Source organism: Oceaniglobus roseus (genome assembly GCF_002869745.1).
In the GTDB taxonomy this organism is placed as follows: Bacteria; Pseudomonadota; Alphaproteobacteria; order Rhodobacterales; family Rhodobacteraceae; genus Oceaniglobus; species Oceaniglobus roseus.
This window is the reverse complement of sequence record NZ_PNOS01000005.1, coordinates 56313-110865: the sequence shown is the minus strand read 5'-3', so window position 1 is coordinate 110865 and position 54553 is coordinate 56313. Positions and strand designations below refer to the sequence as shown.

Genomic DNA, 54553 nt, shown 5'->3' with positions numbered 1-54553 from the left:
GCGTCGACGACACCGACCGCGCGACCCTGCGGGAGGCGGGGTTCAGCGACCGCGACATCTGGGACATCGCGTCGGTCGCGGGCTTCTTCAACATGACGAACCGGGTGGCGACGGCAACCGACATGAAACCGAATCCGGAGTATCACGCTTCATACCGATGATGCCGAGAACCACGATATGCGCCCTGTGCCTCGCGGCCCTGCCGCAGCTGGCGGCGGCCCTGACGCTTGACTTTCCGGCGCGCGGCACCCTGACCGCGCAGCGGCTGGTGGCCGAGGGGCGGGAATCGCTGCCGGTCTCGGCCTTCGCCGACGGTGCGGTGCAGACGCGGGCGGTCGAGGGGCAGGTGACGCGCAAGGCGTGGAAGATCCCGGTGCAGGGGATCACGACGACGCAGCTTCTGTCGCCCCTGCGTCGGCAGCTGACCGAGGACGGCTATGACGTGGTGTTCGAATGCCAGGACGTCGGCTGCGGCGGCTTCGACTTCCGCTATGCGATGGACGTGGTGAACGAACCGGACATGCATGTCGATCTCGGCGATTTCCGCTATCTCATGGCGCAGAAGGGCGAGGGCGACGCGGTGGCGCTGCTGGTCAGCCGGGCGCCGCAGGCTGGGTTCGTGCAGATGACGCGCATCAGCCCGCCCGAGGCGGAACCGGCGGTGATCGCCACCTCGACCAAGTCGGTCGATCCGCTGCTGCCGCGCGAAAGCGGGGACGTCACGGCCGAGTTGCGCCAGGCGGGGCGCGCGCCGCTCGACGACCTGCTGTTCGGCACGGGGTCCGCCGACTTGGAGGAGGGGCAGTTCGATTCGCTCAACCAGCTTGCGGCCTACCTGCGCGACAACCCGGGGCAGTCGCTGACCCTGGTCGGACACACCGACGACGAGGGGGCGCTGGCCGCCAACATCGCGCTGTCGAAAAGGCGGGCGAAATCGGTGATGGACCGGCTGGTGCGCGACTATGGCGCGCCGCGCGACCGGCTGCGGTTCGAGGGTGTCGGATTCCTCGCGCCGAGGGCCAGCAACAGCACCGATGACGGGCGACTGGCGAACCGGCGGGTCGAGGCGATCCTGACGCCCTGAGGCCTCACCAGATGTCGGGGCCCTTGTCGGCGAAGGCGTGCACGAGGAAGTCGATGAAGGCGCGCACCTTGGGCTGCGTGAACCGGCCCGGCGGATAGACCGCATAGATCCCCTGGCTTTCCACCGGCAGGTCCGGGATCGCCTCTTCCACCAGCCCCTTGGCCATGGCGTCGGCATAGAGGAAGCTGGGCAGATAGGCGATGCCGAGGCCGGAGATGGCGGCGTTCAGCAGCGACTGGCCGTCGTTGACGGAAAGCCAGCCTGCCGTCCTGACCTGCCGCTTCTCGCCCGAGGGCGCGGTCAGCTTCCAGACCGCGCCGTTCGACTGGCTGGAATAGTGCAGCAGCTTGTGCTCGTTCAGGTCGTCGATCTTGGCAGGGCGGCCGAACTGCTTGAAATAGCTGGGCGCGCCGATCATCCGCTTGGTCGTCTCGGTCAGCTTGCGGGCGCGCAGCGTGCTGTCCTCGAGCTCGCCGATGCGCACGGCCATGTCGAAGCCTTCCGAGATCAGCTCGACGAAGCGGTTGTTCAGCACCATGTTCACGGTGATGTCGGGAAACTCGGACAGGAAATCGCCGAGGATCGGCGACAGGTGATTGACCCCGAAATCCGTCGCCACGCTGATGCGAAGCAGTCCCGAGGGCGCGGATTGCATCGAGGTCACGAGGCTGTCCGCCTCTCCGGCGTCGTTCAGCACCCGGCGGGCGCGGTCATAGTAGGCGAGGCCGATCTCGGTCGGGCTGACGCGGCGGGTGGTACGGTTCAGCAGCCGGGCGCCCAGCCGGGCCTCGAGCGAGGAGACATGCTTGGACACCGCGGACTTGGAGATCCCCATCTTCTTGGCGGCATCCGTGAAGCCCCCCTGGTCAACCACGGTCGCGAAGGCCTCCATCTCGGTCAGTCTGTCCATCTTTGTCCTCGAATTCTCTGGCCCCTTGGCGTTACGAATTCGCAGACAATCTGGGCATGAATGGGGAGCGGCGGCGACAATATCGGGATACGGACCCCATCGTGGGGTCAGGGGAAACGCCCCGCCACCGATGCGGCAGCGGGACTTTTCAATTGTTTACGTCAGGTGAACGCACTCGGGGACCGGCGTCTGCACCGTCCCGTCCTTCAGGAACTGCGAGAGGTTGTCGCAGACGAGATCGCCCATGGCCTGCCGCGTCTCGTGGGTGGCGCTGGCGACATGGGGCAGAAGCGTGACGTTGTTCATCGAGAACAGCTCGGCCGGAACCTTCGGCTCGGCCTCGAACACGTCGAGCCCGGCCCAGCCCAGCCGACCGTCCTGGAGCGCCTTCACCATCTCGGCCTCGTCCACCACGGTGCCGCGGGCGACGTTGACGAGGGTGCCTTCCGGCCCGAGCGCCTCGATCACCTCCCGGTTCACCAGCTTGTTGGTGGCCGGGCCGCCGGGGGTGATGACGATCAGGACGTCGCTTTCCTTCGCCATCTCAACCAGGTCGCCGAAGTATTCGTAGGGCACGCCGTCCTTCCTGTTTCGCGAGTGGTAGATCACCCGCGACTGGAAGGCGGCGAGCTTCTTCGCGATGGTCTCGCCGATGCGGCCCAGCCCGACGATCCCCACCGTCCGGTTCTCGGGCGAGCGGGTGAGGGGCGTGCTGCCCTCCTTTTCCCACCGGCCCGCGCGGACGTAGGCATCGTTGAAAACGAGATCGCGCATCGCGGCCAGCATCAGCAGGATCGCCGTGTTCGCCACGTCGTCGTTCAGCACGTTCGGCGTGTGCGACACGAGGATGCCGCGCTTGACGCAGGTATCGACGTCGATCGCGTCGTAGCCCACGCCATAGCAGCTGACGACCTTCAGGTTCGGCAGCCCGTCCATGATCTCGGGCTTCACCCCGGCGCCGCCGTTGGTCGCCACGGCGACGATGCTGTCCCCGTGGTCCTTCAGGAAGGCGGGCAGGTCGTCGATGTCGGCCAGCTTGTGCAGGGTGAACTCGGCGGTGAAGCGATCCAGCATCCGCTGGGTCGCGCCGCCGATGAGGAGGAGTCCGGGTTTCATGGAAAGGCCTTTCGCTTACGCGTCCTGTTTGACGGACTGGGTCTGCTGGCCCAGCTTGTCGATGGCGAGGGTGATGGTGTCGCCCTCCTTCAGGTAGACGGGTTCGGGCTTCATGCCCATGCCCACGCCCGGAGGCGTCCCGGTCGAGATCACGTCGCCGGGATGCAGGGTCATCAGCTGGCTCAGGTGGCTGATGATCTGGGCCACCGTGAAGATCATGGTGTTGGTGTTGCCGGTCTGCATGCGCTTGCCGTTGACGTCCAGCCACATGCCCAGTTGCTGCGGATCGCCCACCTCGTCCCGCGTCACCAGCCAGGGGCCCGTGGGGCCGAAGGTGTCGCAGCTCTTGCCCTTGGTCCAGTTGCCCGAGAGCTTGGTCTGGAAGTGCCGCTCGGACACGTCGTCGATCACGCAGTAGCCGGCGACGTAGTTCAGCGCGTCCTCCTCGCTCACGTACTTGCAGCGGGTGCCGATCACGACGCCCAGCTCGACCTCCCAGTCGGTCTGGGTCGATCCGCGGGGGATGTAGACGTCGTCGTTCGGGCCGACGACGGCGCTGGTCGCCTTCATGAACAGGATCGGATGCTCGGGGATCGGCAGGTTCGATTCGGCGGCGTGGTCGGAATAGTTCAGGCCGATGCACATGAACTTGCCGATGTTGCCGACGCAGGGGCCGAAGCGGGGGTTGCCCTCGACCAGCGGCAGGTCGGCCGGGTCGAGCGCGCGCAGCTTGTCCAGTTCGCCGTCCGACAGGACCGCGCCGGTGATGTCGGACACATGGCCCGAGAGGTCGCGGATCTTGCCTTCGGCGTCGATCAGGCCGGGCTTCTCGGCACCGGGTTCGCCGTAGCGGACGAGTTTCATGGTGTGTCTCCTCGTTTTTTTGTCGGTTCAGTGGTTGTCGCGCGGCAGGCCCTTGTGGGCGATGTCGCGGTAGGCGTCGGCGCCCTTCAGGGTCATGCCCTCGCTGAACGGGCGGACCTTCTCGCGGAAGATCTCCTGCCAGGGGGTCTGGCTGTCGGGGGCGAAGGGGCGTTCGCCCAGCGACGCGCGGCGGCGGTCGAGCTCGGCGTCGTCCACCAGCATGTTCGCGGTGCATTTCCGGAGGTCGATCCGCAGCCGGTCGCCCGTCTGCACCAGCGCCAGCCCGCCGCCGTCCGCCGCCTCGGGCGAGGCGTTCAGGATCGAGGGGCTGCCGGAGGTGCCCGACTGCCGCCCGTCGCCAAGGCAGGGCAGGGCGTGGATGCCGCGCTTGAGCAGGTAGGCGGGGGGCCGCATGTTCACCACCTCGGCCCCGCCCGGATAGCCGATGGGCCCGGCGCCGCGCATGATGAGGATCGAGTGCTCGGTCACGCCGAGGCTTTCGTCGTCGATCCGGTGGTGGAAATCCTCGGGGCCGTCGAAGACCACCGCGGTGCCCTCGAAGGCTTCGGGGTCGTCGGGGTTCGAAAGGTAGCGGTCGCGGAATTCCTTCGAGATGACCGAGGTCTTCATGATCGCGCTGTCGAAGAGGTTGCCCTTCAGGTTGATGAACCCGGCATCCTTCAGGATCGGCGTCTCGGTCGAATGGATCACCTGCGGGTTGGCCGTCAGCCGCCCGCCGCAGTTCTCCTCCATCGTCCTGCCGTTCGCCGTCAGCGCCTGCGGATGGGGCAGCATCCCGGCCTTCAGCAACTCGCCGATCACCGCCGGAACGCCGCCCGCGCGATGATAGTCCTCGCCCAGGTATTCGCCCGCGGGCTGGAGGTTCACCAGCAGCGGCACCTTGTGGCCGATCCCCTGCCAGTCGTCGTTCGAGAGCTCGATCCCGAGGTGGCGGGCGATGCCGTTCAGGTGGATCGGCGCGTTGGTCGACCCGCCGATGGCGGAGTTGACGACGATCGCGTTCTCGAACGCCTCGCGGGTCATGATGTCGGAGGGCTTCAGGTCCTCGTTCACCATCTCGACGATCCGGAGGCCGGTTTCATAGCTGATCTGCCCGCGCTCGCGGTAGGGCGCGGGAATCGCGGCCGATCCCGGCAGCTGCATCCCGAGCGCCTCGGCCAGCGAGTTCATCGTGGTCGCGGTGCCCATGGTGTTGCAGTAGCCGACCGAAGGGGTCGAGCTTGCCACCATCTCCATGAAGCCGTCATCGTCGATCTCGCCCGCCGCGTGCATCTCGCGCGCCTTCCAGACGATGGTGCCCGATCCCGTGCGCTGGCCGTTGAACCAGCCGTTCAGCATCGGCCCGACCGAGAGGGCGATGGCGGGGATGTTGACGGTGGCGGCGGCCATCAGCAGGGCCGGGGTGGTCTTGTCGCAGCCGATGTTCAGCACCACGCCGTCGATGGGATAGCCGTAGAGCGTTTCGACCAGCGACAGGTAGGCGAGGTTGCGGTCCAGCATCGCCGTCGGGCGCTTGCCCGTCTCCTGGATCGGGTGCACCGGGATCTCGATCACCGTGCCGCCTGCGGCGATCACCCCGTCGCGCACCCGCTTGGACAGCTCGATATGGTGGCGATTACAAGGGCTTAGGTCGCTGCCGGTCTGGGCGATGCCGATGATGGGCTTGCCGGACTGAAGCTCGGCGCGGGTCAGGCCGTAGTTCAGGTACCGCTCGAGGTAGAGCGCCGTCATCTCGGGGTTGTCGGGGTTGTTGAACCACTTCTGCGACCGCAGTTTAGGTGTATGATCCGCGTCAGACATGCGTATGACTCCCGTCTGCACAATTTGTGCGGGGTCGCGCGATAACCCCGCCGATTTTTCCGGCCTCGGACGCTCGCCGCGCGGAGCGCGTCAGGCGTCAGTTGCTCCAGCCGCCGTCGATGATGTGGGGCTGGCCGGTGGTGAAGGCGCTCTCGTCGCTGGCGAGGTACACGACCAGCGCCGCGATCTCCTCGGCCTTGGCGATGCGGCCCATGGGCTGGCGGGCGACGAATTCCTTCATCGCCTTCTCGTAGTCGCCGGTGGCCTTCAGGCGCTCGTGCAGCGAGGGCGATTCGACGGTGCCGGGGCAGATGCAATTACAGCGGATGCCCCTGGTGATGTACTCGATCGCCACCGACTTGGTCAGGCCGATGACCGCGGCCTTGGTGGTGCCGTAGACGAAGCGGTTCGGCGCGCCGATGATCGAGGAGCAGGCGGACGACATGTTGATGATCGAACCGCCCCCGCGCTCCAGCATCCCCGGCAGGGCGTTCCTGATGGTGCGCCACTGGGACCGCACGTTCAGGTCGAAGGCGAAGTCCCAGTCCTCGTCCGTGCAGTCCAGAACGGTGCCCGCGTGGACGAAGCCCGCGCAGTTGAACAGCACGTCGGGGTTGGCGCGCGCAACGCCCTCCTTCACCGACTCGTCGCTGCGGGCGTCCAGCACGTAGGTCTCGATGTTGTCGTGGCCGAGCGAGGCCAGTTCGGCCAGCGCCTTCTCGTTCACGTCGGTGGCGAAGACATGGGCGCCCTCCTCGGCCATGGCGATGGCGGAGGCGCGGCCGATGCCCTGTCCTGCGGCGGTGACAAGCGCGCGCTTGCCGGAAAGTCTGGGGGTCGTCATGTCATGTTCCTTGGCGGTTCGGGGTCGGGAAGGGGCCGCGACGCGGGGTCGTCGGCCGGAGAGGGCAGGCCGCGCCCGCCCCGTTGGTGGAGCGGGCGTGCGGCGGGTTCAAGGGCAAAGCGGCGCCGGGGGAGCGAAGCGCGTTCACCATGCGGCCCCGCTGGCGCGGGCGGCGGGCGCATCGGTCTCGGCCCCGGGCAGCAGGTTGCGCGACAGGTGTTCGTGGATCCGCTGGCGGCACAGCGCCTCGTCCCGGGCGAGGGCCGCGTCGACGATCCGCTGATGCTCGGCCACGTTCTCGGGGAAGTAGCCGTAGTTGCGCTCGCGGGTGACGAGCTGCTGGCGGAACTGATCGTAGATGCTGGCGAAGGTCCGGCGCATCAGGTCCGAGCCGCAGTCCGACAGAAGCGTCTCGTGGAACTCCCACTCGGCCGCGCACCAGACGTCGAGCACGGGTTCGACCTGGCCGCTGAGGGCGATCTGCGATTCGATGTGGCTGAGCTTGTGGTGGGCGGCGGTCAGGCGCGCCTCCCAGGCAAGGCCGCCGCGACGCATGGACAGGACCGCGCCCTCCTGCTCCAGCAGGATCCGCATCTGCGTCAGCTCGTGCTGGTGGCGGACCGAGGAATCGCGGGCGCGGAAGCCGCGCTGGTCCTGGAAACCGACGAGCCCGGCCGAGGACAGGCGCAGGAGCACCTCGCGCACGGTGTTGATCGAGCAGTTGTAGGCGCCGCGCAGCTCGTCCGGCTTCAGCTTCTGACCCGGCACGAACTGGCCGGTGATCAGGCGATGCCGCAGATCCTCGTAGATGTCCGGGGTCCCGGTCTTGTCCTTCATCTCTGCGCGCCCCTCCCAAGACACAGGCAGATATCATCGATTTCCGATCGAAATTTCAAGATTTATATTTTTTGATTATTTTCTTGTTCGGCGGTCCCTCGATTGCTAGTGTTTTTGAACATTGCGTCAAGAACGGTTGAACGGACCGGGGCGCGATCGAAAAAACCGTCTGGGAGGACACCAATGACAGTCATGACGAAGGCCGCGGCGACGCTCGCGGCAGCCGCCCTGGTGACCGGCGCGGCACTGACCGGCGCCGAGGCGCAGACGACCAAGCTCAGGATCCAGACCCACTACAGCCCCGAGCAGACCTCGGGCAAGCTGGCGCAGGAGTTCTTCGACAAGATCGAGCTGATGAGCAACGGCGAGATCGAGATCGAGCCCTTCTTCTCGTCCTCCGTCGTCAAGACGGTCGAGACCTTCGACGCCGCGGCGACCGGGATCCTCGACTGCGACATGACCGGCGGCGCCTACCAGACCGGCAAGAACAGCGCGTTCCAGTTCGTCGGCGACATCATGGGCGGCTACGCCACCCCGTACCAGCAGCTGTCCTGGCTGTACTACGGCGGCGGTCTGGAAGCGGCGCAGGAGCTTTACAACAAGTTCGACATGCAGCTGGTCGGCTGGTGGGTCTACGGGCAGGAAAGCCTTGCCTCGAAGAAGCCGATCACCGGCGTCGCCGACCTGAAGGAGTTCAAGTTCCGCTCGCCCCCGGGCATGGAAACGAAGATCTTCGAGAAGCTGGGCGCGAAGCCGATCGTGATGGACTTCACCGAGGTCTATACCGCGCTGGAAACCGGCGTGATCGACGCCACCGACATGTCGGGCCTGGCCAACAACAAGTCCGCGGGTCTCTATGACATCGTGAAGTACACCAACTATCCGGGCTTCCACTCGATGCCGTCGGACCACCTGGCGTGCAACAAGAACGTCTGGGATTCGATGCCCGAGCATCACCGCGCGATCATCTCGACCGCGATGGAAAGCCTGGCGCTGCGCACCGCGCTGACCTTCGAGAAGGCCAACGCCGAAGCGGCGGCCGAGCTGAAGGAGCAGGGCGTGACGCTGAGCGCCTGGTCGGAAGAGGATCTGGCCGCGTTCCGGGCCGCCGCCCAGGCCACCTGGCCCGAGTTCGCGGACACGCCGGAAGCCAAGGCGCTGGTGGAATCGCACCTGTCCTACCTCTCGGACCTCGGCCTCGTCGCCGACAAGTAAGCAGTCGTTCCGCGGGCGGCCCCGGACCCGGGCCGCCCGTCACCATCTTCTGACGACAAGGGGGCGGCATGGTCGAACATGAACGCACGGGGCCGGTGGATTTCTTCACCTGGCGGTTCAGTCGGCTGGCGATGATCCTGCCGGCCGTGATCGTCACCATCATGTCCTACGAAGTCTTCAAGCGCTACGTCATGGAAGAGCCGACGCTCTGGGTGAACGAGGCGTCGCTGTGGATGGGCGGGTTCGTCTACCTGTTCTCCGGCCTCTACGCGATGCAGCAGCGCAGCCACATCCGCATCGTGATCCTCTACGACATCGTGCCGCGCAACGTGCGGCGGGTGTTCGACACGATCGGCGTCATCTGCATCGTCATCTTCTGCGCCGCGGTGATCTACGGCGGCTTCGGCGAGGCCTGGGCGAAGATGATGCGGTGGGAGAAGTTCGGCACCGCCTGGGATCCGCCGATCCCGGCGACGATGAAGCCCGCGATCCTGCTGACGCTGCTGTTCGTGACGCTCCAGGCGATTTCCAACCTGATCTACGACTGGAACCGCGATCCCGTGGCCCACGACGCGACCGACGAGGTGGACTTCGACATCGAGGAGATCCGCCGCGCGCAGGCGAAGATCGACGCCGATCTGGCGGCGAAGAAGAACCGCCCCGCCCCGAAGGGCTGAGGCGCAGGCAAAACGCACGGCGAAGGTCGGCACTCCGGGGAGTTTGAGGCAATGGACGTCGGTACGATTTCGCTGGTTGTGCTGCTGGGGATGCTGGTGCTGCTGGCCATCGGCATGCCGCTGGGCTTCGCGAGCGGCTTCCTTGCCGTCGTCGTGATGGTGATGAAGTTCGGCCCCGACCTGCTGTTCCGCAGCTTCGGGACAGGGCCGCTGAACATCCTCGCGCAGCGGATGTACGGGCTGACGACGGATTACGTCCTGATCTCGGTGCCCTTGTTCATATTAATGGCGACGTTGCTCGAACGATCCGGCATCGCGCGGGACATGTACACCGCGCTGTCGGTCTGGCTGAACCGGACGCGGGGCGGCATCGCGCTGGTCACCTCGGTGATGGCGGTGATCATGGCCGCGATGTCGGGGATCATCGGTGGCGAGGTGGTGCTGCTGGGCCTGATCGCGCTGCCGCAGATGCTGCGCCTCGGCTACGACCAGAACCTGGCCATCGGGACGATCTGCGCCTCGGGCTCGCTCGGCACGATGATCCCGCCCTCGATCGTGCTGATCTTCTACGGGCTGATCACCGAGACCTCGATCCAGGCGCTGTTCAAGGGCGCGTTCGTGCCGGGCTTCATCCTGGCGGCCTGCTACATGCTCTACATCATCATCCGGACGCAGCTGAACCCGGCCCTCGCCCCGCTGCCCGAGCCTTCGGACGACGACATGACGGGGCAGGAGAAGCGCGTCTACGGCTCGGCCCTGCTGTCGATGCTGGCGATCCTGTTCCTGGGCGTCAGCATCATCCGCACCCTGTTCCTGATCGGCTTCGACCGGATCGACGACCAGACCTCGTTCCTGTCGCCGACCCAGCTGGCGATTCGCGGCGCGATCATCGTCGCCCTGCTGGCCTACCTGTTCCTCGTGGTGCGGCCCAGGCGCATCGCCGTCGCCTGGGACGTGGGCAAGGGGATGGTGGCGCCGCTCCTGGTGGTGGGCGTCGTGCTCGGCTCGATCTACGGCGGGATCACCGGGATCACCGAGGCGGCCGGCATGGGTTGCGTCGCGGTGATGGTGCTGATCGTCCTGCGCGGCGAATTCTCGTTCACCTTGGTGAAGGAGGCGCTTATGCGCACCTGGCGGTCCACCGGGACGATCATCTGGGTGACCTTCGGCGCCACGGCCCTGGCCGGCGCCTACACCATCGCGGGCGGGCCGACCTATGTGGCGAACCTGATCCTCGGCTACGAGCTGCCGACGCTGGGCGTGCTGATGGTGATGATGATCATCTTCCTGTTCCTCGGCGCCTTCATGGACTGGGTCGGGATCGTGCTGCTGGTGATGCCGGTGTTCCTGCCCATCGTGCTGAAGCTGCCGATCGAGGAGATCGGCGTGTTCAGCCCGCTGGTCGAGGACCCGCGGTTCCTGTCGGTCTGGTTCGGCATCCTGTTCTGCGTGAACATGCAGGTCAGCTTCCTGTCGCCGCCCTTCGGCCCCGCCGCCTTCTACCTGAAATCGGTGGCGCCGCCGCACATCACGCTGCCCGACATCTTCAAGGGCTTCCTGCCCTTCATCGGGATCCAGCTGTTCGTGCTGATGCTGATCCTGTTCTTCCCCGAGCTGACGATGTTCTTCAAGGACTGACCCGATGCTGACCCCGGCCCAGACCGCCGACTTCGCCGCGCGCGGCTTCCTCGTGGTCGAGGACGTGGTGCCGCCTTCGGTGCTGGCCGCGGTCCGGACGGAATACGAGGGGCTGCTCGACGGGCTCTATCGGGGATGGGTGGACGAGGGGCGTGTCCCCGGGGGCATCAAGGGCTTCGAGGCCCGGCTGATCGCGGCCTACCGCGCGGGCTGCGACTGGTTCCAGCCGATGGACATCTCGCTGCCCGGCGACCGGATCACCGAAGAGACGCCGATGCATTTCGGCCCGGCGGTGTTCGACCTGCTGACCTGCCCGCGTCTTCTGGACATCGCCGAGAGCCTGGTTGGGCCCGAGATCACCTCGAACCCGATCCAGCACGTCCGCATAAAACCCCCCGCACGCGACCTGCGCAGCGGCGAGGTGCGCGCCCACATCACCCGCACCGACTGGCACCAGGACCGCGCCGTGGCGCTGGCCGAGGCGGACGCGACCGACATGGTGACGGTCTGGATCGCGATGACCGACGCGACGGTGGAAAACGGCTGCCTCCAGGTCGTGCCGATGGATGCGGGGCAGGAGATGCTGCCCCATTGTCCGAAGCTTCAGACCGCCATCGCCGACGGCTTCGTGGACGAGGCGGCGGCGCTGCCCCTGCCGGTCGGGGCCGGGGGCGTGGTGCTGCTGCATCCGCTGATTCCCCATGCCTCGCTGCCGAACGGGACCGACGGCATCCGCTGGTCCTTCGACATCCGCTACAACCGGACCGGCCAGCCGACGGGGCGGGCGCAGTTCCCGTCCTTCGTCGCGCGATCCCGCAAGGCGCCTGAAACCGCCTTGCGGGACTGGCGCGTTTGGAAGAAGGATTGGGAAAGTGCCCGCACCAGGCTGGCCCGGACACCCCACATCGACATTCACCGCTGGACGAGCGACGCGCCGTTCTGCGCCTAAGGCGGGCTCTGCCCCGTCGCAACAGAGAGCCGAACCATGACCGATTTCATCCGCCTCGACGCCGACGACAACGTCGTCACGGCGACCCGCAGCCTGCCCGCGGGCCATGCCATCGAAGGGATCGTGACCGCGGGGCTGATCCCCTCGGGCCACAAGATCGCCACCCGCGACATCGCCAAGGGTGAGCGGATCCGCAAGTATTCGCAGTTCATCGGCCTGGCGAGCGAGGACATACCGGCGGGCGCCCATGTCCACACCCAGAACGTCGAGTTCCGCAACACCGACGTGGACTACGAGTATTCCACCGACCTGCGCGAGGTCGCGCCTGCGGAGGGCGACACCTTCATGGGCTACCGGCGCGAGAACGGGAAGGTGGGCACGCGGAACTACATCGCCATCGTGACATCGGTGAACTGCTCGGCCACCGCGGCGCGGCGGATCGCCGACCATTTCGGGCCCGAGGAGCTGGCCGATTATCCCAACGTCGACGGCGTCTGCGCCTTCGTCCACGGCACTGGCTGCGGCATGGCGGGGCAGGGCAGCGACGGGTTCGAGGCGCTGCAGCGGGTGATGTGGGGCTACGCGAAGCATCCGAACCACGCGGGCGTGCTGATGGTCGGGCTCGGCTGCGAGATGAACCAGATCGACTGGCTGCTGGAGGCCTATGGGCTGAAGCAGGGGCCGACCTTCCAGGTGATGAACATCCAGGGGGTCGCGGGCCTGAGGAAGACCATCGAACTCGGGATCGAGAAGGTGAAGGCGATGCTGCCCATCGCCAACCAGGCGCAGCGGACGGAGTGCCCGGTGTCAGAGCTGAAGGTGGCGCTGCAATGCGGCGGCTCGGACGCCTGGTCGGGGATCACGGCGAACCCGGCCCTGGGCCATGCCTGCGACATGCTGGCGGCGCGGGGCGGCACCGGCGTTCTGGCCGAGACGCCCGAGATCTACGGGGCCGAGCACCTCCTGACCCGCCGCGCGAAGGACCGCGCCACGGGCGAGAAGCTGGTGGGGCTGATCGAGTGGTGGAAGGACTACACCACCCGCAACAAGGGCTCGATGGACAACAACCCCTCGCCCGGCAACAAGAAGGGCGGGCTGACGACGATCCTCGAGAAGTCGCTGGGCGCGGCGGCGAAGGGCGGCACCTCGCCGCTGATGGGCGTCTACAAGTACGCGGAAGAGGTGACGGCGAAAGGCTTCACCTTCATGGATTCTCCCGGCTACGACCCCGCCTCGGTCACCGGCCAGATCGCGGGGGGCTGCAACGTTGTGGTCTTCACGACCGGCCGCGGCTCGGCCTTCGGCTCGAAACCCGCGCCGACGATCAAGGTGGCGACCAATTCCGAGATGTACGGCCGGATGATCGAGGACATGGACGTGAACGCCGGCGACATGCTGACCGGCGCCGCGACGCTGGAGGAGAAGGGCCGCGAGATCTACGAGATGATCCTGCGCGTGGCCTCGGGCGAGAAGAGCAAGTCCGAGGCCCAGGGCCTCGGCGACTACGAGTTCGTGCCCTGGCAGATCGGCGCGGTGATGTGATGCACCCCATCCCCTCCCGCACCCTCCCCTGCTTCTTCTTTGTAAAAATACTCCGGGGTCCGGGGCAGAGCCCCGGGACGTCGACTTTGGGGACTGCCCAGAGGATAGTGCGATGACGGCCCTTGAAACCCTGACACCCGACCAGGCCGCCTTCTACCACGAGAACGGCTATCTCGTGCTCGAGAACCGGATCCCCCCCGGCATCATCGAAACCATCCGCGCCGAGATCGCGAAGTATCAGGAGACGGCGCGGACGCTGACGAAAAGCAGCGCCGAGATCGACCTCGAGGACAGCCACACGCCCGACGCGCCGCGCATCCGCCGGATCAAGCTGCCGCACACCCACAACAAGGTGATGCGCGACCTGATGTTCTCCGACCATGTCCTTGCCCCCGTGCGCGACCTGATCGGACCGAACCTCAGGCTGCACACGACCAAGCTCAACATGAAGTCCGCGGGCTATGGCGCGGCGGTGGAGTGGCACCAGGACTTCGCCTTCTACCCCCACACCAACGACGACGTGCTGGCGGTGGCGGTGATCCTCGACGACATGGCGATGGAGAACGGCCCGCTGATGGTCTTCCCGGGCAGCCACCGCCACGAGATCCACGATCACCACGTCGACGGCGTCTTCGCCGGGGCGATGGACCTGGCCGCCTGCGGCTATGCGATGAAGGACGCGGTGCCGCTGACGGGGCCCGCCGGGTCGATCAGCATCCACCACGGCCGGATCGTCCACGGCTCTGCCCTCAATCGGAGCGAGAGGGACCGGCGGCTGCTGTTCTACGAGATGATGGCCGCGGACGCCTTCCCGATCATGGGGTCGCTGACGAAGTGGAACGGGATCGAGGAATACGACTCGCGGCTGCTCTGCGGTCAGGGGACGCTGACGCCGCGGGTGCAGAGCCTTGGCGCGCGGATCCCGGCGCCGATGCCGACGGACGACCTGACGCTCTATGAGATCCAGAAGAAGCTGAAGGCGCGGGCTTTCGAGGTGGTGTCTTGAGGGTCGGCGTCGTCGGACGCGGCCTCTGGGGCTCGGCCGCCGCGCGGCACCTGGCGAAGGCCGGGGTCGACGTGACGCTGATCGGTCCCGGAGAGCCTGCCGACCGCAACACCCACCGGGGCGTCTTCGGCTCGCACTACGACGAGGGGCGGATCACCCGGAAGAACGCGCTGAAACCGTTCTGGGTCGAGGTGTCCATGGCCTCGATCGCCCGCTACGCCGAGATCGAGGCCGAGAGCGGCATCCGCTTCTATACCGAGGCCGGGGCGATGATGGCGGGCGGGGCCGGGTTCATGGCCCCCATGGATGAGGGCCGGCGGCTGTTCGACGTCCCCTGCGAGATGCTGGACGCCGAGGGGCTGGCGCGGAAGTTCCCGTTCTTCCGCTTCGCCGACGGCGTCACCGGCGCCTACGAGGCGACGGGCGCGGGCCATGTCAGCCCCCGGCGGCTGGTCGCGGCGCAGAACGCGGCGGCGAAGAAGCACGGCGCGAAGGTGCTGGAGGCGACGGTGACTGGCTTGGACGAGTCCAAAGGAGGAGTCGAGGTCGCCACGGACGAAGGCGCCCATCGCTTCGACCGCGTGCTGGTCGCCGCGGGGGGCTGGACCGACACGGTGCTGGGGCGCGAGAAGCGGCTCGACGTCTATGCCCGCACCGTGGCGCTGTTCGAGGTCTCGGAGGCGGAGGCGCAGAGGCTCGCGACCATGCCCTCGCTCGTCTACGAGGCGCCGGAGGATCCGTACCTGCTGCCGCCGATCCGCTATCCGGACGGCAAGCTCTACGTCAAGCTCGGCGGCGATCCCGAGGACGTGCCGCTGGACGGTCCGGAGGCCATCGGGGAATGGTTCCGGGGCGGCGGCAACGCCGAGGTGCGCGATCACCTCGAACACATGATCCGCGACCTGATGCCGACGCTGGAGATCCGCTCGGTCTCCATGTCCTCCTGCGTGACGAGCTGGACCCATGACCGGCTTCCGGAGGTTGGTCACCTGAGCGACCGTGTTGCGGTCTGTACCGGCGGCAACGGTGCGGGCGCCAAATGCAGCGACGAGATGGGCCGCCGCGGCGCGGCCCTGATCCTTGAAAAGATTGGAGTTACGGTATGAGCAAGATCGGATTCATCGGCCTCGGCCTGATGGGCACCGCCATGGTGCTGCGTCTGCAGGACAAGGGGCACACGTTGACCGTTCTGGGCAACCGCAACCGCAAGGGCGTGGACGAGGCCGTGGAGCGCGGCGCGACCGAGGCGAAGACGGCGAAGGAGCTGGCCGAGGCGAGCGACATCGTGATGCTGTGCATGGGCACGTCCGAGCAGGTCGAATCCCGGATGCTGGGCGAGGACGGCGTGATCTCGGGGCTGAAGCCCGGCACGGTGGTGATCGACTTCGGCACCTCGCTGCCGTCGTCCACCCGGATGCTGGGCGACAAGGTGGCGGAGGCCGGGGGCGCCTACCTCGACGCGCCGCTGGGCCGAACGCCGAGCCACGGGCGCGAGGGCAAGCTGAACATCATGGGCGCGGGCGACAGGGCGGCCTATGACAAGGTGAAGCCGGTTCTGGACGACCTGGGCGAGAACGTGTTCCACCTCGGCGAGCTCGGCTCGGGGCACACGATCAAGCTGATCAACAACTTCTTCGCCATGACCACGGCCAACGCGATGTCCGAGGCCTTTGCCATGGCCGACCGGATGGGCGTGGAGCGGCAGAACCTCTACAACGTCATGTCGGCAGGGCCGCTGAAGTCGGGCATGATGGATTTCATCAAGGCCTATGCCGTGGACGGTGACGCCAACCAGCTGGCCTTCGCCATCGCCAACGCGAGGAAGGACGTCGGCTACTACGCGCAGATGGCCGAGAACGCGGGGGTCGAGAGCATCATGTCGGCCTCGGCGCGGACCGGCCTGGAGCAGGCGGTGGACGCGGGCTGGGGCGAGAAGATGGTGCCCGAGCTTGTCGATTTCTACGCGGACAAGTTCAAGGGATAGGCCCATGTCCGGCGTGATCGCCCGCGCGAACGAGGATCGCGCGGGCCTCGGCATCGCGATGATGCTGGTCTCCTACATGTTCATGGCCTCGGTCGACACCTCGGTGAAATGGCTGGTGATCGGGGGGCTGCACGCCTTCCAGCTGGCCTTCGTGCGCTATGCCGGGGCGCTGGTGATCTCGCTGGTCGACATCGGGCGGGGCGGACTGAGCCGTGACCGTTTCGCGACGGACCAGTTCGGGCTGGTCCTGCTGCGTTCGCTTCTCCTCGCGGCCTCGAGCGTGTTCAACTTCATCGCGCTGAAGTACCTGCCGCTGTCGCTGACCTCGGCGATCATGTTTTCCTCGCCGATCATCGTCTGCGCGCTGTCCGTGCCGCTTCTGGGGGAGAAGGTGGGCGTCTGGCGGTGGGGCGCGATCCTCTTGGGTTTCTTCGGGGTGCTGGTGGTGATCCGGCCCTTCGGCGTGGCCTTCCACTGGGCCACTATCCTGCCGATGGGCAATGCCGTGGCGATCGCGCTCTATTCGATCCTGACGCGGCGGCTGGCCGGGCAGGTGGCGACGCAGACGCTCCAGTTCTACGCGGCGCTGACGGGAACGGTGGTGCTGCTGGTGCCGGCGGTGCTGGTCTGGCAGTCGCCGGACAGCGCGCTCGACTGGGTGCTGATGCTGATGCTCGGGGTCTGGGCCTGGTTCGGGCACGAGCTGCTGACCCGCGCCCACGGCTTCGCCAGCTCGACGACGCTGATGCCCTTCACCTATTCCTTCATGATCTACCTGACGATCAGCGGCTACCTCGTCTTCGGCGACGTGCCGGACAGCTTCACCCTGCTCGGCGCGGCGATCATCATGGTCTCGGGCCTGATCATCTGGGCGCGGGAGCGGGGACGCGGCGGCGTCGTGGCGCGGATGCGGGTCTAGGGACAGGTGGCGGGGCGGAGCCGGTTTCCTCGAGGAAACCGGTCCATTTTTCTCGAGAAAAATGGATGTCGCGCCGGATGTGACCGTTGCGCGTCTGGAATGCGGTCGGTGCGGTCGGAGTGCGGGACCCGGTTTTCTCGAGAAAACCGGCCAATTTTCCTTGAGGAAAATGGGCGCCGAAGCTCAAGCGATGGAAAAGCGCCATTCGGTGTGCTGGCGGTAGGTCTCTCCCGGCGCCAGGGCGATGGACGGGAAAGCCGGGTGGTGCGGCGCGTCGGGCCAGGCCTGGGGTTCGATGGCGAAGGCGCAGTAGGCGGTGTAGGGGCGGCCGTGGACCGTGGGCAGGCCCTTCGTGTCGATCGGGGCGGCGTCGAAGACCTGCACGCCGGGTTCGGTGGTCGCGATCTCCATCTTCACGCCGGATGCGCCGGTCAGGGTCACGGCGGTGCGCAGGGGGCCGCGGGCGTCCCCGAGGCAGAAGTTGTGGTCAAGCCGGGGCAGGTCGTCCGGCGCCACGGGGCGCGGGCGGCGCAGGTCGAACGGCGTGCCTTCCACCGGTGCGATTTCGCCGGTGGGCAGGGTGGCGTCGTTCACGGGCAGGTAGCGGTCGGCGTGGATCTGGAGGCTGTGGCCGCTCCAGTCAGGCGTCCCGTCGAGGTTCCAGTAGCCGTGATGGGCCGCGTTGAAGAGGGTGGGCGCATCGGTGGTGGCGGTGATCGTGAGCGCCAGCGTCGCGCCGTCGAGCGCGTAGGCGGCCGCGATGCGGCGGGTTCCGGGGAAGCCGCCTTCGCCGGCCTTCTGCGTGAGGTGCAGTTCGACCGAGCGGCTGTCGTGCCGGGCGACCTCCCACAGCGCGTTCTGGCTGCCCGCGGCACCGCTGTGCAGGATGTTCGCGCTCTCGTTGGCCTCGAAGGTGCGGGGCGTGCCGTCGATCTCGCAGGCGGCGCCCGCGATGCGGTTGACCACCGGGGCGACCACGGCGCCGTAATAGGCCATGTCGCCCTCGTAGGCGGCGATGTCGGTCGCGCCGAGGGTCAGGCCGTAGGGAACACCGGCCAGGCGCAGGTCCTGCAGGACGGCACCGTGGGTCAGGATCTGCGCGGTCAGGATGCCATTGTCGAGGGTGATGCGATGGACGGTGCCACCGTCCTTGCGGGTGCCGAAGGGGGTCACAGGGCGCTCCAGTATACGCCCGCGGGGGGCAGGGTGTGGCCGTCAACGGTAACGGGATCGGGGGCGTAGTTGAACCAGAAGCGGTGGGTCGCGGTGTCGCGGATCCTGAGCCCGTCGGGGAGGTCTTCGGTGGCGATGCCCTCGGCCGCGCAGGCGGTTCTGACGAGGCGGTCGAAGGCGTCGTCGTCGGGCCAGCCGGCGAGGTAGTGGAGCTTCCCTGCCGACAGGATCGCGGGGCGGCCGTCGGTCGTGGTCTCGGTCACGGTGGCGCTGCCGTCGAAGTGTTCGAACCAGTGGCGGAAGGCGCCGCCATGGGTGAGAGGGATCGCCTCGGAGGGGGGCAGGCTTTCGACCAGGGACACCGTGGCGTCGAGGCCGGGCAGGTCCGGGGGCAGGGGAACGGGGATCGCCATCTCGGGGGTCTTGGCATTGGTGCGGGGGCCGAGAAGGGCGGTGCCGGCGTAACGCTCCAGCTGGCGCAGCACGTTGCCGGGCAGGGTGGCGAGGCCGGGGGCGAGGATCAGCCGGTAGGCGGAGAGGTCGGCGTCGGCGGCGTTGACGATGTCCACGGAGAGCCCTGCGCGGCGCAGGGCCCTGTAGGCGGCGAAGGTCAGGCGGAAGTAGTCGAAGTCGGCGCCCTGGGGCTGGGTCGCCCAGGCCCAGGCGGAGGGATAGTCGAAAAGCAGGGCGACGGGCGTCTCGGCGGTGCCGGTCTCGGGCATCTCCGCCAGTTCTCTTGCGACCTGCGCGGCCTCGGCCAGGGCCGGGGCGGGGGCGCTGTCGGGGCGCAGGAGGCCCGCGTGCTGCTGTTCCTGCGCGAAGGGGGCCTGGCGCCAGCGGAAATAGCTGACGCACTCGGCGCCGTGGGCGAAGGCCTCCCACGCCCAGAGGCGGGCCATGCCGGGAAGCGGCGCGGGGTTGTAGGGGGCCCAGTTCACCGGGCCCGGCTGCTGCTCCATCACCCACCAGCGGCCCCGGCCCACGGCGCGGTAGAGGTCGTGGTGGAAGGCCTGCATGTCGGGATCGCCCTGGCGCAGGAAGCGCGACTTGTGCTCGGCCGTCGCCTCGATCCGGTCCGACAGGAAGCCGATCGGGTAGCTGTCCCAGGACGCGATGTCGAGGTCGGCGCCCGTGTCGAAGTGATCGAAGGCGAGTTCCCGGCCCATGTAGTTGTGGATCAGCGGGCGGTCGGTGTGGCGGCGCAGGATCTCGACCTGGAGGCGGTTGAAGTCCCGCACCTGGTCGGACGAGAAGCGGCGGAAGGCCATGACATGGGCCGGGTTCGGCTCGGTCACCGTCAGGTTCGGCAGGTCGATGTCGTCGATGCTGTCGTATTCCATCGACCAGAAGACGTTGCCCCAGGCGCGGTTCAGGGCCCCGGCGCTCTGGTACTTCTGCGCGCACCAGGTGCGGAAGGCGTCGCGGGCGGCGGAGGAGTAGCTGACGACGGTGTCGTGGCAGCCGTATTCGTTGTCGGTCTGCCAGGCGTGGACATGGGGGTGTTTCCCGTAGCGTTCGGCCAGCAGGGTCACAATGCGGCGACATTCCTCGCGGTAGCCCCGGTGGGAGAAGCAGTAGTGGCGGCGGGAGCCGAACTTGCGCGGGCGGCCCTGCGCATCGACGGCAAGCATGTCGGGGTGGCGGTCGAGGATCCAGTGGGGCGGCGTGGCGGTCGGCGTGCCGAGGATCACCTTCAGGCCCGCGTCGCCCAGCACGTCGATCGCGCGGTCGAGCCAGTCGAAATCGAACTGCGCGGGGCGCGGTTCGATCCGCGACCAGGCGAATTCGCCGATGCGGACCCAGGTGATGCCGGTCTCGGCCATGCGGGCGGCGTCTTCGGCCCACTGCTCTTCCGGCCAGTGTTCGGGATAGTAGCAGACGCCGAGGGTGCGAGGGGTCATGGGGTGATCCGTGTTGCGGGCATTGGAGTGCGGTATCTTCTGCAAGAAGGGAGCGGCGGCGGATTTCAGACGATCGGGCGGTGCCTACAGCTCAGAGGTGCGGACCGTTCTGCGGGATCCTTCGCGCAGGTCCGGAAGGACGAAGGCCGGGGGCCGCATGGACGGTCTGACGGCATCCCGGCGCGCGGGGGCTTCGGTCGGATCACAGGATCACCCGTGGTTCGGGCCAGCCCCGCGCGTCCGTCTCGAAGGTGAAGGTGCAGCCCTCGTCGGGGCCCTCGGGCAGGCCGTCTGCGGCGGAGGTGCAGTAGAGGCGGCCGTCTTCCCCGAAGGCGGGGCAGGTCGTCTGCTGAGCAGGGAGCGAAACGGCGTCGAGGAAGCGCCCGTCCGGCCCATAGCGGGCGACGCGGGCGGCGCCCCACTGGGCGTTCCAGAGGCAGCCGTCGCGGTCGGTCACGGTGCCGTCGGGGTTCAGCCCCTCGGCCGAGAGGTCGGCGAAGGTCTCGGGATCGGCGGCGGGCCAGCCCTCGGGATCGAGGGCGACGCAAAGGATCGCCTGTCTTGCCGTGTCGGCGAAGTAGGCGCGACTGCCGTCGGGGGCGAAGCAAATGGCGTTCGGGATCGAGACAGGGGCATAGAGGCGGCGGAGGTCGCCCCGGAAGAAGCGGTAGATCGCGCCGCCGCCTTCGCTGCCGTCCTTGTTCATCGTGCCGATCCAGAAGCCGCCCAAGGGGTCGGCGCGGCCGTCGTTCGAGCGGGTGGTCGGCGTGTCGGCCTCCAGCGCGATCACCTTCGCGGTCTCGCCGGTCGTCAGGTCGAAGCGGGACAGCGCGGTTTCCGAGGCGACGAGCAGGGTGTCGCGGTCGATCCAGCCCGCGGCCGAGACATGTTCGTCGAACTGCCAGTGGCGGGCGCCGTCGCCGGAGCGGGTCAGGAGCCGCTTGCCGAGGATGTCGAACCAGAACAGCTGGCCGCGCTCGGGGTGCCAGAGGGCGCCCTCGCCGAGGGCGCAGGGGGTCGGGTCGAAAACCGTGACGGTCATCTCGCCGCGTCCCAGGCGGCGACCATCTTGCGGGCGCGCGCGCCGATCTCGTCCGCCATGACGCCGGGCTTGTAGAGGGCCGAGCCGATGCCGAAACCGTCGGCGCCCGCGGCAATCCAGTCGGCGAAGTTCTCGGGACCGACGCCGCCGACCATGTAGACCTGCGTGCCCTTCGGCAGCACCGCGCGCAGGGCCTTCAGCCCCTCGGCACCCATCTGGAAGGCGGGGAATACCTTGATCCCGTCGGCCCCGGCCTTCAGCGCGGCGAAGCATTCGGTGGGGGTCAGCACGCCCGGGAAGCTCTGCATGCCCAGAACCTTGGTGGCGCGGATCACCTCGCGGTCCGCGTTGGGCGAGACGATGAGCTTGCCGCCGACGTTGTAGACATGGGCCACCTGCTCGGGCGTCAGCACCGTGCCCGCGCCGATCAGGGCGGTCTCGCCGTGCGCCTCGACCATCGCCGCGATGCTGTCGAAGGGCGACGGGGAGTTCAGCGGCACCTCGATCCGGGTGATGCCCGCCTCGATCAGGGCGGTGGCGACAGGCACGGCCTCGGGCGGGGTGATGCCGCGCAGGATGGCGATGAGGGGGCGGCCAGTCCTGTTCATGGCGTGGGCTCCTTGATCTGGGCGCGGGCGGCGAGGAGGCCCGCGCGGGTCATCGCGTCGCCGTTGGTGCGGATCGGGGCAAGGCCCTGGGCGCGGAGGGCGGTCTCGTAATGGGCGCAGAGGGTCGAGGCGCCGATGAGCGCCACCTCGCGGCCGAGCCAGTAGGGCTTCGTCGCCGCCAGTTCCGCACCGATCAGCAGGCCCGAGAGGCGGGCGCGGGCGGCACTGGGGGACAGGCCGTGCAGCAGCCCCTCGGCGCGCAGCGCGAAGAGGCGGGCGGCAAGGGCTTCGGGGCGCGACTGCGCCTCGGCGAGGGCGGTGGCGAAGGCCTCGCCGTCCCAGCCCTCGTCGGCGAGGGAGTGGCGCAGGACCGAGTGGTGCGCGAGGGCGGCGAAGAGGTCGCCGGTCATCGCGGTCTGGAAGCTCACCACCTCGCCCGCGCTGACGTGGGCCCACTTTGTGTGGGTGCCGGGCAGGCAGACCACGCCGTCGAAGCGGGGGTTGAGGTGCAGGAAACCCGCGATCTGGGTCTCCTCCCCGCGCATCACGTCGGCGGGACGCTCCTGTTTCAGGCCGGGGATGATGGAGACGGCGATGCGCCTGTCGGCGGTCTGCACGCGGGTCAGCGGCGCGCCGAGGGGCGGGCAGGGCACGGCGGCATAGGCGGCCTCGGCCCAGCCCTGGCGGGAGCCGGCCATGCCGCAGACGACGACCGGCACCGTGCCGGTGCCGAGCCAGCCGCCCACGAGGTCGAGCAGGGTTTCTTCGTATTGGTCGCGGCTCAGCGTACCCATGCCGCGGTCGGAGGCGTCGTCGTGCAGTACCCGGCCCGCGGCGTCCATCGCCCAGGCGCGCAGGTGGGTGGTGCCCCAGTCGACGCCGATCCAGGCCGGCCCGGTGTCCGCCTTCCCGCTCATCCGGTCACGACCACCCCGGCGTCGACCACCAGGGCCTGCCCGGTCATCATCCGGCTGGCGTCGGAGGCGAGGAACAGCACCGGCTCGGCGATGTCCTCGGGCTTCATCCGCTCCTTCAGGCACTGGCTTTCGATGTGCGCCTCGATGTCCTCGGGCGTCGCTATCTCTTCCAGCTGGCGCTCGGTGAAGACCCAGCCGGGGGCGATGGCGTTGACGCGGATCCGGTCGGGGCCGAACTCGCGGGCGTGGCTGCGCACCATGCCGTTGATGCCGGAATTGGAGGTCGTGTAGACCGGCATGTCGGGGTGGCCCATCATGTAGCTGATGGAGGAGAAGTTGACGATCGACCCGCCGCCCATCTTCCGCATCCCCGGCACCACGGCCTTGGTCGCGAAGAAATAGGCGCGCAGGTTGATGGCGATCATCTGGTCCCAGAACTCGGGGGTCACGTCCTCGGTCTTGTGGCGCTTGTCATTGGCTGCGTTGTTCACCAGCACCCCGATCGGGCCGTGCGCCTCGGCCGCGGCGGCGAGGGCGCCGTTCAGCGCGTCGAGGTCGGTGATGTCGCAGGCCTGGAACCAGGGGCGGCGGCCGTGCTTCGCCTCCATCCTGTCGAGGAAGTCGGAGGGGTCCGAGCGCTGGACGAAGGCGACCTTGGCGCCCTGGCCGAGGAAGGCGTCGGTGATCGCGGCGCCGATGCCGGAGCCGCCTCCGGTGATGAAGACCGAGGCGCCTTCGAGGTCGGGGAATGTTGCGGTCACTGGCGTTCTCCTTCGATGACCCACATGGCAAGGGGGAAGGACCAGGGCAGGGTCAGCCCGTGGTCCATCAGGTAACGCCCCGGCAGGGTCACGGTTTCGGACTTCAGGGCCGGTTTCCCCAGCGACAGCCGCGGCGCATCGGCGCGGTTCCGGAGGGTCACGGCATAGCGCGCGTCGGGGTCGAGCGCGGTCAGGCGCAGCGGGCGCGGCAGGATCTGCGAGGACGCGGCGGCGATCCCCGCGAAGGCGACGAAACGGCTGCCGTCCGCCGCCTGCTGCTGCTCGGCGATCACCGCGGGGTCGGCGCTGTCGAGCCGCAGGATGTCGGCGGTGCGCATCCAGTCGCGGTTGGCCTTCCACCAGGCGGTGACGTCTTTCAGCACCTCGGCCTCGTCGTCGGTCAGTTCGGCCGGGTCCATCTCGAACCCCATGTGCCGCTGGGCGGCGACCCAGGCGCGGAAGCGGATGTCGAGCACGCGGCCCGAGGTGTGGCAGTGGCGCGGCCCGACGTGGGATCCGGTGACGGCCAGCGGCAGGAACAGCGCCGCGTCGTGCTGGATCCGCAGCCGCTCCAGCGCGTCGTTGCTGTCGGAGAGCCAGACCCGGCTGGTGTGGCGCAGGATGCCGAAGTCGATCCGCCCGCCGCCGGAGGCACAGCTTTCGATCTCGACCTGCGGGTGATCGGCCCGCAGGCGGGCGAGCAGGGCATAGGTGCCCGCGGTCTGCGCGGCGTCGGGCAGCGGCAGGACGCGGTTGTGGTCCCACTTGATGTAGTCGATCGCATGGGTGGCGAGCAGCTTGCCGATCCTGTCGTGCAGGAAGTCGACGACCTCGGGGTTGGCGAGGTCCAGCACCCGCTGGTGGCGGCCCTCCACCTGGTCGGCGGGGCCGAGCGCCCAGTCGGGGTGGGCGCGGTAGAGGTCGCTGTCGGTGTTCACCATCTCGGGCTCGAACCAGAGGCCGAAGGTCATGCCCTCGGCATGGACGTGGTCGATCAGGGGGCCGAGGCCGTCGGGGTACTTGCGCGGATCCACCTCCCAGTCGCCGAGCGCGCGGTAGTCGTCGTCGCGCCTGCCGAACCAGCCGTCGTCCAGCACGAACCGCTCGGCGCCGAGGGCGGCGGCCTGGGTGGCGATCTCCTTCAGGCGGGCAAGGTCGTGGTCGAAATAGATCGCCTCCCAGCAGTTGTAGTGCACCGGGCGGGACGCGTCGGGTTTCGGCCAGGTCACGATCCGGTCGCGCAGGTGACGCTGGAAGGCGGTGGCGACGCCGTTCAGCCCCGTCGTGGCGCGGGTGGCGTAGAGCCTGGCGGTCTCGAACCGGGTGGCGGCGCCGATCTGCGTGCCCTGGGCATGGCCGAACTGGATCTGGCGGCGGCCGTCCGGAAGCTCTTCGGCGATCATCCGGTGGCCGCCGGACCAGCCGTAGTGGAAGCCGTGGGCGACGCCGTGGGTGTTGGTCGTGCCGCGGGAGGGGACGACGAGGCCCGGGAAATGCTCGTGCCCGGTGCGCCCGGTGCGGCTTTCGCGCAGGCGCGCGCCGGGGCTCCAGGGCGTGCGGTTCAGGCGGAACTCGCCGATCCAGCGGCCGGAGACGTCGATCATCTCGTCCGCGTCCTGGGCGGCGGGCAGCACGGGGGCGGCGAGCCATTCGCAGAGGAAAGGCGCGTCGCCGTCGAGGCTGGCCCAGAGGGTGATGAGGCGGGTCTCGCGGTCGGCCTCGACGGTGAGGCTGTAGCGCAGCGCGTTGGCCTCGTCGGTGAAGCCGAGGGTCACGGCGTTCTCGCCGACCTCTTCGGCGGCGAAGCGGAACCGCGGCAGCACCGGCAGGCCGTCGGCGCAGCGCAGGATCGCGCCGGGCTGGCCGGGAAAGCTGCGCTGCGCCTCGGGGCAGACCGAGAGCGGCGGGTTGGTGTCGAGCATCCCGCCGGTGCTGTCCTGCAGCCCGGCGCGGGCGAGCGCGGCCAGATCCTCGTCCCCGGGCAGGGGGCCGCCCCAGTAGGCGACCTCGGGCAGGGCATCCGCGACGGAGGCCAGCACCAGCGTCTGCACGCCGTCGTCGAGCCGCCAGCAGCGGATATCGTCTTGATCGGTCATGTGGTCCTTATTTCACGGCGCCGAGGGTCAGGCCCGCGATGAAGTGTTTCTGCATCAGGAAGAACATCGCCACCGGCGGCAGGGCCGCGACGATGCTGCCCGCGCTCATCAGGTGATAGGCGGCGCGGTACTGGGCGTTGAAGCTGGTGATGCCCGCCGTGACCGGCTGGGATTCGACCCCTTGCGTCAGGACGACCGCCCAGAAGTAGTCGTTCCAGATGAAGGTGAAGATCAGCACGGCGAGGGCCGCGAGCGCGGGTTTCATCAGCGGCAGCACGACGAACCAGAAGATCCGCCATTCCGACACGCCCTCGACCCGCGCCGCCTCGATCAGCTCGAAGGGCAGGGCGCGGATGAAGTTGCGCATGAAGAGCGTGCAGAAGCCGGTCTGGAAGGCGATGTGGAACAGCACGAGCCCGGTCTTGGTGTTGTAGAGCCCGAGGTTCAGCGTCAGGTCGCGCACCGGCACCATCAGGATCTGGAACGGCACGAAGTTGCCCGCGACGAACATGAAGAAGATCCAGAGGTTCGACCGGAAGCGGTAGATGCCGAGCGCGAAGCCGGTCATCGCCGAGAGCGCGATGCAGCCGAGCACGGTGGGCACGGTGATGAACACCGAGTTCAGCAGGTAGCGCGGCATGTCGGACTCGAAGAAGACCTTCGAATAGTTCGTGATCCCCTCGAAGGACGAGGGCCAGCCCCAGTAGTTGCCGGAGGTGAAGTCGGCGTCGGGCTTGATCGAGAAGACGGCGATCGAGATCAGCGGCAGCAGCCACAGTATCAGCGCGACGGGCAGCAGCGACTGGTAGGTCAGCTGCCAGGAGCGGGAGGTCTTGGCGATGGGGGTCGGGAACATGGCTCAGGCCTCCTGCATGGATGCGGCCCCTCGGGCCATGCCTGCGGTGCGCGTCGCGGGGAACGGGGGGCGGGGGGTCATCGTCCCCTGGTCTCCCGGTACATCGACCACAGGAAGTAGGCGATGAAGATCAGCATGATGAGGAACAGCACCACGGCGATGGCGGCGCCGTATCCCATGCGGAAGCCGTATTCCGAAAGCGCGACCTCGAACATGTAGAAGGACAGCACGCGGGATTCGCCGAAGGGGCCGCCGTTGGTCATCACCGAGATCAGGTCGAAACTCCGCAGCGCGCCGATGATGGTGACCACGAAGGCGATGAAGGTCGCCGGTTTCAGCTGCGGGATGATGATGTGCCAGAGCATCCGCCATCCGCGCGCGTTGTCGAGACGCCCGGCCTCGATCTGCTCGGGGTTCACGCCGTTCAGGCCGGTGAGATACAGGATCATGCAGTAGGCGGTCTGCGGCCAGAGGCCGGCGGCGATGATGCCGTAGGTGACGTAGGTCGGATCGCCCAGCACGTTGATCGGGCCGAGGCCGAACCAGCCCAGCATGACGTTCAGCAGCCCGAAGGTCGGGTCGTAGAACCAGGTGAACACCAGGCCGACGACGACCTGCGAGATCACGAAGGGAAAGAAGAACAGCGACTTGTAGAGCCGGATGCCGGTGACGGTCTGGTTCAGGAACAGCGCGATGAACAGGCCGGCGGGAATCGCGAGGAGGTAGAGCAGGAGCCACAGGACGTTGTTCTTCAGCGAGACGTAGAAGGCGGGATCGTCCCAGAGCTCGCGGTAGTTCTCGAGCCCGATGTATTCGGGATCGCCCAACCCGTCCCAGCGGAGGGTCGAGATCTGGAACGACTGGAAGACCGGGAAGATGACGTAGATCAGGAAGAAGATCACGCCGGGGGCAAGGAACAGCCAGGGCGAGATCGCGATCTGGTTCCGCCGCCAGAAGGACCGCTTGCCGCGGTCGGCGTGGGTGTCGGGCAGGGTGGCCTGGGTCATCGTCTGTCCCCCGTCGGGGCCGCTTCGGCGGCGTCGGATTTCCGTCCGCCGGGCGTGCGACCTCGGGTCGGACGCCCGGCGGGGCCTTGGGTGATCCCGGGCAGGATGGGTGATATCACCCATCCTGCGGGCGGGTTCACTTGTAGATGCGCTCGCGGGCGTTCTCGAGCCGGTCGAGGATCCGGTCGATGTTGTCGGGGCGCACCATGAACTCCTGGAAGCCCTCCATGGCGACCTTCGCCATCTCGGCGGGGGCGTCGCGGTCGAAGAACTGGGCGATGCCGCCCGGCGCCTTGTTCGACAGCACGTCGAAGCCTTCCTTCAGGAACTTGTCGTCATCCACCGAGGACTGCGCGTTGACCGGCAGCTGGCCAAGCGCGTCTCCCGCGTTGATCAGCGTCTGGTTCTCGGCCGAGGTCACGAACTTGAGGAAGGCCTTGGCGTTCTCCTTGTTCTTCGCGCTGGAGGGGATGTGGAAGGTGTCGGTCGGCGCGTCCTCGCCCTTGGGCGTGTCGGGCGTGATGGTCGGGAACTGGTAGTAGTCGAGCTGGTCGTCCGTCAGCCCGCCCTCGCGCATCGGCGCCACCGCGAAGTTGCCCATGAGATAGGCCGCCGCCTCGCCGTTCAGCATGAAGGGCAGCGCCTCCTGCCAGGAATAGGCGGTGTGGTTGTCGATGTAGGCGCCCATGTCGATCAGCTCGCGCCAGTTGGCGAAGGTCTTCTTCACGCCCTCGTCGGTCCAGGGGATCTCGCCCGCCGTCAGCTTCATGTGGTAGTCGAAGCCGTTGGTGCGCATGTTGAGGTAGTCGAACCAGCCCGCGGCGGTCCACAGGAACTTCGTCCCGATGGTGAAGCACTTCACCCCGTTGTCGAGCAGGGTCTGGCAGTTGGACTTCAGCGTCTCCCAGTCCTCGGGCTCGGAAAGGCCGTACTGGTCGTAGATGTCCTTCCGGTAGTACACGCCCCACTGGTAGTAGGTGTAGGGAACGCCGTACTGCTTGCCGTCGATGGTCAGCGCGCCCTTGGTCGAGGCGAGGTTCTCCGACATGTCGCCTTCCCAGACGTCCGAGATGTCCTCGAACAGGCCGGCGTCCACATAGGGGGCCATGCGGTTGCCCGCGTACCAGTTGGCGACGTCGGGCGAGTTGGCGGTCAGGAAGTTCCGGATCTGGGTCTTGTAGGCCTCGCGGTCGATGATCGTCAGCTCGATGTTTAGGTCGGGGTTCATCTCCTTGAAGCGGGCGACCATGCCTTCCATCACCGCGCGGGGCGCGGGGTTCGACATGTCGGAGAAGATGACGAGGTCGCCGGTCAGCGGGGTCTCGTGGGCCGCCGCGAAGGCGCCCGAGACCATCGAAGTGGCGAGCGCCGTGGACAGGCCGAGCGCCGCGAGCGACGTCTTCAGTTTGGATACCATGGTTTCCTCCCGGAGTGGTTCCTATGTGAGTTTCATTATGTGAAACTTGGTTTTGTATATTGAAAACTGTGCCGCACCCGGCTTATGCTTGTCAACAGTTTCCTCGCGGGGTGCGCCCGGTCGACGATGGCGCGCCGCGGGGAAGGTCGGGAGGACCATGATGAGCGAGGACGCGCGGGGCGACGGCACCGTCGGCAAGGCGCTGGACGTGCTGGACCAGGTGGCAGGCCACGGCCGCCCGGTGCGCTTCGCCGACCTGCTGCGCGAGAGTCCCTTTCCGAAGGCGACGCTCTACCGGCTTCTGCAGACGCTGACCTCGCAGGGGATGCTGCAGTTCGATCCCGATACCGGCGCCTATTCCCTTGGTGTCCGGCTGGTGCGGCTGGCCCACGCGGCCTGGCAGACGACGTCGCTTGCGCCGATCGCGCGGCCCTCGCTCGACCGGCTGTCGGCGCAGGTGGGCGAGACGGTGCACCTGGCGCAGCTCGACAACGGGCAGGTGCTGTATGTCGACAAGCGCAACGCCACGGTGCCGGTCGAGATGTATTCGACTGCCGGCAAGGTCGGACCGGCCTATTGCACCGGGGTCGGCAAGGCGATGCTGGCCTTCCTTCCGACCGAACGCGCGGAGGAGGCGCTGAAACGGCAGGCGTTCCACCGCTTCACCGGCAAGACGCTGACCACGCCCGAGGCGCTCAGGGTCGAGCTGGCGGCGATTCGCGCCCGCGGCTTCGCCTTCGACGACGAGGAGCACGAGCCGGGCATCATCTGCATCGCCATGCCGATCCTGTCGGAGGGGGGGCATGTGCTGGGCGCGCTTTCCGTCACCTCGACCACGGCGCGGCGGTCGCTGGCCGATCTGGCCACGCTCGCGCCGGTGCTGCGCGAGACCACGGCGCGGATCGCGGCCGACGTGCGCAGCTGGCGCTTTCCCGACACCATGTCCCCACCCCTTTCCAGAACAGGATGAAGCCATGTCAGGTGTGACGCTGTCCAAGGTCGTGAAGAAATACGGCGAGACGCAGGTGATCCACGGGATCGACCTGACCGTCGAGGACGGGGAGTTCTGCGTCTTCGTCGGGCCCTCGGGCTGCGGCAAGTCCACGCTGCTCAGGATGGTGGCCGGGCTGGAGGAGACGACGAGCGGCAGGATCGAGATCGGCGGACGCGACGTGACCCGCGACGATCCGGCCGAGCGGGGGGTGGCGATGGTGTTCCAGACCTACGCGCTCTACCCGCACATGACGGTGGCCGAGAACATGGGCTTCGGGCTGAAGATGACGGGGCATCCGAAGGCCGAGATCGCCGAGAAGGTGAAGGAGGCGTCGCGGATCCTGAAGCTCGACGACTACCTGAAGAGGAAGCCCGCGGCGCTGTCTGGCGGCCAGCGGCAGCGTGTGGCGATCGGGCGCGCCATCGTGCGGGGGCCCGAGGTGTTCCTGTTCGACGAGCCCCTGTCGAACCTCGACGCGGAGCTGCGCGTGGAGATGCGGGTGGAAATCGCGCGGCTGCACAAGGAGATCGGCGCGACGATGATCTACGTCACCCACGACCAGGTCGAGGCGATGACGCTGGCCGACAAGATCGTGGTGCTGCGCGCGGGCCGGGTCGAGCAGGTGGGCGCGCCGCTGGAGCTGTACCGCGATCCCGACAACCAGTTCGTCGCGGGCTTCATCGGCTCGCCGTCGATGAACTTCGTGGCCGGGACGGTGAAGGGCGGCAAGGTCGCCGTTCCGTCGCTGCAGGGAGAATACGAGCTGCCGGTGACGCTGCCCGCCGACGGCACGAAGGTGGTGATGGGCGTCAGGCCCGAGCACCTGGAGATCGTGCCGGGCGACACCCATTCGGTCGAGCTGACCGAGGCGCTGGGCGGCGTCTCCTATGCCTATCTCGAAGGGCGGGGCGGCGAGCGGGTGATCGTGGAAGAGCGCGGCGACGAGCGGTCGAAGGAGGGCACGCGCGTCGGGCTGTCGTTCCCGCCGGAGCGGGCGATGCTGTTCGCGGCCGAGGGGGGCAAGCGGATACGGTGACAGATCAGGTAGTGATCCGGCGGGCGTCGGGTGTTCCGCTTCACACGGAGGGCAGCCCGCGGCCGCGGGTGGGGGTGAAGCCCCCGCCCGTGGGGGCGGTCGGGGGCTGCCCGGCGTAACCGCCGGGCGAGACATCCGGTCGGGTGTGCTTCAGGTCAGGCCGGGCCGGAGCGATTCCCTCGCAATCCTGCCATCGCTGACTCTCCTCAGCCGAATACCCGCGTCAGGGCGCCGTCGATGGCGTCGGTGATGTGGTCGATGTCGTCCTTCGTCGCGATCAGCGCCGGGGAGAGGCACAGCGTGTTGTTCTTGCCGGGGAGCGAGCGGTTGGTGGCCCCGATGATCACCCCCTGCGCCATGCAGTCGGCCACCACCGCCTGCACCTTCTTCTCGGGCATCGGCTCTTTCGTCTGGCGGTCGACCACCAATTCGGCGCCGCAGAACAGGCCCTTGCCGCGCACGTCGCCGATCACCGCGTGCTTCTCGGCCAGCGCGTTGAGGTTGTCGATCACCCGCGCGCCCATGGCCAGCGTGTTCTCGAGCAGGCCCTCCTCCTCGATGATCGCCATGTTCTCCAGCGCGGCAGCGGGCCCGGCGGTGCAGCCGCCGAAGGTCGAGATGTCGCGGAAGTAGTTCAGCGGATCGTCCGAGTCGTCCTTGAACATCTCGAAGACCCGCTCGGTCGTCACGCAGCAGGAAATCGCGGCATAGCCGCTCGCCACCCCCTTAGCCATGGTCACGAAATCGGGCTGGATGCCGTAGTTCTGGTAGCCGAACCAGGTGCCGGTGCGGCCGACGCCGCAGACCACCTCGTCGATGTGCAGCAGGATGTCGTACTTGCGGCAGATCTCCTGCACCGTCTCCCAGTAGCCCGGCGGGGGCGTGATGACGCCGCCCCCCGCCGTCACCGGCTCCAAGCAGAGGCCGCCCACGGTGTCGGGGCCTTCGCGCAGGATCACCTCCTCGATCGCCTTCGCCGCGCGCACGCCATAGGCCTCGCCCGAGAGGTCGCCCCAGCCCTGTTCGTGGGCGCGGTATTCGAGGCAATGCGGCACCGGCACGAAGGCGGGCGTGAACGGCCCGTACTGCGCGTTCCGCTCCTCCTGTCCGCCGGCCGAGAGGCAGGCGATGGTGGTGCCGTGGTAGTCGCGCTCGCGGTACAGGATCTTGTTCTTCTTCCCGCCGTGCCGCTTGTAGGCGATCTGGCGGATCATCTTGAACGCCTTCTCGTTCGCCTCGGACCCCGAGTTGGCGAAGTAGACGCGCGACATGCCCGGCATCTTCTCGATCAGCTTCTGGCTGAACATCGCGCCGGGGATCGAGCCCGCGGAACCGGCGAAATAGCAGAGCTTCACCAGCTGGTCCCGCACCGCATCCGCGATCCGCTCGCGTCCGTAGCCGACGTTCACGGTCCAGACGCCGCCCGACACCGCGTCGATGTGTTCCTTACCCTTGATGTCCCAGACCTTGATCCCCTTGCCCTCGACGATGATCCGGGGATCGACCGTCTCGAACGGCTTGTGCTGGATCAGGTGGTGCCAGACGTGGGCACGGTCGGCTTCGATGACCCCCTGGGGGTCGTTCGGCTTGAAGGGGACGTTCATGGGGGGCTCCGGCGCAGGGGTCACAAGAAAGGGGGCCGGAGCGGCGCTGTCGCGACTCCGGCCCCCGCTTGGAGCATGATCGTGCGCCCAAGCGGCGCCCGTTTCAAGGGGCGCCGCATCGCGGCCGTTCAGAACTGCTTGGTCAGCGCCTCCTGCGCGGCGAACCAGTTGGCGACCTCGGCGCGCTGGTCGGCGGTCATGGCGGCGGCGATGTCGTGCATCGGGTTCAGGCCGGGCAGCTGTTCGCCGTTGCCCTCGGCGAAGTAGTCCAGCCGACGCTCGAGGTAGTTGCCGTTCTGGCCGTGCAGCCGGGCGATCAGCGGCAGCGCCCTGGTCTGCTCGGCGCCGTGGCAGGTCAGGCAGGCGGGCACGCCCTGGTCCGGGATGCCTTCCTTCGCGATGGCCTCGCCCGCCGCGGCAAGCGCCATGTCGGGGGTGCCGGGCGTGGGCTGCGGCGGGATCTGGCCGAAATACTCCGCCACGTCGCGCATGTCGTCCAGCGACATGCGGCTGGTGGTCTGGAACATCTTCGAGCTGTCGCGCTGCTTGGTCCAGAAGCTGTGGAGCTGCTGGTTGATGTACTCCTTGGTCTGGAGGGTCAGGTTCGGATACTCGCCCGAGGCGACGCCGACACCCGTGGCCTCGTGGCATTCCGAACAGACCTTCGACACCAGAGCCTTGCCGTTGGCGAGGTCCGCCTCGGGCAGCGCGTTCGGCATCCCCACGCTTCCCGTCGGTTCGAGGGCCGAGAAATAGGCGGCGAGGCTGATGATGTCCTCGTCCGACAGATAGTTCGCCTCGTGGTGCATCGGGTTGTAGGCGATGGACTTGCCGCGCCCCTCGCCGCGGAAGGCGACAAGCTGCTTGCGCAGGAACGGCGCGCTCTGGCCGGCGATGTGCGGCACCGCGAGGGTCGCGCCCTCGGTCTGCGGCGTCTCGTGGCAGGTGAAGCAGGGCGCGACCGCGGATTCCGGGATCCCCGCCATGGCGATCTCCTGGCCGCGGGCGATCTGCTCGGCGCTCGCCGGGGTCGCGGGCGGCGTCGGCTTGTCGGGCAGGCCGGCGTAGTAGTCGGCCAGCTGCGTGATCTGGTCGTCCGAGAGACCGGCCGCCACCACCTGCATGATGCCGCTCTTGCGCTGGCCCGTGGCATAGGCGTGCAGCGCGTCCTTCATGTAGGCGGCCGACTGCACGGTGAGGTTCGGCGCATGGCCGCCGGTGATCGTGCCGGTGCCGTCGGTGCCGTGGCAGGCGGCGCAGCGCTGGACCGGAACGCCGGTCATCGCGATGTCCGGCCATTCGGTCGCGGGCGCGGCATAGAGGTATTCGTCAAGCGGCGGCGCCTTCACGCCCACATCCATGTCGGCCAGGGCGCCCGGGCTGCCATAGGGCATCTGCGGCGCGTCGCCCTTCGGCCCGACCAGGTCGGCGTATTCCTCGGCGCTCATCTCCGGCAGGGCGCGCAGGAAGGCGACGACCGACCAGATCTCGTCCTGATTCTTGGTGGTGGGCCAGGACGGCATCGCGCTGAACCGGACGCCGTTCTGCAGGATCCAGTAAAGCTCCTTGTCGCTGAACTCGTCCACCACGGCTGCAAGGTGCTGCGGGCGGGGGCGCATGGACAGGGCGATGGGGTTCTGGCCCAGGCCGGGGCCGCCGTGGCACTTCGAGCAGACGTTCTCGTAATGCTGGGCGCCAAGGGCGATGCGGCCCGGATCGGAGAAATCCACCGGCACCGTCCCGTCGGCGCGGGCGTCGACCGAGTTCTTGAAGGTCTTGTGCAGGACGTAGGCGGTGACGTCCCAGTGCGGTGGCTTGGCCGAGACGTTGACGGCGCCGAAGTAGACCACCGACACGAAGGCGACGATGCCGACGACGGCAACCCCTCCGATGGCGTAGAAGATATTGTGCAAAGTCAGCCAGCGGGGTTGGTCATTCATCATGTCTCTCCTCGGCGTTCCAATGCCGAACGAGAGAGATGTTCCGCGAGTTCCCGAAGAATTGTCGTACGTCCTGCGACATTCCGCGCATCCGCCTCACAGGATCGCGAGGCGAATCGCGTAGGCGACAAGCGATACCGCGGCCACTCCGAGCAGCCAGTAGACGGCGAACCAGAGCAGCTTGCGTCCCATCAGTGGTAGCCTTCGTCGGGGTCGATCTTGCCGCGGAACACCCAGTAAGCATAGGCGGTGTAGGCGAGGATCAGGGGGATCAGGACCGAGGCGCCGACCAGCACGAACTTCAGGCTGCTGTCGGGCGCCGCGGCCTCCCAGATCGTCAGGTTCGGCGGCACGATGTGCGGATAGAAGCTGATCCCGATGCCGATGTAGCTGAGCACGAACATCGCCAGGGCGGCGAAGAACGGGTAGGTGTCGTGCCGGGTTTTCAGCCCCCAGAACATCAGCCAGGCCGCGCCCGCGACCAGCAGCGGCACGGCGAAGGTGAAGATCATCGTCCAGTCGGAGAACCAGCGGTTGAAATATTCCATGTCGATGAACGGCGTCCACAGGCTGACCGCGCCGATCAGGCCCAGCGTCGTGACCGACAGCGGCCAGGCGAGGCGGCGGTTGTGGTCGTTGATCGGGCCCTCGGTCTTCATCAGCAGCCAGGTCGCGCCGAGCAGCGCATAGCCGACGACGACCGCCGCGCCGGTCAGCAGCGAGAACGGCGTCAGCCAGTCCCAGTTGCCGCCCGCATAGGCGCGGTTCTCGACCTCGATCCCCTGCACCAGCGCGCCGAGCGCGATGCCCTGCCCCAGGGCGGCCACGGTGGAGCCGCCGAAGAAGGCGAAGTCCCAGAACCGCTTGGCCCGCTTCGTCCGCCAGCGGTATTCGAAGGCCACGCCGCGGAAGATCAGCCCGATCAGCATCGCGATCAGCGGCGCATAAAGCGCGGGCATGACCACCGAATAGGCCAGCGGGAAGACGGCGAACAACCCGCCGCCCCCCAGCACCAGCCAGGTCTCGTTGCCGTCCCAGACCGGTGCGACGGTGTTCATGGCGACGTCACGCTCCTGTTCCGTGCTGAGCAGCGGGAACAGGATGCCGACGCCCAGGTCGAAGCCGTCGAGCACGACATAGGCCAGCACGGCGAAGGCGATGAGGCCGGCCCAGATGAAGGCAAGATCGAAAGGCATGGGCGGGGCTCCTTTATTCGGCCGGTGTGGCGCTGCCGGGACGCTGCAGCTCGGTCGCGCCCGGGGCGGGGGTGATGCCCGCGCTGCGGATCGGACCCTCGCTCAGGCGGCCCTTCGCGGTCTCGGGTTCGCGGCCCATCAGGCGCAGCAGGTAGAAGGTGCCGGCGCCGAAGACGAAGAAATAGACCACGATGAACGCGACGAGGGAGGTGCCGACCGCCGAGGCCTGAAGCGGCGACGCGCTCTCGGCCGTCGTCAGCAGGTTGTAGACGGTATAGGGCTGGCGGCCGACCTCGGTCGTGATCCAGCCGCAGACCACGGCGACGAATCCCATGGGCCCCATCACCATCGCCGCGCGGTGCAGCCACGGCGAGTGGTAGAGATAGCCGCGATAGCGCTGCCATGCGCCGAACAGGGCCAGGCCCAGCATGGCGAAGCCGAGGCCGACCATGATGCGGAAGGTGAAGAACACGATCGTCACCGGCGGCTCCTTGTCGTCCGGCACCGTGTCCAGCCCGTCCAGCGGCGCGTTCAGGTCGTGCTTTAGGATCAGCGAGCTGAGCTTCGGGATCTCCACCGCATAGTCGATGCGCTTCTCCTCGGGGTTCGGGATGCCGAACAGGATCAGCGGCGCGCCGTCGGGGTGGCTGTCGTAGTGACCCTCCATCGCCATGATCTTCACCGGCTGGTGCTCCAGCGTGTTGATCCCGTGGGCATCGCCAGCGCCGATCTGGAGCGGCGCGGTGAACAGGATCATCCACATCGCCATCGAGAACATCAGCCGCGCCGAACGGTTGGCCGAGTTCCGCATCAGGTGCCAGGCGCCGACCCCGCCGACGACCAGCGCGGTCGTCAGGTAGGCGGCCAGCACCATGTGGGTCAGACGGTAGGGGAAGGAGGGGTTGAAGACGATCTTCCACCAGTCGACGGGGATGAACTGGCCGTTCTCGTTGATCGCATAGCCCGCGGGCGTCTGCATCCAGCTGTTCACCGACAGGATCCAGGTGGCCGAGATGAGCGTGCCGACGGCGACCATGAAGGTGGCGAAGAAGTGCAGCTTCGGCCCCACCTTGTCGCGCCCGAAGAGCATCACGCCAAGGAAGCCCGCCTCGAGGAAGAAGGCGGTCAGCACCTCGTAGGCCATGAGCGGGCCAAGGACGGGACCGGTCTTGTCGGAGAACACGCTCCAGTTCGTGCCGAACTGGTAGGACATCACGATGCCCGAGACGACGCCCATCCCGAAGGCCACCGCGAAGATCTTCTTCCAGAACTGGAAGACCTTCAGATAGGTCTCCTTCCCGGTGATCAGGTGCAGCCCGTTCAGGACCGCCAGGTAGGAGGCAAGGCCGATCGAGAAGGCCGGAAAGATGATGTGGAAGGTGATGGTAAAGGCGAACTGGAACCGCGCGAGGTCCAGCGCTTCGATCCCGAACATGCTGTGCTCCTGTCTCTTGGCGTACCCGGTAGGTAGCAGTACGGCCCCCCGAAACAACGCGAGTCCCGTGGCATTGTCCTCGGCATAGTGTCGCAGAACGGGTCGCGGCGTCGACCCCGTCGCACGGAGAGGGCGGCGCGGGCCGTGGCTTTTCGGCTGCAATCCCGCGGCGATGCGCCATTTGCGCGGGGTCAGCCTTTGACGATTCCGCCCCGGCACGCGAGGACATGGCGGCCGGGCATCCGCTGCCCTTCTGCTCGGGGGCGGGGGGTGTCCGGCCTCCCGCGGCCGCCCCCGGCGGAACGGCCGTCAGGTGGCGAAACCCGTGCGGGGCCATCGGCGATGGACGCGGGCGTCAGCATCACCGGCACCTCGACCGGCACGCCGACGAGGTGGCCGGTGCCGCGCCGGGCAGGATCAGCCGGGCGGTGTACTGCGCCGCATCCTGCGGTTCGGACGGCGGCGCCAAGGGGTGGTCGAAAAACACCACGGCGACCGCTCCGCTCAGCCCCGGCGCCAGCAGCCCGGGAGCGATACCGTTGTCATGTCGGGAGCGATCCGGACCGGGGGTATTTCCCGAACACCGCCGCGGGAGCGATCCGGATCGACCGGGCGGTCGAGGGGTCCGGGGAGCACGCGTGCTCCCCGGCTTTGCCGGCAGGGCGCAGACGCGCCCCGGCCTGCGCCTCAGAGGGCGAGGTTCGGGATGATCTGCTTCTTGCGGCTGACGATGCCCGGCAGCACCACGGCATCCTCGCCGCAGACGGTCGAGAAGCTCTTCTCGGCCACCTGGCGCACCAGGTCGTTCGGCACCAGCAGCGTCGCCTCTTCCTTCAGGATGTCGACGACGAAGAGCAGCACCTGGTCGACGCCGTCCTCCTTGGCCACCGTCTCCATCGACTTCATCAGGCTGTCCTTGCGCGACAGCACCGTCTCGGGCGAGGTCGTCTCCAGCACCGAGACGCGGAACGACTTGCCGCCGACCTCGTATTCCTTCGAATCCATTCGCAGAAGCTCGGCATCGGAGAAGCGCGAGACGTCGGACTTGGCCGCGAACATCTCGGCCGCGTAGGCGGGGATCGTGACGCCCAGCTCCTCGGCCAGCTTCTCGGCCAGCTCGCGGTCGGTGGGGGTGGTGGTGGGGCTGCGGAACTCCAGCGTGTCCGACAGGATGCAGGACAGCATCGCGCCCTTGATCGCCTCGGGCATCTTCGCGGCGTCCTCGCCCATCAGCTGGTGCATGATCGTCGCGGTGCAGGCCAGCGGGCGCACGGTGATCTCGATCGGGCCCTTGGTCTCCAGCCCGCCGACCAGCTTGTGGTGGTCGATGATGCCGGCGATGTCGGCCTCGTTGATGTTGTCGGGCAGCTCGGCGGGGTTGTTGGTGTCGACGATGACGACCTCGGTGTCCTTGGTCAGCGTCTCCAGCATCTTCGGCTTTTCGAGCTTCCAGCGCTCCAGTACGAAGGCGGCTTCGGTGTTGGGCTCGCCCAGCAGGCGCGGCTCGGCGGACTGGCCGACGACCTCGGACAGGTACCAGGCCCAGATGATCGGGGAGCCGGTGGAATCCGTATCGGGCGATTTGTGGCCGAAAACGAGGGTTGTCATGCGTCAAGGGTCCTGTGTTGCCGAATCCCGCGCCTTATAGGCCCGGCGCCGGGCCTTGTCACCCGAGGCCTCGCGCGATTTTCGCCGCTGGTCCGGGGGGCCGCGGCGCGCTATCACGGCGCCATGTCGCGCTCGAGGGAAACCGATCTCTATCCGCCGGTAAAGGCCTTCCTCGAACGGCAGGGCTATGTCGTGAAGGCCGAGATCGGGGCCGCCGACGTCGTGGCGGTGCGCGGCGACGAGGATCCGGTGATCGTCGAGCTGAAGACCGGCTTCACCCTGGCCCTGGTCCACCAGGGGATCGCCCGCCAGGGCCTGAGCGACTGGGTCTACCTCGCCGTGCCGCGCGGGGCGGGGCGCGTCGGAGGCCGCGCGGTGAAGGACAACACGGCGCTCTGCCGCCGCCTCGGGCTCGGGTTCCTCAGCGTGCGGTTGCGCGACGGGCTGGTCGAGGTGCACTGCGATCCCGCACCCTACCGTCCCCGACCCGCGAAGGCGCGGCGCGGCAGGCTGCTGCGCGAGTTCGCGCGGCGGGTCGGCGATCCGAACGTCGGCGGCGCGACGCGGGTGGGGTTGGTGACGGCCTACCGGCAGGACGCGATCCTCTGTGCGCGGCGGCTGCTGGACGGTCCCGCACGGGGCCGCGACGTCGCGGGGGCCACGGGGGTGGAACGGGCGACGAGACTCATGGCCGACGACCACTATGGCTGGTTCGAACGGGTGTCGGTCGGCATCTATGCCCTGACCCCGAAGGGCCGCGCCGCGGTCGGGCCGGAAGAAGGAGACGCAAATGGCGAATGATATCGACCCCGCGGCGATGGCCGAGGTGCTGTCGCTCGATCCCGAGGACCGGTACTGGTACGCCGTCGCGCGCATCGCCGCCGCAGGGCGGATGTGGGTGATCTCGGGCGAGGAGGGCGTGCTGATGCCGCTGTCGCCCGAAGGCTTCGAATACCTGCCGGTCTGGCCCCACCGCGCGCTGGCGCAGGCGATGGCCGACCTGAACCACTCGGGCGCCATGGCCGCGGAGATGACGCTGGACGAGTTCCGCGCCGGATGGCTTCACGACCTGGCCGATGCGGGACTCCGGATCGGGATCTGTCCGGGCGCCGACGGGGCCTTCTGGGATTGCGGCGCGGAAGAGTTCGACACGACGCTGGAGGAAGAGCGCAGCCAGGTCTGAAGCGGCTCGGCCGGTTCTTCGCGCTGACCTTCACGCCACCTTGCGGGGCGTCTTCCTGCGGCTGCTGACGACGCGGTTGCGGCCCAATTCCTTCGCCCGGTACAGCGCCTCGTCCGCGACCTTCATCAGGCGTTCGATCTGGCGGCCGTCCTCGGGAAAGGCACTGATCCCGGCCGAGACGGTGATCCGCGGCAGGCTGACGCCGGCGTGGTTCAGCTCGACCTCGGACACCGCGCGCAGGAACTCCTCGGCCTCGCGTGCCGCGTCCTCCGGGGTGGCGCCGGGGCACAGCACGACGAACTCCTCCCCGCCGATCCGGCAGGGCGACCAGCCGGGCGGGAAGCGGCTGGACAGCAGGGCGCCGAATTCGCGCAGCACGCTGTCGCCCGCGTCGTGGCCGTGCTGGTCGTTGAAGCTCTTGAAGTGATCGACGTCGAGCGAGACGATGCAGAGGCTTCCCCCGGACGACCGGGCGCGGTTCAGCTCGCGCTGCGAGGCTTCCATGAACCAGCGCCGGTTCCAGAGGTTGGTCAGCGGGTCGCGCATCGACTGGTCCTGCAATTCGTGCCGCAGCTGCACGTTGGCCACGGCGAGGCTGATCTGCTCGGCGCAGAGCAGTCCGACCTCCCATCGGCGCTGCACGAAGCTTTCGATGAAGTCGCGCGGCACGATCGACCGGTCGAAGGCCGAGAAGCAGAGGTGCAGAAGCCCGATGGTTTCGCCGTGGGCAATGATCGGCAGGCAGAAGAATGGCGAGGCCTCGTCCCCGACATGGCTGCAGGCGAACTCGATCGCCTTGGTCCCGAAGGAATAGGCGCGGCCGCGGCGCAGGGCCCAGCAATCCTCGGCCCCGATGTGATCGTGCGCGGGGCTGTCGCCCCAGCGGGCGGCAAGCTCGAGCGTGTCGCGGAGGTTGGAGTAGATGTAGAGCTGCCCGTCGGCCTCGGGCAGGAGGGTCTGCATGGATTTCTTCACCACCATCAGAAGCTCGTCCAGCGACTTCGCCGAATAGAGCCATTCGCTGATCTGGCTCAGCAGGCGGCGCTCGTGCTGGCGGTGCGTCTCCGCCTCGATCATCTCGTTGGCGTCGGATTCCATCTCCTTGCGCTCCGAGATGTCGCGGGAGATCGACATGTTGTGGATGTGCCGCCCCTCGGCATCGAAGAGCGGCATCAGCTTCTTCTCGACCCAGAAGGTGGCGCCGGAGCGGCGGCGGTTCTGCACCTCGACCTGGAGCGGCCGGCGTTCGCGCAGCGCCTGGAGGACCTGCGCCGTCGTCTCGGCATCGGTTTCGGGGCTGTCCAGAAGCTCCTCCGGCGTCTTGCCGGCGAAATCCTCCAGACGGTAGCCGTACATGCGTTCGAACCCCGGGTTCAGCCACACGACCGTGTCGTCGGGATCCGTCATCAGGATCGCATCGGTCGTGTGCTCCAGCACCAGTTCGGCGAAGTAGCGCGCGGCCCTGTTCCTCGAGTCGGTGTCCATGGCTGATCCGGTGACGACCGCCTGCATCTGCGGTCCCTGCCACAGGCCTACGCGCGAAGCGTTAACAAAGCTCTGCCGACCGGGGGAACGGCGGCAAAATTCGCTGCGCGATGTTGTTGACAGGCGCCGGGCCGCTGCCTAGATACCGCTCCGTTAGCACTCAGCCGATGCGAGTGCTAAAAGTATCAACATGAACCAAGGAGCGTTCTAAGATGGCATTCACTCCGCTGCATGACCGGGTACTGGTCCGCCGTGTCGAGAGCGAGGAAAAGACCAAGGGCGGTCTGATCATCCCCGATTCCGCGAAAGAGAAGCCCGCCGAGGGTGAAGTCGTGTCCTGCGGCGAAGGCGCCCGCAAGGACTCCGGCGAGCTGATCGAGATGGGCGTGAAGCCCGGCGACAAGATCCTGTTCGGCAAGTGGTCGGGCACCGAGGTCACGCTGGACGGCGAAGAGCTGCTGATCATGAAAGAGTCCGACATCCTGGGCATCATCGCCTGAGTCCGGACCCCGCGCGGGGCGGGGTAAGTCCCGCCCCGCGGGAGCTTCAGACGGCGGGGCGCTGCCCGGCCGCCACCAGAAATTTCGAGACATTCCAAGGAGAAGCTGAAAATGGCTGCTAAGGACGTCAAGTTCAACACCGATGCCCGGAACCGTATCCTCAAGGGCGTCAACATCCTGGCCGACGCCGTGAAGGTGACGCTCGGACCCAAGGGCCGCAACGTCGTCATCGACAAGTCGTTCGGCGCCCCCCGGATCACCAAGGACGGCGTTTCGGTCGCCAAGGAGATCGAGCTCGAGGACAAGTTCGAGAACATGGGCGCCCAGATGGTGAAGGAAGTCGCTTCCCGCACCAACGACGAGGCGGGCGACGGCACCACCACCGCCACCGTGCTGGCCCAGGCGATCATCCGCGAAGGCATGAAGTCGGTCGCCGCCGGCATGAACCCGATGGACCTGAAGCGCGGCATCGACCTGGCCGTGACCAAGGTCGTCGAGCAGATCAAGGCCGCGTCCCGTGACGTGAACGACAGCGACGAAGTCGCCCAGGTCGGCACCATCTCTGCCAACGGCGAGGCCACCATCGGCCGCATGATCGCCGACGCGATGCAGAAGGTCGGCAACGAGGGTGTCATCACCGTCGAGGAGAACAAGGGCCTCGAGACCGAGACCGACGTCGTCGAGGGCATGCAGTTCGACCGCGGCTACCTGTCGCCGTACTTCGTGACCAACGCCGACAAGATGGTTGCCGAGCTGGAAGACTGCATGATCCTGCTGCACGAGAAGAAGCTCTCGTCGTTGCAGCCGATGGTGCCGCTGCTCGAGTCGGTCATCCAGTCGCAGAAGCCGCTGCTGATCATCGCCGAGGACGTCGAGGGCGAAGCCCTGGCCACGCTCGTCGTGAACAAGCTGCGCGGTGGCCTGAAGATCGCCGCCGTCAAGGCGCCGGGCTTCGGTGACCGTCGCAAGGCCATGCTGCAGGACATCGCGATCCTGACCGGCGGCCAGGTGATCTCGGAAGACCTGGGCATGAAGCTCGAGAATGTCACCATGGACATGCTCGGCAACGCCAAGAAGATCTCGATCACCAAGGACGAGACCACCATCGTCGACGGCTCCGGCGAGAAGGCCGAGATCGAAGCCCGCGTGGCCCAGATCCGCAACCAGATCGAAGAGACCACCAGCGACTACGACCGCGAGAAGCTGCAGGAGCGTGTGGCGAAGCTGGCGGGCGGCGTGGCCGTCATCCGCGTCGGCGGCATGACCGAAGTGGAAGTGAAGGAGCGCAAGGACCGCGTCGATGACGCGCTGAACGCGACCCGCGCTGCCGTGCAGGAAGGCATCGTCGTCGGCGGCGGTGTGGCCCTGGTGCAGGCCGGCAAGGTGCTGGAAGGTCTCGAGGGTGCGAACTCCGACCAGACCATCGGCATCTCGATCGTCCGCAAGGCGCTTGAGGCTCCGCTGCGCCAGATCGCCGAGAACTCGGGCGTCGACGGTTCGGTCGTGGCCGGCAAGGTCCGCGAGAGCACGGATGCCAAGTTCGGCTTCAACGCCCAGACCGAAGAGTACGGCGACATGTTCAAGTTCGGCGTCATCGACCCGGCGAAGGTCGTGCGTCACGCGCTGCAGGACGCCGCCTCGATCGCCGGTCTGCTGATCACCACCGAAGCGATGGTCGCCGACCGTCCGCAGAAGGAAGGTGCCGGCGCCGGTGGCGGCATGCCCGACATGGGCGGCATGGGCGGCATGATGTAATCACGCCGTTCCTGACGGAATGACGGGAAGGGGGCCCTTGCGGCCCCCTTTTCTTTTTGCACGGGCGGGTCGAGAAGGGGCGGCGTCGCGCACCGGTCCGCGCCTTGCGGCGCGGTGCCTCCGGCGGGGATATTTGTGAAGCAAAGATGGGGGCGGGGGTGAAGCTGGCGGGGTTGGTCGCTCTGGTGCTGGTGGCTTTTGCCGCGAACTCGGTGCTGAACCGGGCGGCGGTCGGGGGCGGGCACATCGACGCGCTGTCCTTCGCGGTGCTGAGGGTGGTGTCGGGGGCGATTGCGCTCGTCCTGCTGGCGCTGCTGCGGGACCGGCGGTTCCGGCTGTCGGGCGCGGGAGGACCGGGCGGCGCGCTGTCGCTGGCGCTGTACCTGATCGGCTTCTCGCTGGCCTATGTCGGGCTGAACAGCGGGGTGGGGGCGCTGATCCTGTTCGGCGGCGTGCAGGTGGTAATGTTCGCCGGGGCGCTGGTGGCGCGCGAGCCGGTGCCGCCCTTGCGATGGATCGGGGCGGCAGTGGCCCTTGGCGGGCTGGTGCTGCTGGTCTGGCCCGAGGGCGGCGCGGCGCCGCCTTTCGGGGCGGCCCTGCTGATGGCCGCGGCGGCGGTGGGCTGGGGGCTCTATTCCCTCATCGGGCGGCGCAGCGGCGATCCGCTGCGCGCGACGGCGGCGAACTTCGTTCTGGCGGTGCCGCCGGTGGCGCTGATGCTGGCGCTGCCGGGGTTCGACGGCGGGATCACCGGGGCCGGAGCGGCGCTGGCCGTGGTCTCGGGGGTGGTGACGTCGGGCTGCGGCTATGCCCTGTGGTACGCCGTGCTGCCGCGGTTGAGCGCCGCGCTGGCCGCGCTGCTGCAGCTGCTGGTGCCGGTGCTGGCGACGGCGGGCGGCGTGCTGTTCCTCGGCGAGGCGGTGAGCCTGCGGCTGGTGCTGGCTTCGGCGCTGGTGCTGGGCGGGGTGGCGCTGGGGGTCCTGGCCTCGCGGCGGCGCGGCTGAGCCCGGACGGCGAAAAGCGCCCCGTCGGGGCGCTTTCCAGAGATGCGGCGGGGGCCGCGTGTCACTTCAGCTTGCTGTCCGAACGCACCAGCATGGTGACGGTCGCGCCGTTCTCGAGCTTCGCCTCGGCGACGAAGCTCGAATCGAGCACGTTGATGTCGCTGTAGCCGGCCTTGCTCAGCTCGGATTCGAAGTTCTTCTGGCTGTCCATGGCCGACATCTTCTGGTCGCCCACCATGTCGCCCGCCGAGCTGTCGGTGGACGCGGTCGAGGACGAGGTTCCGTTCGACGCCATGTCGGTCGAGCCGCCCGTCGTCGCGGAGGCGCCGGACGAGGCACTGCCCGTCGTGGTGCCCGCCGTGCTGCCGGACGCGTCGGCGGTGCTGTCGGCCGCGGTGCCGGTGGTAGCGGCGCTGCCGCTGCCCGTGGCGCCGGAGGGCTCGGTTCCCTGCATCAGGTTGCCGGACGCGTCGACCACCAGGAGCACGCATTCGTTGCTGGGGGCGGTGGCCTGGATCAGGTAGTTGCTGTCGCGGACCTTCACGTCGGTGAAGCCCGCCTCGGACAGCTGCGATTCGAGGTCGGCGGCACTGGTGATCGGCTTGGCGCCGCTGCCGGAGGCGCTGGCGCTCTGGCCGAGCATCTGGTCGCAGCCGCCGGAGCCGGACGCGGCCATGTCGTTGCTGTTCGCGGTCGTGCCCTGGGTGGCGGTCGTGTTGCCGGTGGAGGTGGAGTCCTGGCCGGTCGACGTCGACTGCGCGAAGGCGGGGGCCGCAAGGAGGGTGGTCGCCAGGAGGGCGATGGCTGAGGTACGCATGAATCTTTCCTCGGGGTTGAGTTCGAGTTTCAGTGTTTGCGCGACTGGCCAGTGCTGCCTGTTCAATCGGCCAGGGGCCCCGATGTTCCAGCTTCTTCCGCGGATTGTGCGACCACGGCCCCGCCCCCGTGTTCTGTGACATCGGGAACGCCGGTCCTCGCGGTCCGGCCGGGCGGGCAAGTGCCCACGCTCATGGAAGGATCCGGCGCGTCGGCGGTGTCTTTTCCCATAACCTCAAACGGTCGGTTTTTTTCGCGTCTCAGCGGACCAGCGGTTCCAGCGGGTCGTAGAGAACGGTGCCGGGCGGGCCCCAGGCGGCCTCGGCCAGGCTGTCGGGCTTGTGGCGCAGCTCCGCCATCCCGTCCCGCGCGACCCAGCGGCGACGGTTCACCACGCCTTCGGGGTCCGTCCAGCGGTCGTCGAGCCGGCCCGCGGCGAGGGTGCAGCGGAAATAGATGTCGACCTGGTGGAAGCCGCGGGACCGATCGTGGAATTCGTTCACCAGCGCCGGGGCGCCCACCGTCACGGTCAGGCCTGTCTCCTCGTGGATCTCGCGCACCAGGTTCTCGGGGAGCGAGGCGTGGGGTTCGACTCCGCCGCCCGGGGCGCACCAGAGATCGCTCTGCTCTCCGGGATAGGCGTTCACCAGAAGCAGGCGGTTCTGGTGCAGCAGCAGGGCGCGGACGGCGAGGCGGGGCGGTGTCATGGGCGAAGGGTGGCGCGGCGGCGGGGGTCTGGCAAGGCTCAGCGCGCCGGGCGGACCCACCGGTTGACGTGCCCCATCTTGCGGCCCGGCCGGGCCTCGGCCTTGCCGTAGAGGTGGATGGCGTTCGCCGGATCCTTGGCAAGCGTCGGCACGCGGCGGATGTCGTCGCCGATGAGGTTGGTCATCACGATGTCGGAATGCCGCGTCGCATCGCCAAGCGGCCAGCCCGCCACGGCGCGGATGTGCTGTTCGAACTGGTCGATGGTGCAGCCGTTCTGGGTCCAGTGGCCGGAGTTGTGCACCCGCGGCGCGATCTCGTTCACGATCAGGCCGCGGTCGGTCACGAACAGCTCGATCCCCAGCACGCCGACGTAGTCGAGCGCGTTCAGCACCCGGCCCGCCATCAGCACCGCGTCGGCCAGCTGCGACTGCGACAGGTCCGCGGGCAGGGTGGTGATGTGCAGGATGCCGTCGGCGTGGACGTTCTGGCCGGGGTCGTAGCAGGCGACCTCGCCGTCGAGACCGCGGGCGCCGATCACGCTGACCTCGTGGGAAAAGTCGACGAAGCCCTCGAGGATCGCCTCGGCCCCGTTCATGGCGGCGAGCGCCCCGTCGGCGTCGCCGGGCGTGGCGAGGCGGGCCTGGCCCTTGCCGTCGTAGCCGAAGCGGCGGGTCTTCAGGATCGCCGGGGTGCCGATGGTGTCGATCGCGTGGCGCAGGTCGGCGGCGGTCTGCACCGGCACGTAGGGGGCGGTGGACAGGCCGAGACGGTTCAGGAAGTCCTTCTCGGTCAGCCGGTCCTGGGAGATCCGCAGCGCCTCGCGGTTCGGGCGGATCGGGCGCAGCGTCTCGAGCAGGTCGAGCGCGGAGGTCGGGATGTTCTCGAACTCGTAGGTGATGACGTCGACGCTGTCGGCGAAGGCGCGCAGGGCGGCCTCGTCGTCGTAGGGCGCGGTGGTGCAGGCGCCCGAGACCTCGGCGGCGGGGGCCCCGGCCGCGGGTTCGAAGACATGGACGCGCAGGCCCAGGCGGGCGGCGGCGAGGGCCAGCATCCGGCCCAGCTGGCCGCCGCCGAGGATGCCGATCACGGCGCCGGGGGCGAGGGGCTCAGTCATCCGTCGGGGTCTCCGGGATCGAGGCCGACAGGGCGGCGCGCCAGGCGTCGAGGCGTTCGGCCAGGGCCGCGTCGGTGAGGGCGAGGATCGCGGCGGCCATCAGCGCGGCATTGGCGGCACCCGCGGCCCCGATGGCCATGGTGGCGACCGGGAAGCCCTTCGGCATCTGCACGATGGAATAGAGCGAGTCGACGCCGTTCAGAGCCCTGGTCTGGATCGGCACGCCGATCACCGGGATCCGCGTCTTCGAGGCCATCATGCCCGGCAGGTGGGCGGCGCCGCCGGCCCCGGCGATGATCGCCTTCAGGCCGCGATCCGCGGCGGTGCGGCCGTAGTCCCACAGGCGGTCGGGCGTCCGGTGGGCCGAGACGATCCGCGCCTCGTGGGACACGCCGAGTTCGTCCAGCAGCGTCGCCGCCTCGCGCAGGGTGGGCCAGTCGGACTGGCTGCCCATGATGATGCCGACCTGTGGGGTCATCCGGATCTCCGCAGTTTTGCGCGGGACTATAGCGGGGTCGGGGCGGGGCGCAATCCGCGCCTTTCGGGCGTGCCCCCTCCGTTCGTGCGAGGGTCCGCGCCTTCGGCGCGGTGCCTCCGGCGGGGATATTTTCGAAAGCAAAGATGGGGGGGAGCGGAATGGACGGGCCGGAGGGGAGGCGAGGGTCAGGCGATGATGTCGGGGGTGAGCCGGTCCTCGATCTGGGCGATCTTGTCCTTCAGGATCAGCTTCTGCTTCTTCAGGCGGCGGATCGTCAGCGGCTCGGGCAGGCCACGCTCTTCCAGGGCGTGGATGGCGAGGTCGAGATCGCGATGCTCGCGACGCAGCACCTCGAGGCGGATGCGCAGGATTTCCTCGGTTTCCAGTCTGCCGGATGCGTTCATTTCAGGCGTTCTTCATTCCATGCGGCGAGGACGCAGGATTCGTCATGCGCCGGGCCGCGCCACGGTGCCGCAACTCTTGCAGAAGCGACGTGACTTTACCATATCTTGCGCACGGCCGCCACAACGGGGCCGCAATCCATGTGCACAGTCGCTTTGAGAAGGACGTGTCGATGACAAAGATGGCTTTGGGATCCCATCCCTTTCTTCTGGGTTTCGAGCAGCTCGAGCGGCTGGTCGAGCGGACGGCGAAGTCCGATACCGGGGGCTATCCTCCCTACAACATCGAACAGACCAGCCAGACCGGGTATCGCATCACCCTGGCCGTGGCGGGCTTCGACGAGAGCGACCTGGCGATCACGGTGGAGGACCGGCAGCTGGTCATCCGCGGCCGCCAGAGCGAGCCGGACGGCGAGCGGGTGTTCCTGCACCGCGGCATCGCGGCCCGGCAGTTCCAGCGGACCTTCGTGCTGGCCGACGGGGTCGAGATCGGCGCGGCGACCATCGAGAACGGGTTGCTTCACGTGGATCTGAACCTCGCGGTGCCGGAAACCGTTGTACGTCGGATCGAGATTTCCAAGGGGTGAAGTCATGAAAGGGGTGAGTGAAATGGAAAGCGAACATCATCTGCCGACCGGCCACGACGGCGGCAACATCGTCTACGTCCGCTCGGTGAAGGTGGACGAACTGCCCGAGGACGTGCGCGAGCAGGCGGACGGGCTGGACCACATCTATGCCGTGCACAACACCGACGGCGACCGGCTGGCGCTGGTGCGCGACCGCCGGCTGGCCTTCATCGTGGCCCGCCAGAACGACATGGCGCCGGTGAGCGTCCACTGAAGCGGCCCGTTGCGGCTGGCCGGGACCGGCCCGCCGCCGGACGCGACGACATTCGGACGCCGATCCCTGCGGGGGTCGGCGTTTTCGTTTGCCGCTACTCGATCACCTCGTCGGGTGCCACGCCCCAGAGCGCCGTCTTCTGCACCCAGCCCTTCTCGCCGCCCGCGCGGATCTTGCACCATTCCACCGTGCAGGCGTCGATCCGGGCGACAACGCCCTTCTCGACCAGGGCGGAGACGCCGGATTTCGGGTCCGGCTGGGTCATCATCTTGATGTCGTCGGCCTCGATCAGGACGGTGCGCACGCCCGAGAGCAGCGAGTAGTGCACCCAGCCGCCGGCGCCGTCCACGTCGCGCACCTGCCGCCAGTGGCCGAACTCGGCCGTGATTTCCAGCGGCAGGTCCTTGCGGTGATAGACCCAGTCGATCCGGTGGGTGAGCGAGGGGCCGCGGCGGACATTGCCTTCGGCCGCCTTCATCGACACGAAGCGCGGGATCGGCAGGTTCGTGACCTGTCCGCGCTGCTGGCCCGCCATGGCGGCGGAGATCATGATGAGGACGAGAAGCGCGGAGAGGCCCACGCGCGTGAAGACGACGGACGATGCCGTCCGCAGGGATGCCGGAAATCCTGTCATGTCAAACTGCCCGTTTGTTCGGCGTTGGTCGCCGGGTTTTGCCTGTTGTCCCGCCGGGTTTCGGCGCCGGGGTCTGATGGCCGCACTTGTGCCCCGCCCCGTTGGTTGGCACTGTGCCGCCAGATCAACTTGAATGCCAGTCCGGGAGGGACCGCCATGCCATCTCAGCGCCTGAGTGTTGTCGTAACGCGACGGTTGCCGGAGGTGGTGGAGAAGCGGATGGCCGAGCTGTTCGACGTCACCCTGCGCGACGACGACCGGCCGATGACGCGCGAGGAACTGGTGGCCGCCGTGCAGAAGGCCGACGTCCTGGTGCCGACCGTGACCGACCAGATCGACGCGGCGCTGCTGGCGCAGGCGGGCGAGCGGCTGAAGCTGATCGCGCATTATGGCGCGGGGGTCGACACGCTGGACGTGGCGACGGCGCGGCAGCGCGGCATCCTCGTTTCGAACACGCCCGGCGTCGTGACCGAGGACACCGCCGACATGACCATGGCGCTGATCCTGGCCGTGACGCGGCGGATCCCCGAGGGGCTGGCGGCGATGCAGTCGGGTCAGTGGACCGGCTGGGCGCCGACCGCCTTCCTGGGGGGGCGCGTCGGGGGCCGCAGGCTGGGGATCCTGGGGATGGGCCGGATCGGGCAGGCGGTGGCGCGCAGGGCCCATGCCTTCGGGATGCAGGTGCACTACCACAACCGCAAGCGGCTGCGCCCGGAGATCGAGCAGGGGTTGCAGGCGACCTACTGGGAGAGTCTCGACCAGATGGTGAGCCGGATGGACATCATCTCGGTCAACTGCCCGCACACGCCCTCGACCTTCCACCTGATAAACGCGCGGCGGCTGAAGCTGATGAAGCCGACGGCGGTGATCGTGAACACCTCGCGGGGCGAGGTGATCGACGAGAACGCGCTGACCCGGGGCCTGCGCGCCGGGGAGATCGCCGGGGCGGGGCTGGACGTGTTCGAGCGCGGACACGAGATCAACCCGCGGCTGCGCGAACTGCCGAACGTGGTGCTGCTGCCGCACATGGGCTCGGCCACGCTGGAGGGGCGGGTCGAGATGGGCGAGAAGGTCATCATCAACATCAAGACCTTCGCCGACGGCCACCGCCCGCCCGACCAGGTCGTGCCGTCGATGTTCTGAGCGGCGAACGGGGGCCGCCGCGCGGTCAGAGGCCCAGCGTCTCGCTCACGTCGTCCATCATCATCACGATGCCGGCCGGGCGGCCCGTTTCGTCGCGCAGCGGCTTCATCTGGCACTGGATCGCGCGGGGGCCGAGCGCGGGCACCACCAGCGGATAGACGTAGGTCTGCGGCGTGCCCGAAAGCGTCGCGTCCATCCGGGCGCGGGCCCGCGTGTCGTACCGGAAACTGCCGATCAGGTTGCCGATGTGACGGCCGACGATGCGTTCGGGCACCGAACCGTAGAAGGCGGCGTTGGGACGGCTGAAGGCGACGGCCCGGTGGTCGGCGCCGTAGATGGAGCAGCGCGTTCCGGACCCGTTCACGACGCGCGACACCGCCGCGACCGAGGGCGCCCTCTCGATCATCCTGTCGATCATGTCGTGCGAATGGTCCGCCACGCGCCGCGCGAGGGACCGCCCCGAACGCAGCCGCTCGATCAGGTCCAGCGCGGTGGCGAGGTCGCGGTGGGCGTGCAGGCCGGCAACCCGGCGGCGCACGCGGTCGAGATAGAAGGCGATCTTTGCCTCCTGCTCGATCCGGGTGGAGGCGTCGGTCCGCTCGATCTTCTCCAGCAGCCCCGCGGCATGGGTGGTCAGGGCGCGCGCATCGCCGATGGGGGAGCCGTTGCGGATGGCGAAGACAAGCCGCGTCTGGATGAGGTTGAAATCCGCAATCAGGCGCACCACACGCATCGGTCTGAATCTCCCTTGGCTGCGCACGTTCTACAGGCGGCGTTACCGATCACGCAAGAAATCCCTTCCGTCACGTCATCAAACCTGCGGGAACCTCATGGCGCACCGGACATTGGTCTACCGAAGGCACCAATGGTGCCGCAATGAAAGGATGAGACCGATGAACTGGGATCAAATTCAAGGCAACTGGAAGATCATGAAGGGCAAGGCCCAGGAAAACTGGGGCGAGCTGACCGACGACGACCTGGACAAGGCGGAAGGCAACCGCGACCAGCTGGAGGGCGCGATCCAGCGCCGCTACGGCAAGTCGAAGGAGGAAGCCCGGGCCGAGGTCGACCGGTGGATGGCGGGGTCGTGAAACATGTCCGATCTCAGCCGTGACGAAGCCCACGCCGCACTGACGGACCTGCTGTCCGACGTGCGCGCGGGGATGCTGGGTCTGAAGGGCAGCGATCAGCACATGCAGCCCATGACCCACCACCATGATCCGGAGGCATCGACGCTCTGGTTCATCACCTCGCGGAAGACGGACCTCGCGAGGGCCGTCGAGAATGGCACCGTGGCACGGTTCACGGCGACCAAGGGCGACCAGCGCGCCTGGGCCAGCATGACCGGCACCATCGCGCACAGCGCCGACACGGCGAAGCTGGACGAGATCTGGTCCTCGGTCGCCGCGGCCTGGTTCGACAAGGGCCGCGACGATCCGGACATCTGCCTGCTGGAGATGCGCCTGGCCGAGGCCGCGGTCTGGACCGCGACCGGCAATCCGCTGGTCTTCGGGCTGGAGATCGCCCGCGCCAACCTCAACGAGGAGCGCAAGCCCGATATCGGCAGCCATGCCGTGATCGGCTTTTCCCGCGCGGCCTGAACCGCAGCTGGGTTGACACCGAAGGGGCGCCCGCCGCGGCGCCCCTTCGCATGTCCGGCGGACGGCGCGTCGGTTCGTCCGAGGTCGGTTTTCGCTGCCGTTCGGTCGGCGCCCATATCCCGTCCGCGTCCGCGATCTGCACATTGGCGGCAATCGCGTGCGGAAGGACAGGTCGATGAAAACGGAAGTGAAGGCTCTGGTGGTCGGCGGCGGCGCCGTCGGTGCTTCGGTGGCATATCATCTCGCCAAGGCGGGCTGGGCGGACGTGATGCTGCTGGAGCGCGACGCGCTGACCGCGGGGTCGACCTGGCACGCGGCGGGGCTGCTGCCCTATTTCAACATGTCGTTCGCGACGACCCACATCCACGACTACTCGATCAAGTTCTACAAGACGCTGGAGGAGGAAACCGGCCTCAACGCCGGCTTTTCCGTCGTCGGCAACCTGCGCATGGCACAGACGCAGGCGCGGATGGACGAGTACATGCTCTATGCCACCACGGCCGAGACCTGCGGCGTGCCGTTCGAGTGGCTTACCCCGAAGGACATCAAGGACCGCTGGCCGCTGGTCCGGACCGAGGACCTGAAGGGCGCGATCTTCCACCCCACCGACGGCTACATCAATCCCGCCGACGTGACCCAGGCCATGGCCAAGGGCGCCCGGCAGCGCGGCGTGACGATCGAATCGCGCTGGCAGGTGGACGGCTATGTCTGGGCGGGCGATCACTGGGACGTCACCGTGACGAAGATGGCCGAGCGCGGCGGCAACCTGGTGCCCACGGACGAGCAGGTGGTGATCCGGGCCGAACACGTCGTCACCTGCACCGGCAACCACGCGCAGCGCACGGCGCGGATGCTGGGCATCAAGATCCCCGCGATCCCGGTTGAACACCAGTACATCGTGACCGAGCCCGATCCTGCGCTGATCGAGTACCGCAAGACCAATCCGCAGCACCCCGTCCTGCGCGACGCCGACGCCAAGTGGTACGTCCGGGAAGAGCGCAGCGGCTGGATCCTCGGCCCCTACGAGCGGAACGCGCCCGCGCGCTTCGCCTACGGCGTGCCCGACAGCTTCCGTGCCGACCTGTTCCCGCTGGACCTGGAGCGGATCGAGGAGGAATACATGTCCTTCATCCACCGCATCCCGTCCTCGGAGAATTGCGGCCTGAAGGACGATTTCAACGGCCCCATCTGCTACACTCCCGACGGCAACCCGCTGGTCGGCCCCGCACCGGGGCTCAGGAACATGTGGCTGGCCGAAGGCTTCTCCTTCGGGATCACTGCGGCGGGCGGCACGGGCCATTACCTTGCCCAGCTGATGTGCGAGGGGGAGGCCGAGATCGACATGGCCTCGCTCGACCCGCGCCGCTACGGCGACTGGATGACGACCGACTACGCCGTGAAGAAGAACGAGGAGGCCTACGAGCACGTCTTCATCCTGCACCACCCCGACGAGGAGCGGCCCGCCGCCCGGCCCCTGCGCACCTCGCCCGCCTATGACCGGCAGAAGGCGCGGGGCGCGCAGTTCGGCCATGTGAACGGCTGGGAGCGGCCGAACTACTTCGGACCGCTGGATGCGCCGGAGAGCTTCGACCACGACGCGCGCTCGTTCCGCCGTGGCGGCTGGTGGGACTACGCCGTGTCCGAGGCGAAGGCGATCCGCGAGGGCGTGGGCCTGATCGACGCGACCGCCTTCACCAAGCACCTGGTGAAGGGGCCGGGGGCGACGGCCTTCCTCGACTGGTTCACCACCAACAGGCTGCCCAAGGTGGGCCGTATCAACCTGACCTATGCGCTGACCGAGGCGGGAACGACGCGCACCGAATACACCATCGTGCGGCTGGCCGATGATGCCTATTACCTCGTCTCGGCGGGTGCCTGGACAGCCTACGACGCC

General features: G+C 68.0%; 54 protein-coding genes (2 of these 54 only partly in view). 24 read left to right on the top strand and 30 right to left on the bottom strand.

The features are described from left to right. Positions 1-161, top strand: partial view of a peroxidase-related enzyme gene (locus A7B20_RS04400; protein ID WP_102107347.1) — the final stretch only. It extends 406 nt beyond the left edge of the window; the window shows 161 of its 567 coding nt (coding positions 407-567); its start codon lies off the left edge, out of view; it ends in the stop codon at positions 159-161. Beyond that, positions 161-1084 carry an OmpA family protein gene (locus tag A7B20_RS04395; RefSeq protein ID WP_172960961.1) on the top strand — a complete coding sequence of 308 codons (924 nt, stop codon included), beginning with the start codon at positions 161-163 and terminating at the stop codon, positions 1082-1084. Before A7B20_RS04400 ends, A7B20_RS04395 begins: the two co-directional genes overlap by 1 nt. Positions 1085-1088: 4 nt before the next feature. Here A7B20_RS04395 and A7B20_RS04390 read toward each other — a convergent pair whose 3' ends face one another. The 6 genes from A7B20_RS04390 to A7B20_RS04365 form a co-directional block, all read right to left on the bottom strand. After that, the gene (locus tag A7B20_RS04390; protein ID WP_102107345.1) at positions 1089-1994 is read right to left on the bottom strand and encodes a LysR family transcriptional regulator; all 906 of its coding nucleotides are present in this window, start codon (positions 1992-1994) and stop codon (positions 1089-1091) included. A 156-nt stretch (positions 1995-2150) separates the two neighbouring features. Then, complete coding sequence (locus A7B20_RS04385) at positions 2151-3110, bottom strand: 2-hydroxyacid dehydrogenase (RefSeq protein WP_216641167.1); 960 nt, start codon at positions 3108-3110, stop codon at positions 2151-2153. Between the two features lie 15 nt (positions 3111-3125). Next, positions 3126-3974: a fumarylacetoacetate hydrolase family protein gene (locus A7B20_RS04380; RefSeq protein ID WP_102107344.1), complete on the bottom strand. Its 849-nt coding sequence runs from the start codon at positions 3972-3974 to the stop codon at positions 3126-3128. 27 nt (positions 3975-4001) lie between these two features. Next, a complete protein-coding gene (locus A7B20_RS04375) occupies positions 4002-5795 on the bottom strand; it encodes an IlvD/Edd family dehydratase (protein ID WP_102107343.1) in 1794 nt (597 codons plus the stop codon). Positions 5796-5892: 97 nt separating this feature from the next. Further along, positions 5893-6639, bottom strand: a complete 747-nt coding sequence (locus A7B20_RS04370) for an SDR family oxidoreductase (RefSeq protein WP_102107342.1) — start codon at positions 6637-6639, stop codon at positions 5893-5895. A gap of 144 nt (positions 6640-6783) precedes the next feature. Further along, a complete protein-coding gene (locus A7B20_RS04365) occupies positions 6784-7476 on the bottom strand; it encodes a GntR family transcriptional regulator (protein ID WP_102107341.1) in 693 nt (230 codons plus the stop codon). Between the two features lie 183 nt (positions 7477-7659). Here A7B20_RS04365 and A7B20_RS04360 point away from each other — a divergent pair, with 183 nt between their 5' ends. From A7B20_RS04360 to A7B20_RS04320, 9 genes are all read left to right on the top strand, one after another. Then, complete coding sequence (locus A7B20_RS04360; protein WP_102107340.1) at positions 7660-8691, top strand: TRAP transporter substrate-binding protein; 1032 nt, start codon at positions 7660-7662, stop codon at positions 8689-8691. Positions 8692-8759: 68 nt separating this feature from the next. Continuing rightward, positions 8760-9368 (top strand): TRAP transporter small permease subunit, encoded by a 609-nt coding sequence (locus A7B20_RS04355; RefSeq protein ID WP_102107339.1) that lies wholly within the window; start codon positions 8760-8762, stop codon positions 9366-9368. Positions 9369-9419: 51 nt separating this feature from the next. Continuing rightward, positions 9420-11006, top strand: coding sequence for a TRAP transporter large permease (locus A7B20_RS04350; RefSeq protein WP_102107338.1), 1587 nt, complete (start codon positions 9420-9422; stop codon positions 11004-11006). A gap of 4 nt (positions 11007-11010) precedes the next feature. Beyond that, positions 11011-11955 (top strand): phytanoyl-CoA dioxygenase family protein, encoded by a 945-nt coding sequence (locus A7B20_RS04345; protein ID WP_102107337.1) that lies wholly within the window; start codon positions 11011-11013, stop codon positions 11953-11955. Positions 11956-11991: 36 nt separating this feature from the next. After that, the gene (locus A7B20_RS04340) at positions 11992-13497 is read left to right on the top strand and encodes a UxaA family hydrolase (protein ID WP_102107336.1); all 1506 of its coding nucleotides are present in this window, start codon (positions 11992-11994) and stop codon (positions 13495-13497) included. A gap of 112 nt (positions 13498-13609) precedes the next feature. Beyond that, a complete protein-coding gene (locus tag A7B20_RS04335) occupies positions 13610-14503 on the top strand; it encodes a phytanoyl-CoA dioxygenase family protein (protein WP_102107335.1) in 894 nt (297 codons plus the stop codon). Then, the gene (locus tag A7B20_RS04330) at positions 14500-15609 is read left to right on the top strand and encodes an NAD(P)/FAD-dependent oxidoreductase (RefSeq protein WP_102107334.1); all 1110 of its coding nucleotides are present in this window, start codon (positions 14500-14502) and stop codon (positions 15607-15609) included. The genes A7B20_RS04335 and A7B20_RS04330 overlap by 4 nt, the downstream gene beginning before the upstream one ends. Then, positions 15606-16487 carry an NAD(P)-dependent oxidoreductase gene (locus A7B20_RS04325; protein WP_102107333.1) on the top strand — a complete coding sequence of 294 codons (882 nt, stop codon included), beginning with the start codon at positions 15606-15608 and terminating at the stop codon, positions 16485-16487. The genes A7B20_RS04330 and A7B20_RS04325 overlap by 4 nt, the downstream gene beginning before the upstream one ends. 4 nt (positions 16488-16491) lie before the next feature. After that, positions 16492-17406: a DMT family transporter gene (locus tag A7B20_RS04320; RefSeq protein WP_102107332.1), complete on the top strand. Its 915-nt coding sequence runs from the start codon at positions 16492-16494 to the stop codon at positions 17404-17406. Between the two features lie 183 nt (positions 17407-17589). On the opposite strand, the gene A7B20_RS04315 is transcribed toward A7B20_RS04320, so the two are convergent. The 10 genes from A7B20_RS04315 to A7B20_RS04270 form a co-directional block, all read right to left on the bottom strand. Beyond that, complete coding sequence (locus A7B20_RS04315; RefSeq protein ID WP_102107331.1) at positions 17590-18579, bottom strand: aldose epimerase family protein; 990 nt, start codon at positions 18577-18579, stop codon at positions 17590-17592. Continuing rightward, entirely contained in the window at positions 18576-20480 is a 1905-nt protein-coding gene (locus tag A7B20_RS04310; RefSeq protein ID WP_102107330.1) for a beta-galactosidase, read from the bottom strand. Before A7B20_RS04310 ends, A7B20_RS04315 begins: the two co-directional genes overlap by 4 nt. Before the next feature lie 202 nt (positions 20481-20682). Beyond that, positions 20683-21522, bottom strand: a complete 840-nt coding sequence (locus A7B20_RS04305; protein ID WP_102107329.1) for an SMP-30/gluconolactonase/LRE family protein — start codon at positions 21520-21522, stop codon at positions 20683-20685. After that, complete coding sequence (locus A7B20_RS04300) at positions 21519-22130, bottom strand: 2-dehydro-3-deoxy-6-phosphogalactonate aldolase (protein ID WP_102107328.1); 612 nt, start codon at positions 22128-22130, stop codon at positions 21519-21521. The genes A7B20_RS04305 and A7B20_RS04300 overlap by 4 nt, the downstream gene beginning before the upstream one ends. Next, on the bottom strand, positions 22127-23047 hold the full coding sequence (locus tag A7B20_RS04295) for a 2-dehydro-3-deoxygalactonokinase (protein WP_102107327.1): 921 nt from the start codon (positions 23045-23047) through the stop codon (positions 22127-22129). Before A7B20_RS04295 ends, A7B20_RS04300 begins: the two co-directional genes overlap by 4 nt. Continuing rightward, positions 23044-23808, bottom strand: a complete 765-nt coding sequence (locus A7B20_RS04290; RefSeq protein ID WP_102107326.1) for an SDR family NAD(P)-dependent oxidoreductase — start codon at positions 23806-23808, stop codon at positions 23044-23046. Before A7B20_RS04290 ends, A7B20_RS04295 begins: the two co-directional genes overlap by 4 nt. Further along, the gene (locus tag A7B20_RS04285) at positions 23805-25904 is read right to left on the bottom strand and encodes an alpha-galactosidase (RefSeq protein WP_102107325.1); all 2100 of its coding nucleotides are present in this window, start codon (positions 25902-25904) and stop codon (positions 23805-23807) included. The genes A7B20_RS04290 and A7B20_RS04285 overlap by 4 nt, the downstream gene beginning before the upstream one ends. A gap of 7 nt (positions 25905-25911) precedes the next feature. Then, the gene (locus tag A7B20_RS04280) at positions 25912-26760 is read right to left on the bottom strand and encodes a carbohydrate ABC transporter permease (RefSeq protein ID WP_102107324.1); all 849 of its coding nucleotides are present in this window, start codon (positions 26758-26760) and stop codon (positions 25912-25914) included. A 77-nt stretch (positions 26761-26837) separates the two neighbouring features. Next, entirely contained in the window at positions 26838-27767 is a 930-nt protein-coding gene (locus A7B20_RS04275; RefSeq protein ID WP_102107323.1) for a carbohydrate ABC transporter permease, read from the bottom strand. Positions 27768-27903: 136 nt separating this feature from the next. After that, entirely contained in the window at positions 27904-29184 is a 1281-nt protein-coding gene (locus A7B20_RS04270; RefSeq protein ID WP_102107322.1) for an ABC transporter substrate-binding protein, read from the bottom strand. A 157-nt stretch (positions 29185-29341) separates the two neighbouring features. On the opposite strand from A7B20_RS04270, the gene A7B20_RS04265 reads away from it, so the two are divergent. Continuing rightward, positions 29342-30154: an IclR family transcriptional regulator gene (locus A7B20_RS04265; protein ID WP_102107321.1), complete on the top strand. Its 813-nt coding sequence runs from the start codon at positions 29342-29344 to the stop codon at positions 30152-30154. Between the two features lie 4 nt (positions 30155-30158). Continuing rightward, positions 30159-31214 carry an ABC transporter ATP-binding protein gene (locus A7B20_RS04260; protein WP_102107320.1) on the top strand — a complete coding sequence of 352 codons (1056 nt, stop codon included), beginning with the start codon at positions 30159-30161 and terminating at the stop codon, positions 31212-31214. 206 nt (positions 31215-31420) lie between these two features. Here the strand turns inward: A7B20_RS04260 and A7B20_RS04255 are convergent, their stop codons facing one another. From A7B20_RS04255 to A7B20_RS04230, 6 genes are all read right to left on the bottom strand, one after another. Further along, positions 31421-32818 (bottom strand): aminotransferase family protein, encoded by a 1398-nt coding sequence (locus A7B20_RS04255; RefSeq protein WP_102107319.1) that lies wholly within the window; start codon positions 32816-32818, stop codon positions 31421-31423. A gap of 128 nt (positions 32819-32946) precedes the next feature. After that, positions 32947-34758, bottom strand: a complete 1812-nt coding sequence (locus A7B20_RS04250) for a c-type cytochrome (protein ID WP_172960960.1) — start codon at positions 34756-34758, stop codon at positions 32947-32949. 96 nt (positions 34759-34854) lie between these two features. Beyond that, entirely contained in the window at positions 34855-34950 is a 96-nt protein-coding gene (locus tag A7B20_RS04245; protein ID WP_102107317.1) for a DUF2474 domain-containing protein, read from the bottom strand. Further along, entirely contained in the window at positions 34950-35954 is a 1005-nt protein-coding gene (gene cydB / locus A7B20_RS04240) for a cytochrome d ubiquinol oxidase subunit II (RefSeq protein ID WP_102107316.1), read from the bottom strand. The genes A7B20_RS04245 and cydB overlap by 1 nt, the downstream gene beginning before the upstream one ends. Before the next feature lie 13 nt (positions 35955-35967). Then, positions 35968-37389, bottom strand: a complete 1422-nt coding sequence (locus A7B20_RS04235; protein ID WP_102107315.1) for a cytochrome ubiquinol oxidase subunit I — start codon at positions 37387-37389, stop codon at positions 35968-35970. A gap of 687 nt (positions 37390-38076) precedes the next feature. After that, entirely contained in the window at positions 38077-38997 is a 921-nt protein-coding gene (locus A7B20_RS04230; RefSeq protein ID WP_102107314.1) for a manganese-dependent inorganic pyrophosphatase, read from the bottom strand. A gap of 123 nt (positions 38998-39120) precedes the next feature. Between A7B20_RS04230 and A7B20_RS04225 the strand changes: the two genes are divergently transcribed. Together A7B20_RS04225 and A7B20_RS04220 are read left to right on the top strand one after the other, a co-directional pair. Then, positions 39121-39798, top strand: a complete 678-nt coding sequence (locus A7B20_RS04225) for a DUF2161 domain-containing phosphodiesterase (RefSeq protein ID WP_102107313.1) — start codon at positions 39121-39123, stop codon at positions 39796-39798. Then, positions 39788-40180, top strand: coding sequence for a DUF2750 domain-containing protein (locus A7B20_RS04220; RefSeq protein ID WP_102107312.1), 393 nt, complete (start codon positions 39788-39790; stop codon positions 40178-40180). The genes A7B20_RS04225 and A7B20_RS04220 overlap by 11 nt, the downstream gene beginning before the upstream one ends. 30 nt (positions 40181-40210) lie before the next feature. Here the strand turns inward: A7B20_RS04220 and A7B20_RS04215 are convergent, their stop codons facing one another. Next, positions 40211-41665: a sensor domain-containing diguanylate cyclase gene (locus A7B20_RS04215; RefSeq protein ID WP_172960959.1), complete on the bottom strand. Its 1455-nt coding sequence runs from the start codon at positions 41663-41665 to the stop codon at positions 40211-40213. 212 nt (positions 41666-41877) lie between these two features. On the opposite strand from A7B20_RS04215, the gene A7B20_RS04210 reads away from it, so the two are divergent. The 3 genes from A7B20_RS04210 (at position 41878) to A7B20_RS04200 (ending at position 44924) form a co-directional block, all read left to right on the top strand. Continuing rightward, entirely contained in the window at positions 41878-42165 is a 288-nt protein-coding gene (locus A7B20_RS04210) for a co-chaperone GroES (protein ID WP_102107310.1), read from the top strand. A 111-nt stretch (positions 42166-42276) separates the two neighbouring features. Next, a complete protein-coding gene (groL, locus tag A7B20_RS04205) occupies positions 42277-43920 on the top strand; it encodes a chaperonin GroEL (RefSeq protein WP_102107309.1) in 1644 nt (547 codons plus the stop codon). A 146-nt stretch (positions 43921-44066) separates the two neighbouring features. Then, the gene (locus tag A7B20_RS04200; RefSeq protein ID WP_102107308.1) at positions 44067-44924 is read left to right on the top strand and encodes a DMT family transporter; all 858 of its coding nucleotides are present in this window, start codon (positions 44067-44069) and stop codon (positions 44922-44924) included. A 61-nt stretch (positions 44925-44985) separates the two neighbouring features. On the opposite strand, the gene A7B20_RS04195 is transcribed toward A7B20_RS04200, so the two are convergent. The 5 genes from A7B20_RS04195 to A7B20_RS04175 form a co-directional block, all read right to left on the bottom strand. Continuing rightward, on the bottom strand, positions 44986-45741 hold the full coding sequence (locus A7B20_RS04195; protein ID WP_102107307.1) for a hypothetical protein: 756 nt from the start codon (positions 45739-45741) through the stop codon (positions 44986-44988). Positions 45742-46000: 259 nt separating this feature from the next. Then, a complete protein-coding gene (locus tag A7B20_RS04190) occupies positions 46001-46447 on the bottom strand; it encodes an NUDIX domain-containing protein (protein WP_102107306.1) in 447 nt (148 codons plus the stop codon). Between the two features lie 38 nt (positions 46448-46485). Then, positions 46486-47562 carry a 5-(carboxyamino)imidazole ribonucleotide synthase gene (locus tag A7B20_RS04185; RefSeq protein ID WP_102107305.1) on the bottom strand — a complete coding sequence of 359 codons (1077 nt, stop codon included), beginning with the start codon at positions 47560-47562 and terminating at the stop codon, positions 46486-46488. Beyond that, on the bottom strand, positions 47555-48040 hold the full coding sequence (gene purE, locus A7B20_RS04180; RefSeq protein ID WP_102107304.1) for a 5-(carboxyamino)imidazole ribonucleotide mutase: 486 nt from the start codon (positions 48038-48040) through the stop codon (positions 47555-47557). Before purE ends, A7B20_RS04185 begins: the two co-directional genes overlap by 8 nt. Positions 48041-48225: 185 nt before the next feature. Next, complete coding sequence (locus A7B20_RS04175; protein ID WP_102107303.1) at positions 48226-48444, bottom strand: YdcH family protein; 219 nt, start codon at positions 48442-48444, stop codon at positions 48226-48228. 170 nt (positions 48445-48614) lie between these two features. Between A7B20_RS04175 and A7B20_RS04170 the strand changes: the two genes are divergently transcribed. Further along, positions 48615-49028: an Hsp20 family protein gene (locus A7B20_RS04170; RefSeq protein ID WP_102107302.1), complete on the top strand. Its 414-nt coding sequence runs from the start codon at positions 48615-48617 to the stop codon at positions 49026-49028. A gap of 4 nt (positions 49029-49032) precedes the next feature. Next, positions 49033-49281, top strand: coding sequence for a DUF1150 family protein (locus A7B20_RS04165; RefSeq protein WP_425437121.1), 249 nt, complete (start codon positions 49033-49035; stop codon positions 49279-49281). 94 nt (positions 49282-49375) lie between these two features. On the opposite strand, the gene A7B20_RS04160 is transcribed toward A7B20_RS04165, so the two are convergent. After that, positions 49376-49915 (bottom strand): SH3 domain-containing protein, encoded by a 540-nt coding sequence (locus A7B20_RS04160; protein ID WP_425437120.1) that lies wholly within the window; start codon positions 49913-49915, stop codon positions 49376-49378. A 156-nt stretch (positions 49916-50071) separates the two neighbouring features. Between A7B20_RS04160 and A7B20_RS04155 the strand changes: the two genes are divergently transcribed. Then, entirely contained in the window at positions 50072-51058 is a 987-nt protein-coding gene (locus A7B20_RS04155; RefSeq protein ID WP_102107300.1) for a 2-hydroxyacid dehydrogenase, read from the top strand. A gap of 25 nt (positions 51059-51083) precedes the next feature. On the opposite strand, the gene A7B20_RS04150 is transcribed toward A7B20_RS04155, so the two are convergent. Continuing rightward, entirely contained in the window at positions 51084-51791 is a 708-nt protein-coding gene (locus A7B20_RS04150) for a hypothetical protein (RefSeq protein WP_102107299.1), read from the bottom strand. Between the two features lie 160 nt (positions 51792-51951). Here A7B20_RS04150 and A7B20_RS04145 point away from each other — a divergent pair, with 160 nt between their 5' ends. From A7B20_RS04145 to A7B20_RS04135, 3 genes are all read left to right on the top strand, one after another. Beyond that, entirely contained in the window at positions 51952-52149 is a 198-nt protein-coding gene (locus A7B20_RS04145; protein WP_102107298.1) for a CsbD family protein, read from the top strand. A 3-nt stretch (positions 52150-52152) separates the two neighbouring features. Further along, positions 52153-52659 (top strand): pyridoxamine 5'-phosphate oxidase family protein, encoded by a 507-nt coding sequence (locus A7B20_RS04140; protein WP_102107297.1) that lies wholly within the window; start codon positions 52153-52155, stop codon positions 52657-52659. 175 nt (positions 52660-52834) lie between these two features. Next, positions 52835-54553 carry the 5' portion of a GcvT family protein gene (locus tag A7B20_RS04135; protein WP_102107296.1) on the top strand. It continues 780 nt past the right edge of the window, so the window shows 1719 of its 2499 coding nt (coding positions 1-1719); it begins with the start codon at positions 52835-52837; its stop codon lies off the right edge, out of view.

Bases quoted from the DNA above. Each gene is read 5' to 3' on its own strand.
- A7B20_RS04165 (WP_425437121.1), top strand. From the start codon at position 49,033: ATGAAAGGGGTGAGTGAAATGGAAAGCGAACATCATCTGCCGACCGGC.
- A7B20_RS04385 (WP_216641167.1), bottom strand. From the start codon at position 3,110: ATGAAACCCGGACTCCTCCTCATCGGCGGCGCGACCCAGCGGATGCTG.
- A7B20_RS04275 (WP_102107323.1), bottom strand. From the start codon at position 27,767: ATGACCCAGGCCACCCTGCCCGACACCCACGCCGACCGCGGCAAGCGG.
- A7B20_RS04210 (WP_102107310.1), top strand. From the start codon at position 41,878: ATGGCATTCACTCCGCTGCATGACCGGGTACTGGTCCGCCGTGTCGAG.
- A7B20_RS04395 (WP_172960961.1), top strand. From the start codon at position 161: ATGCCGAGAACCACGATATGCGCCCTGTGCCTCGCGGCCCTGCCGCAG.
- A7B20_RS04300 (WP_102107328.1), bottom strand. From the start codon at position 22,130: ATGAACAGGACTGGCCGCCCCCTCATCGCCATCCTGCGCGGCATCACC.
- A7B20_RS04195 (WP_102107307.1), bottom strand. From the start codon at position 45,741: ATGCGTACCTCAGCCATCGCCCTCCTGGCGACCACCCTCCTTGCGGCC.
- A7B20_RS04225 (WP_102107313.1), top strand. From the start codon at position 39,121: ATGTCGCGCTCGAGGGAAACCGATCTCTATCCGCCGGTAAAGGCCTTC.
- A7B20_RS04345 (WP_102107337.1), top strand. From the start codon at position 11,011: ATGCTGACCCCGGCCCAGACCGCCGACTTCGCCGCGCGCGGCTTCCTC.
- A7B20_RS04295 (WP_102107327.1), bottom strand. From the start codon at position 23,047: ATGAGCGGGAAGGCGGACACCGGGCCGGCCTGGATCGGCGTCGACTGG.
- A7B20_RS04230 (WP_102107314.1), bottom strand. From the start codon at position 38,997: ATGACAACCCTCGTTTTCGGCCACAAATCGCCCGATACGGATTCCACC.
- A7B20_RS04190 (WP_102107306.1), bottom strand. From the start codon at position 46,447: ATGACACCGCCCCGCCTCGCCGTCCGCGCCCTGCTGCTGCACCAGAAC.
- A7B20_RS04250 (WP_172960960.1), bottom strand. From the start codon at position 34,758: ATGAATGACCAACCCCGCTGGCTGACTTTGCACAATATCTTCTACGCC.
- cydB (WP_102107316.1), bottom strand. From the start codon at position 35,954: ATGCCTTTCGATCTTGCCTTCATCTGGGCCGGCCTCATCGCCTTCGCC.
- A7B20_RS04380 (WP_102107344.1), bottom strand. From the start codon at position 3,974: ATGAAACTCGTCCGCTACGGCGAACCCGGTGCCGAGAAGCCCGGCCTG.
- A7B20_RS04320 (WP_102107332.1), top strand. From the start codon at position 16,492: ATGTCCGGCGTGATCGCCCGCGCGAACGAGGATCGCGCGGGCCTCGGC.
- A7B20_RS04155 (WP_102107300.1), top strand. From the start codon at position 50,072: ATGCCATCTCAGCGCCTGAGTGTTGTCGTAACGCGACGGTTGCCGGAG.
- A7B20_RS04140 (WP_102107297.1), top strand. From the start codon at position 52,153: ATGTCCGATCTCAGCCGTGACGAAGCCCACGCCGCACTGACGGACCTG.
- A7B20_RS04245 (WP_102107317.1), bottom strand. From the start codon at position 34,950: ATGGGACGCAAGCTGCTCTGGTTCGCCGTCTACTGGCTGCTCGGAGTG.
- A7B20_RS04220 (WP_102107312.1), top strand. From the start codon at position 39,788: ATGGCGAATGATATCGACCCCGCGGCGATGGCCGAGGTGCTGTCGCTC.
- A7B20_RS04285 (WP_102107325.1), bottom strand. From the start codon at position 25,904: ATGACCGATCAAGACGATATCCGCTGCTGGCGGCTCGACGACGGCGTG.
- A7B20_RS04215 (WP_172960959.1), bottom strand. From the start codon at position 41,665: ATGGACACCGACTCGAGGAACAGGGCCGCGCGCTACTTCGCCGAACTG.
- A7B20_RS04335 (WP_102107335.1), top strand. From the start codon at position 13,610: ATGACGGCCCTTGAAACCCTGACACCCGACCAGGCCGCCTTCTACCAC.
- A7B20_RS04270 (WP_102107322.1), bottom strand. From the start codon at position 29,184: ATGGTATCCAAACTGAAGACGTCGCTCGCGGCGCTCGGCCTGTCCACG.
- A7B20_RS04160 (WP_425437120.1), bottom strand. From the start codon at position 49,915: ATGACAGGATTTCCGGCATCCCTGCGGACGGCATCGTCCGTCGTCTTC.
- purE (WP_102107304.1), bottom strand. From the start codon at position 48,040: ATGACCCCACAGGTCGGCATCATCATGGGCAGCCAGTCCGACTGGCCC.
- A7B20_RS04150 (WP_102107299.1), bottom strand. From the start codon at position 51,791: ATGCGTGTGGTGCGCCTGATTGCGGATTTCAACCTCATCCAGACGCGG.
- A7B20_RS04185 (WP_102107305.1), bottom strand. From the start codon at position 47,562: ATGACTGAGCCCCTCGCCCCCGGCGCCGTGATCGGCATCCTCGGCGGC.
- A7B20_RS04360 (WP_102107340.1), top strand. From the start codon at position 7,660: ATGACAGTCATGACGAAGGCCGCGGCGACGCTCGCGGCAGCCGCCCTG.
- A7B20_RS04350 (WP_102107338.1), top strand. From the start codon at position 9,420: ATGGACGTCGGTACGATTTCGCTGGTTGTGCTGCTGGGGATGCTGGTG.
- A7B20_RS04375 (WP_102107343.1), bottom strand. From the start codon at position 5,795: ATGTCTGACGCGGATCATACACCTAAACTGCGGTCGCAGAAGTGGTTC.
- A7B20_RS04305 (WP_102107329.1), bottom strand. From the start codon at position 21,522: ATGACCGTCACGGTTTTCGACCCGACCCCCTGCGCCCTCGGCGAGGGC.
- A7B20_RS04260 (WP_102107320.1), top strand. From the start codon at position 30,159: ATGTCAGGTGTGACGCTGTCCAAGGTCGTGAAGAAATACGGCGAGACG.
- A7B20_RS04310 (WP_102107330.1), bottom strand. From the start codon at position 20,480: ATGACCCCTCGCACCCTCGGCGTCTGCTACTATCCCGAACACTGGCCG.
- A7B20_RS04340 (WP_102107336.1), top strand. From the start codon at position 11,992: ATGACCGATTTCATCCGCCTCGACGCCGACGACAACGTCGTCACGGCG.
- A7B20_RS04355 (WP_102107339.1), top strand. From the start codon at position 8,760: ATGGTCGAACATGAACGCACGGGGCCGGTGGATTTCTTCACCTGGCGG.
- A7B20_RS04235 (WP_102107315.1), bottom strand. From the start codon at position 37,389: ATGTTCGGGATCGAAGCGCTGGACCTCGCGCGGTTCCAGTTCGCCTTT.
- A7B20_RS04255 (WP_102107319.1), bottom strand. From the start codon at position 32,818: ATGAACGTCCCCTTCAAGCCGAACGACCCCCAGGGGGTCATCGAAGCC.
- A7B20_RS04145 (WP_102107298.1), top strand. From the start codon at position 51,952: ATGAACTGGGATCAAATTCAAGGCAACTGGAAGATCATGAAGGGCAAG.
- A7B20_RS04280 (WP_102107324.1), bottom strand. From the start codon at position 26,760: ATGTTCCCGACCCCCATCGCCAAGACCTCCCGCTCCTGGCAGCTGACC.
- A7B20_RS04365 (WP_102107341.1), bottom strand. From the start codon at position 7,476: ATGAAGGACAAGACCGGGACCCCGGACATCTACGAGGATCTGCGGCAT.
- A7B20_RS04390 (WP_102107345.1), bottom strand. From the start codon at position 1,994: ATGGACAGACTGACCGAGATGGAGGCCTTCGCGACCGTGGTTGACCAG.
- A7B20_RS04325 (WP_102107333.1), top strand. From the start codon at position 15,606: ATGAGCAAGATCGGATTCATCGGCCTCGGCCTGATGGGCACCGCCATG.
- A7B20_RS04370 (WP_102107342.1), bottom strand. From the start codon at position 6,639: ATGACGACCCCCAGACTTTCCGGCAAGCGCGCGCTTGTCACCGCCGCA.
- A7B20_RS04175 (WP_102107303.1), bottom strand. From the start codon at position 48,444: ATGAACGCATCCGGCAGACTGGAAACCGAGGAAATCCTGCGCATCCGC.
- A7B20_RS04265 (WP_102107321.1), top strand. From the start codon at position 29,342: ATGATGAGCGAGGACGCGCGGGGCGACGGCACCGTCGGCAAGGCGCTG.
- groL (WP_102107309.1), top strand. From the start codon at position 42,277: ATGGCTGCTAAGGACGTCAAGTTCAACACCGATGCCCGGAACCGTATC.
- A7B20_RS04200 (WP_102107308.1), top strand. From the start codon at position 44,067: ATGGGGGCGGGGGTGAAGCTGGCGGGGTTGGTCGCTCTGGTGCTGGTG.
- A7B20_RS04170 (WP_102107302.1), top strand. From the start codon at position 48,615: ATGACAAAGATGGCTTTGGGATCCCATCCCTTTCTTCTGGGTTTCGAG.